This is a genomic window from Pseudomonas sp. E141, assembly GCF_052659885.1.
Genome location: NZ_CP084024.1, coordinates 3,032,182 through 3,089,852, shown reverse-complemented (window position 1 = coordinate 3,089,852; position 57,671 = coordinate 3,032,182). Strand labels below are relative to the sequence as shown.

General features: G+C 59.6%; 49 protein-coding genes (2 of these 49 only partly in view). 26 read left to right on the top strand and 23 right to left on the bottom strand.

From position 1 onward, the window contains the following. The 3 genes from GKKCFE_RS13775 to GKKCFE_RS13765 form a co-directional block, all read left to right on the top strand. Nucleotides 1-1,395 carry the 3' portion of an OPT family oligopeptide transporter gene (locus GKKCFE_RS13775; RefSeq protein ID WP_445576643.1) on the top strand. Its footprint begins 351 nt before the window's first position, so 1,395 of the gene's 1,746 nt are visible here — the last part of the coding sequence; its start codon lies off the left edge, out of view; the stop codon is at nucleotides 1,393-1,395. A gap of 67 nt (nucleotides 1,396-1,462) precedes the next feature. Next, complete coding sequence (locus GKKCFE_RS13770; protein ID WP_445576642.1) at nucleotides 1,463-2,749, top strand: DUF2254 domain-containing protein; 1,287 nt, start codon at nucleotides 1,463-1,465, stop codon at nucleotides 2,747-2,749. Nucleotides 2,750-2,833: 84 nt separating this feature from the next. After that, complete coding sequence (locus GKKCFE_RS13765) at nucleotides 2,834-4,075, top strand: cation:proton antiporter (protein ID WP_445576641.1); 1,242 nt, start codon at nucleotides 2,834-2,836, stop codon at nucleotides 4,073-4,075. 69 nt (nucleotides 4,076-4,144) lie between these two features. On the opposite strand, the gene GKKCFE_RS13760 is transcribed toward GKKCFE_RS13765, so the two are convergent. From GKKCFE_RS13760 to ilvD, 7 genes are all read right to left on the bottom strand, one after another. Beyond that, nucleotides 4,145-5,509, bottom strand: coding sequence for an MFS transporter (locus GKKCFE_RS13760; protein WP_445576640.1), 1,365 nt, complete (start codon nucleotides 5,507-5,509; stop codon nucleotides 4,145-4,147). Nucleotides 5,510-5,561: 52 nt separating this feature from the next. Further along, the gene (locus GKKCFE_RS13755; protein ID WP_445576639.1) at nucleotides 5,562-6,791 is read right to left on the bottom strand and encodes an OprD family porin; all 1,230 of its coding nucleotides are present in this window, start codon (nucleotides 6,789-6,791) and stop codon (nucleotides 5,562-5,564) included. Between the two features lie 119 nt (nucleotides 6,792-6,910). Continuing rightward, complete coding sequence (locus GKKCFE_RS13750) at nucleotides 6,911-8,275, bottom strand: MFS transporter (protein ID WP_047225575.1); 1,365 nt, start codon at nucleotides 8,273-8,275, stop codon at nucleotides 6,911-6,913. 82 nt (nucleotides 8,276-8,357) lie between these two features. After that, complete coding sequence (locus GKKCFE_RS13745) at nucleotides 8,358-9,635, bottom strand: FAD-dependent oxidoreductase (protein ID WP_047225576.1); 1,278 nt, start codon at nucleotides 9,633-9,635, stop codon at nucleotides 8,358-8,360. Between the two features lie 91 nt (nucleotides 9,636-9,726). Continuing rightward, nucleotides 9,727-10,209 carry an aconitase X swivel domain-containing protein gene (locus GKKCFE_RS13740; RefSeq protein WP_445576638.1) on the bottom strand — a complete coding sequence of 161 codons (483 nt, stop codon included), beginning with the start codon at nucleotides 10,207-10,209 and terminating at the stop codon, nucleotides 9,727-9,729. Further along, nucleotides 10,206-11,489, bottom strand: a complete 1,284-nt coding sequence (locus GKKCFE_RS13735) for an aconitase X (protein WP_047225578.1) — start codon at nucleotides 11,487-11,489, stop codon at nucleotides 10,206-10,208. The genes GKKCFE_RS13740 and GKKCFE_RS13735 overlap by 4 nt, the downstream gene beginning before the upstream one ends. Further along, the gene (gene ilvD, locus GKKCFE_RS13730) at nucleotides 11,486-13,198 is read right to left on the bottom strand and encodes a dihydroxy-acid dehydratase (RefSeq protein WP_445576637.1); all 1,713 of its coding nucleotides are present in this window, start codon (nucleotides 13,196-13,198) and stop codon (nucleotides 11,486-11,488) included. Before ilvD ends, GKKCFE_RS13735 begins: the two co-directional genes overlap by 4 nt. A gap of 122 nt (nucleotides 13,199-13,320) precedes the next feature. Here ilvD and GKKCFE_RS13725 point away from each other — a divergent pair, with 122 nt between their 5' ends. From GKKCFE_RS13725 to GKKCFE_RS13715, 3 genes are all read left to right on the top strand, one after another. Then, a complete protein-coding gene (locus tag GKKCFE_RS13725; RefSeq protein WP_047225580.1) occupies nucleotides 13,321-14,253 on the top strand; it encodes a LysR family transcriptional regulator in 933 nt (310 codons plus the stop codon). Nucleotides 14,254-14,355: 102 nt separating this feature from the next. Then, on the top strand, nucleotides 14,356-15,597 hold the full coding sequence (locus GKKCFE_RS13720) for a thiolase family protein (protein ID WP_445576636.1): 1,242 nt from the start codon (nucleotides 14,356-14,358) through the stop codon (nucleotides 15,595-15,597). A gap of 56 nt (nucleotides 15,598-15,653) precedes the next feature. Continuing rightward, the gene (locus GKKCFE_RS13715; RefSeq protein ID WP_445576635.1) at nucleotides 15,654-17,408 is read left to right on the top strand and encodes an acyl-CoA dehydrogenase; all 1,755 of its coding nucleotides are present in this window, start codon (nucleotides 15,654-15,656) and stop codon (nucleotides 17,406-17,408) included. A 36-nt stretch (nucleotides 17,409-17,444) separates the two neighbouring features. On the opposite strand, the gene GKKCFE_RS13710 is transcribed toward GKKCFE_RS13715, so the two are convergent. From GKKCFE_RS13710 to GKKCFE_RS13700, 3 genes are read right to left on the bottom strand one after another with little or no spacing between them, the layout of a single operon-like run. Continuing rightward, entirely contained in the window at nucleotides 17,445-18,839 is a 1,395-nt protein-coding gene (locus GKKCFE_RS13710; protein WP_445576634.1) for a sensor histidine kinase, read from the bottom strand. Further along, entirely contained in the window at nucleotides 18,808-19,494 is a 687-nt protein-coding gene (locus tag GKKCFE_RS13705; RefSeq protein WP_139049834.1) for a response regulator transcription factor, read from the bottom strand. Before GKKCFE_RS13705 ends, GKKCFE_RS13710 begins: the two co-directional genes overlap by 32 nt. Beyond that, nucleotides 19,494-20,309 carry a MipA/OmpV family protein gene (locus tag GKKCFE_RS13700; RefSeq protein WP_445578020.1) on the bottom strand — a complete coding sequence of 272 codons (816 nt, stop codon included), beginning with the start codon at nucleotides 20,307-20,309 and terminating at the stop codon, nucleotides 19,494-19,496. The genes GKKCFE_RS13705 and GKKCFE_RS13700 overlap by 1 nt, the downstream gene beginning before the upstream one ends. A gap of 331 nt (nucleotides 20,310-20,640) precedes the next feature. Here GKKCFE_RS13700 and GKKCFE_RS13695 point away from each other — a divergent pair, with 331 nt between their 5' ends. The 8 genes from GKKCFE_RS13695 to GKKCFE_RS13660 all read left to right on the top strand — a co-directional run bounded on the left by GKKCFE_RS13695 (nucleotide 20,641) and on the right by GKKCFE_RS13660 (nucleotide 29,111). After that, nucleotides 20,641-21,345 carry a heavy metal response regulator transcription factor gene (locus GKKCFE_RS13695; RefSeq protein WP_047225586.1) on the top strand — a complete coding sequence of 235 codons (705 nt, stop codon included), beginning with the start codon at nucleotides 20,641-20,643 and terminating at the stop codon, nucleotides 21,343-21,345. Continuing rightward, nucleotides 21,345-22,718 carry a heavy metal sensor histidine kinase gene (locus GKKCFE_RS13690; RefSeq protein WP_047225587.1) on the top strand — a complete coding sequence of 458 codons (1,374 nt, stop codon included), beginning with the start codon at nucleotides 21,345-21,347 and terminating at the stop codon, nucleotides 22,716-22,718. Before GKKCFE_RS13695 ends, GKKCFE_RS13690 begins: the two co-directional genes overlap by 1 nt. A 134-nt stretch (nucleotides 22,719-22,852) precedes the next feature. Then, nucleotides 22,853-23,113, top strand: coding sequence for a DUF2790 domain-containing protein (locus GKKCFE_RS13685; RefSeq protein WP_083714399.1), 261 nt, complete (start codon nucleotides 22,853-22,855; stop codon nucleotides 23,111-23,113). Nucleotides 23,114-23,157: 44 nt separating this feature from the next. After that, on the top strand, nucleotides 23,158-24,213 hold the full coding sequence (locus tag GKKCFE_RS13680) for an oxidoreductase (protein ID WP_047225589.1): 1,056 nt from the start codon (nucleotides 23,158-23,160) through the stop codon (nucleotides 24,211-24,213). Between the two features lie 69 nt (nucleotides 24,214-24,282). After that, entirely contained in the window at nucleotides 24,283-25,608 is a 1,326-nt protein-coding gene (locus GKKCFE_RS13675; protein ID WP_445578019.1) for an NTP/NDP exchange transporter, read from the top strand. Nucleotides 25,609-25,930: 322 nt separating this feature from the next. Beyond that, nucleotides 25,931-27,343, top strand: coding sequence for an acyclic terpene utilization AtuA family protein (locus GKKCFE_RS13670; RefSeq protein WP_445578018.1), 1,413 nt, complete (start codon nucleotides 25,931-25,933; stop codon nucleotides 27,341-27,343). After that, on the top strand, nucleotides 27,343-27,651 hold the full coding sequence (locus GKKCFE_RS13665) for a DUF4387 domain-containing protein (RefSeq protein WP_047225592.1): 309 nt from the start codon (nucleotides 27,343-27,345) through the stop codon (nucleotides 27,649-27,651). Before GKKCFE_RS13670 ends, GKKCFE_RS13665 begins: the two co-directional genes overlap by 1 nt. Before the next feature lie 83 nt (nucleotides 27,652-27,734). Further along, nucleotides 27,735-29,111 carry an MmgE/PrpD family protein gene (locus GKKCFE_RS13660; protein ID WP_188250753.1) on the top strand — a complete coding sequence of 459 codons (1,377 nt, stop codon included), beginning with the start codon at nucleotides 27,735-27,737 and terminating at the stop codon, nucleotides 29,109-29,111. Here GKKCFE_RS13660 and GKKCFE_RS13655 read toward each other — a convergent pair. After that, nucleotides 29,108-30,307: a citrate synthase gene (locus tag GKKCFE_RS13655; protein ID WP_076384217.1), complete on the bottom strand. Its 1,200-nt coding sequence runs from the start codon at nucleotides 30,305-30,307 to the stop codon at nucleotides 29,108-29,110. The two genes, GKKCFE_RS13660 and GKKCFE_RS13655, sit on opposite strands and share 4 nt — an antisense overlap. A gap of 336 nt (nucleotides 30,308-30,643) precedes the next feature. On the opposite strand from GKKCFE_RS13655, the gene GKKCFE_RS13650 reads away from it, so the two are divergent. From GKKCFE_RS13650 to GKKCFE_RS13620, 7 genes are all read left to right on the top strand, one after another. Next, entirely contained in the window at nucleotides 30,644-31,933 is a 1,290-nt protein-coding gene (locus GKKCFE_RS13650) for a CitMHS family transporter (protein ID WP_139049838.1), read from the top strand. Between the two features lie 91 nt (nucleotides 31,934-32,024). Then, nucleotides 32,025-33,422, top strand: a complete 1,398-nt coding sequence (locus GKKCFE_RS13645) for an OprD family outer membrane porin (protein WP_445578017.1) — start codon at nucleotides 32,025-32,027, stop codon at nucleotides 33,420-33,422. A 53-nt stretch (nucleotides 33,423-33,475) separates the two neighbouring features. Then, complete coding sequence (locus GKKCFE_RS13640; RefSeq protein ID WP_445578016.1) at nucleotides 33,476-34,504, top strand: phosphoglycerate dehydrogenase; 1,029 nt, start codon at nucleotides 33,476-33,478, stop codon at nucleotides 34,502-34,504. Further along, nucleotides 34,501-35,868 (top strand): acyclic terpene utilization AtuA family protein, encoded by a 1,368-nt coding sequence (locus GKKCFE_RS13635; RefSeq protein WP_139049840.1) that lies wholly within the window; start codon nucleotides 34,501-34,503, stop codon nucleotides 35,866-35,868. Before GKKCFE_RS13640 ends, GKKCFE_RS13635 begins: the two co-directional genes overlap by 4 nt. A 1-nt stretch (nucleotide 35,869) precedes the next feature. Next, nucleotides 35,870-36,184 (top strand): DUF4387 family protein, encoded by a 315-nt coding sequence (locus GKKCFE_RS13630; RefSeq protein WP_139049841.1) that lies wholly within the window; start codon nucleotides 35,870-35,872, stop codon nucleotides 36,182-36,184. A gap of 79 nt (nucleotides 36,185-36,263) precedes the next feature. Beyond that, nucleotides 36,264-37,268, top strand: coding sequence for an alpha/beta hydrolase fold domain-containing protein (locus GKKCFE_RS13625; protein WP_445578015.1), 1,005 nt, complete (start codon nucleotides 36,264-36,266; stop codon nucleotides 37,266-37,268). 96 nt (nucleotides 37,269-37,364) lie between these two features. Next, complete coding sequence (locus GKKCFE_RS13620) at nucleotides 37,365-38,642, top strand: lipase family protein (protein ID WP_445578014.1); 1,278 nt, start codon at nucleotides 37,365-37,367, stop codon at nucleotides 38,640-38,642. Between the two features lie 84 nt (nucleotides 38,643-38,726). Here the strand turns inward: GKKCFE_RS13620 and GKKCFE_RS13615 are convergent, their stop codons facing one another. Beyond that, on the bottom strand, nucleotides 38,727-39,221 hold the full coding sequence (locus tag GKKCFE_RS13615) for a DoxX family protein (RefSeq protein ID WP_047225600.1): 495 nt from the start codon (nucleotides 39,219-39,221) through the stop codon (nucleotides 38,727-38,729). Between the two features lie 230 nt (nucleotides 39,222-39,451). On the opposite strand from GKKCFE_RS13615, the gene GKKCFE_RS13610 reads away from it, so the two are divergent. Beyond that, entirely contained in the window at nucleotides 39,452-40,360 is a 909-nt protein-coding gene (locus tag GKKCFE_RS13610) for a LysR family transcriptional regulator (protein ID WP_047225601.1), read from the top strand. Between the two features lie 11 nt (nucleotides 40,361-40,371). On the opposite strand, the gene GKKCFE_RS13605 is transcribed toward GKKCFE_RS13610, so the two are convergent. The 4 genes from GKKCFE_RS13605 to GKKCFE_RS13590 form a co-directional block, all read right to left on the bottom strand. Beyond that, a complete protein-coding gene (locus GKKCFE_RS13605) occupies nucleotides 40,372-42,507 on the bottom strand; it encodes a molybdopterin cofactor-binding domain-containing protein (RefSeq protein ID WP_445578013.1) in 2,136 nt (711 codons plus the stop codon). 42 nt (nucleotides 42,508-42,549) lie between these two features. Next, complete coding sequence (locus tag GKKCFE_RS13600; RefSeq protein ID WP_139049845.1) at nucleotides 42,550-43,005, bottom strand: (2Fe-2S)-binding protein; 456 nt, start codon at nucleotides 43,003-43,005, stop codon at nucleotides 42,550-42,552. Nucleotides 43,006-43,292: 287 nt separating this feature from the next. Continuing rightward, the gene (locus GKKCFE_RS13595; protein WP_339488399.1) at nucleotides 43,293-44,207 is read right to left on the bottom strand and encodes a hydroxymethylglutaryl-CoA lyase; all 915 of its coding nucleotides are present in this window, start codon (nucleotides 44,205-44,207) and stop codon (nucleotides 43,293-43,295) included. A gap of 58 nt (nucleotides 44,208-44,265) precedes the next feature. Next, nucleotides 44,266-45,468, bottom strand: coding sequence for a CaiB/BaiF CoA transferase family protein (locus GKKCFE_RS13590; RefSeq protein WP_139049846.1), 1,203 nt, complete (start codon nucleotides 45,466-45,468; stop codon nucleotides 44,266-44,268). A gap of 182 nt (nucleotides 45,469-45,650) precedes the next feature. Here GKKCFE_RS13590 and GKKCFE_RS13585 point away from each other — a divergent pair, with 182 nt between their 5' ends. The 3 genes from GKKCFE_RS13585 (at nucleotide 45,651) to GKKCFE_RS13575 (ending at nucleotide 48,833) form a co-directional block, all read left to right on the top strand. Next, nucleotides 45,651-46,571: a LysR family transcriptional regulator gene (locus GKKCFE_RS13585; protein WP_047225606.1), complete on the top strand. Its 921-nt coding sequence runs from the start codon at nucleotides 45,651-45,653 to the stop codon at nucleotides 46,569-46,571. A gap of 119 nt (nucleotides 46,572-46,690) precedes the next feature. Continuing rightward, nucleotides 46,691-47,698: a TRAP transporter substrate-binding protein gene (locus GKKCFE_RS13580; protein WP_445578012.1), complete on the top strand. Its 1,008-nt coding sequence runs from the start codon at nucleotides 46,691-46,693 to the stop codon at nucleotides 47,696-47,698. A 193-nt stretch (nucleotides 47,699-47,891) separates the two neighbouring features. Then, nucleotides 47,892-48,833 carry a LysR substrate-binding domain-containing protein gene (locus tag GKKCFE_RS13575; RefSeq protein WP_445578041.1) on the top strand — a complete coding sequence of 314 codons (942 nt, stop codon included), beginning with the start codon at nucleotides 47,892-47,894 and terminating at the stop codon, nucleotides 48,831-48,833. A 58-nt stretch (nucleotides 48,834-48,891) separates the two neighbouring features. Here the strand turns inward: GKKCFE_RS13575 and leuD are convergent, their stop codons facing one another. From leuD to GKKCFE_RS13545, 6 genes are all read right to left on the bottom strand, one after another. Then, nucleotides 48,892-49,500 (bottom strand): 3-isopropylmalate dehydratase small subunit, encoded by a 609-nt coding sequence (leuD, locus tag GKKCFE_RS13570; protein ID WP_445578011.1) that lies wholly within the window; start codon nucleotides 49,498-49,500, stop codon nucleotides 48,892-48,894. Nucleotide 49,501: 1 nt separating this feature from the next. Beyond that, entirely contained in the window at nucleotides 49,502-50,923 is a 1,422-nt protein-coding gene (gene leuC / locus GKKCFE_RS13565) for a 3-isopropylmalate dehydratase large subunit (protein ID WP_445578010.1), read from the bottom strand. 229 nt (nucleotides 50,924-51,152) lie between these two features. Next, a complete protein-coding gene (gene yghU, locus GKKCFE_RS13560; protein ID WP_107322815.1) occupies nucleotides 51,153-51,992 on the bottom strand; it encodes a glutathione-dependent disulfide-bond oxidoreductase in 840 nt (279 codons plus the stop codon). Nucleotides 51,993-52,121: 129 nt separating this feature from the next. Then, a complete protein-coding gene (locus GKKCFE_RS13555; RefSeq protein WP_445578009.1) occupies nucleotides 52,122-52,856 on the bottom strand; it encodes a substrate-binding periplasmic protein in 735 nt (244 codons plus the stop codon). 25 nt (nucleotides 52,857-52,881) lie between these two features. Then, nucleotides 52,882-54,225: a diguanylate cyclase gene (locus GKKCFE_RS13550; RefSeq protein WP_160892140.1), complete on the bottom strand. Its 1,344-nt coding sequence runs from the start codon at nucleotides 54,223-54,225 to the stop codon at nucleotides 52,882-52,884. A 1-nt stretch (nucleotide 54,226) separates the two neighbouring features. Then, nucleotides 54,227-54,997 (bottom strand): substrate-binding periplasmic protein, encoded by a 771-nt coding sequence (locus tag GKKCFE_RS13545; protein ID WP_445578008.1) that lies wholly within the window; start codon nucleotides 54,995-54,997, stop codon nucleotides 54,227-54,229. A 262-nt stretch (nucleotides 54,998-55,259) separates the two neighbouring features. On the opposite strand from GKKCFE_RS13545, the gene treA reads away from it, so the two are divergent. After that, complete coding sequence (gene treA / locus GKKCFE_RS13540) at nucleotides 55,260-56,891, top strand: alpha,alpha-trehalase TreA (RefSeq protein WP_445578007.1); 1,632 nt, start codon at nucleotides 55,260-55,262, stop codon at nucleotides 56,889-56,891. Between the two features lie 68 nt (nucleotides 56,892-56,959). Here the strand turns inward: treA and GKKCFE_RS13535 are convergent, their stop codons facing one another. Next, nucleotides 56,960-57,671 carry the 3' portion of a GntP family permease gene (locus GKKCFE_RS13535; RefSeq protein ID WP_076384241.1) on the bottom strand. Its footprint extends 695 nt past the window's final position, so only the last 712 of its 1,407 coding nucleotides appear in the window; the start codon falls outside the window, past its right edge; it ends in the stop codon at nucleotides 56,960-56,962.

The window sequence follows — 57,671 nt, the reverse complement described above, 5'->3', positions numbered from 1 at the left end:
ATGATCGCCTGGGTGTTCTCGGTGAGCTTCCTGGGGATCTGGATCGCCTGGTACCTGCGACCCTCGCTGCTCAATGACAAAGCACTGAAATTCCCCGAAGGCATGGCGACCCTGGAGACCCTTCTGCACATCTACAACCAGGGCCACGAAGCGGCGAAGCGCTTGAAGGTGCTGCTCAGCGCTGCGCTGCTGTCCGGGCTGGTCAAGTGGGTCGATACCTTCATCTGGGCTTTCCCGCGCTGGTCGCCGACCCCGCAGTTGGAACGCCTGACGTTTACCGCGGACCCTTCGCTGTTGTTGGTGGGTTTCGGCGGGATCATCGGGATTCGCGTTGGCCTGACCCTGCTGCTTGGCGCCTTGTTGGCGTGGGGTGGATTGGCGCCGTGGCTGCTGGGGCAAGGCTTGGTGCAACTGCCGCCGGACAGCAGTGGCCCGCAGTTCGCGGCGCTGGTGGAGTGGCTGCTGTGGCCGGGCGTGAGTCTGATGGTCTGCTCGACCCTGACCTCTTTGGCGATTCGCTTGTGGGCATTGCACAAGTCCACCAAGGCGGGCGGCGGGACGACTTGGGTGGTGCCCAAGACCGGACCTGCCAGCGGTTTCCTGGTGGCTATCGTGTTGGTGGTGAGCCTGCAAGCGCTGTTGTTTGGTATCAACCCCTGGATGGCGTTGTTGACCATTCCCTTGGCCATCTGCCTGGCTGCCGTGGCCGCCCGGGTGGTGGGGGCCACGGGCATTGCGCCCATCGGCGCCATCGGACAATTGTCCCAACTGAGTTTTGGCATCGTCGCCCCGGGGCAGGTGCCGATCAATTTGATGAGCGCCAACACCGCTGGCGGTTCGGCTGGGCAATGCACGGACTTGATGAACGACTTCAAGGTGGGCCGTGCGATTGGCGCCACACCCCACAAGCAGTTGATCGCCCAGACCCTGGGGATTTTCGTTGGAAGCATCGTTGGGGTATTGGCCTACCTGGCCCTGATCCCGGACCCGCAATCGATGCTGCTCACCCAAGAGTGGCCGGCTCCGGCGGTCGCCACTTGGAAAGCCGTGGCGCAAACCCTGACCCTGGGGCTGGACTCGCTGTCAGCAAGCATTCGCTGGGCGGTCATCATCGGCGCCGTGGCCGGCTTGTTGCTGGGGATTCTCGACAGCGTACTGCCCACCCACCGGGCCCGTTATTTGCCAAGCACGGCGGCTTTGGGCCTGGCGTTCGTCTTGCCGGCCTCGGTGTCGCTGATGATGGCCTTCGGCGCGGTACTCACTTGGCTGGTGAGCTACCGCTGGGCGAGCCTTACAGAACGCTTTGCCATCACCGCGGCGGCGGGGTTGATTGCCGGGGAGAGCATTACCGGGGTGGGGGCGTCGCTGTGGCAGATGGTTGGGAATGGCGGATGATCTCAAACCGGCACGCATGAATGAGCGGGTATTTTCCCGCCTGCAACCGTACTGAGAAGGAGACAACATGATTGCTCGCTGGCGCTGGCTGTTGACGCAGCTGACTAAACAGCTGTGGTTCAAGGCTACGTTGTTTTCGCTGCTGGGCGTGGTCACGGCGTTGCTGGCCATCGCGCTCAAGGAATGGATTCCGTTCTCCTTGTCTGCCCGGATAGGCGCCGATGCCGTCGACAACATCCTTGGCATCATCGCTTCCAGCATGCTCGCGGTGACCACCTTCTCTTTGAGCATCATGGTTGCGGCGTATGGCGCAGCAAGTACGGGCGCCACGCCCCGTGCCACAACGCTGGTGATTGAAGACACCACGACGCAGAACGCACTCGCCACTTTTATCGGCTCTTTCTTGTTCAGTCTGGTCGGCATTATCGCGCTGAGTACCGGCGCTTACGGCGGGCAAGGGCGCGTCTTGCTGTTCGCAGTGACGATCGGCGTGGTGATTCTGATCGTGTACATGCTTTTGCGCTGGATCAATCATCTGTCCAAACTGGGGCGGGTCGGCGAGACGATTGATCGCGTAGAGAAGGCGACCATCGCCGCGATCAACCATCGAGTTCGATGGCCGTTTCTTGGCGGTTGTGCATACCCCGACGGCTGGGTCATGCCGTCGCCTGCGCGACCGGTCGTCAGCGGCACCACCGGTTATGTCCAGCATATCGATGTACAGGCACTCAATGAGGTTGCCAGGGGTTGCGAGGCGCAGTTATTCCTGGAGATCTTGCCCGGAAGTTTTGTCCACCCGGGTATGCCGCTTGTCCATATCGCGCGAGCCAGCGAGGAAGGGCTCGACGGGGACGACCCGCTCGCCAGTAAAGTTCTCGCCTGCCTGAGCATCGGCGTTCGACGAACCTTTGAACATGATCCGCGTTTCGGGCTGTCAGTGCTTTCGGAAATCGCCTCACGGGCTTTATCAAGTGCGGTCAACGACTCCGGAACGGCCATTGACGTGCTGGGCCGTGGTGTTCGCAGCCTGGCCTGCTGGGGCACGTTTGAGCTTCATGAAGCGGTAACGCAACCGGAATGTGACCGCGTGTTCCTGCATGGCCTGAACGTTGACGACCTGTTTGATGATTTTTTTGGTCCCATTGCCAGAGATGGCGCCGGCATTGTCGAAGTGGATATTCGGATGATGAAGGCCCTGATTGCTCTCAGCCAGATCAATCCTGGTTTGTTCAGCGCAGCCGCGACCAGGCAGGCTGATCGCTTGCTCGCGCGAGCCGATGCCGCGTTGGTGCTCGATGAAGAGAAGCAGCGGCTCAGAGCGCTTGCCGCAAGGCTTGTTTGCGCAACGGCTTAGTTTTTTTTGTCGGTGCCAGGCGCAGCGCTTTGTGAACGCAACGTTAGCCGCACTTGAAATGTACCCAATGGACCCCTCTGCCCAATGCTAGACATTATTGCGATATTCCTCTGTATCACAGCAGTACTCGCTTACCTCAATCGGCGCTACGTAGGGCTACCCCCGGCCATTGGCGTGATGGGTATTGCCTTGGGCTTATCGTTATTGAACATGGCCTCCGATGCGCTGGGCTTTCACTCCCTGCACACGCTCGAGCAATCACTGGTGGAGTCCATCGATTTCTCCGAGTTGCTGATGGAGGGCATGCTGTCATTGCTGCTGTTCGCGGGGGCCCTGCATGTCGACTTGTCGCAACTGCGCGCCTATCGATGGCAGGTGGCGTCCCTGGCTGTGGTTGGCACGACTGTATCGACGCTGTTCATCGGCTTCGGGCTATGGTGGCTGCTGTCTTTTACCGACCTGGAGTTGCCGCTTGCCTACTGCCTGGTGTTCGGTGCGCTGATTTCACCCACCGATCCGATTGCGGTCATGGGCATTCTGAAATCCGCCGGTGCTCCAAGTAGCGTGGAATTGGTGATTTCCGGAGAGTCGCTGTTCAACGATGGGGTCAGCGTTGTGCTGTTCTCACTGATTCTGGCGATGATCGCCAGTGGCGATGCGCCCTCCGTTACCGGCGTTTCGCGGCTCTTGCTGGAGGAGGCGGGCGGCGGTGCGCTTTTGGGCGCGGTTGTTGGGTACGTCACGTTCCGCATGCTCAAGAGTATCGACAGCTATCAGGAGGAGGTGCTCATCACCCTGGCCGCTGTGCTCGGCGGATATGCCCTGGCCACTCATTTGCACGTGTCCGGCCCGCTGGCGATGGTGGTGATGGGGTTGATCGTCGGTAACCATGGACGCTCTTATGCCATGTCTGAGCAGACCGAGAAAAACCTGGACATGTTCTGGGAGTTGATTGACGAAACACTCAACGCGGTCCTGTTTGTACTGATCGGTCTGGAAGTGATTCTGATCCACTTCACCAGCCCGCTCATTGTCACGGGCTTGATGGTGATCGTGCTGACCTTGTTCTCCCGTCTGTTGACGGTAGGCGTCCCGATAGCGGTCCTGGGGCAGCGTTTCCGGTTACCTGAAGGCTCCTGGAGCGTGCTGACGTGGGGTGGGCTGCGCGGCGGGATATCGGTGGCCCTGGCGTTGTCGTTGCCACCGGGGGATGCTCGCGACGTCGTGGTTGGCATGACCTACCTGGTCGTGGTGTTTTCGATTCTGATCCAGGGTATGACCATCGGTAAGCTGGTCAAGCGCGTGATCCCTTGCTCGGGCGAATAGCGCTCATGCAAGTCGTGGACGTGACTCCTTGACTTGCATGATCCTGCGTCGCTGCTGCGTTGAATGGTTCTAGGGCTGTGATGTGGTCAGAAGCTCGGCGCTCACGGTTGAGCGCCGATCAATGCGTGCCACGACATAGGCACACACTCCAAGTACCGCAGGGCATAGAGCCAGTACTGCGAAGCTTTTCACCACGGGCATGCCGCTGTTGAGCACGTAGGCCCCGAGTAACGGCCCGCATACAGAGCCGATCTTACCCATTGACGCTGCCCATCCGGCGCCGTTGCCGCGAATGGCACTTGGGTAGAAAACCCCGGCGATGCTGGTGATGCCGTAGTGGCTGCCTTTGACGAAAATAGCGCCCATCAGGCTCAGTGCAATAAAGGCGTCTCCTTGCAGTTCGCCAATGCCCAGGACCAGCAGAAAAGGTAATGACAGCAGGGGATAGATCATCACGGCGTAGGGCCCCCGGGTGTCGACCACTCGCATCAATACGAGCCCGGCCATGGCGCCGCTGAACGAGGCGAAGGAGCTCACCCATGATGCAGTCGCCCGGTCGAAGCCGGCGTACTGGTACACCAGCGGGCTCCATGAGGCGAGAAAATACATGGCCATGGAGCTTGCTCCAAAGCCAATCCAGATCATGGGAGTGATCCATTTCAGTTTGCCGATGAACAACTGTCCGACACGGAAAGGTCGGTGACCGATGTCGATTTCATCGGCAAGAAAATAGCGGTCCCCGGCGCGAAGATCGATGTCCGGATCCAGGCGCCTGAGGATCCGCGCCACGGTTTCGGGTCGTCTTTGCTTGCTCACCAGAAATCGCACCGATTCTGGCAGGGTGAAAAACAACAGCACACTGGAAAGCAACGTTGCAATGCCGCCCAGCGCGAACACACTGGCCCAGCCATAGTGGGGAGCCATCCACACGGTCAGAGGGCCGGCAACCGCGCCACCCAGGCTGAAGCCAACCATGATGATTGTGATGACGGTTGCACGGTAACGCTTGGGCACAAACTCGATATTCAGCGCCCAACAGAGTGGCAACATGGCGCCCAAGGCAAAGCCATTGAGAAAGCGCAAGATCAGCAGCGAGGCGTAGCTATCGGCTAGGGTGAACAGCAAAGTCATCAGGCCAAAGGCGCTGGTGGACAGGATGATGGTCGGGCGACGGCCGATCCGGTCACCCAGATAACCGAAAAAGAATCCACCCAACATCATGCCGAACAAACCTATGGAAAAGATGTTGCCCAGTTGCAACTTATCCAGGCCAATGTCCTCGGCCATGTAGGCGGCGGTATGGGAGAGCATCAGCAAGTCAAAGCCGTCGAGGAAGGTGATCAGCACCGACACACAGATGATCAGATAGTTGAAACTCGACAGTTTGCGCCCCTCAATCAAGGCGGCGACGTCAATTGCGCGTGACGGGATCATGATTGCTCTCCACACAGTAAGACCCAAGTGAGCGTGTTCCGGCTTGCCGGGTTCACCACAATTTCCAGGTGTAACCGACGATCAGGCGATTTTCATCGAGCTGCTGGGTCAGACCATCCCCAGAGCGGTACGTGACGTTGCGCCAGCGCAGGTTCAGGCCCTTCAGGGCACCGCTCTGGAAGACGTAGGTCAGGTCGGTATCACGTTCCCACTCACTGCCGTCGTTGACCGTACTGGTGCGGATATCGCTGCCTTTCACATATCGGGTCATGAACGTCAGGCCTGGCATGCCGAGGGCGGCGAAGTCATATTCGTAACGCAGTTGCCAGGATTTCTCGTTGGCCTTGGTGAAGGGGTTATAGGTGACGAGGTTCGCCACATACGGAGTACCGGTGTCGATCACGGGGAACACACTGTCTCCGGATAGGTGCTGGAACGCGGCGGCGAATCGCTGGGCCCCGACGGTCAGGGTGAACATGCCATTGAAGTTGCGGTTGTCGATCTTCCCGGCCTTTGCCGCGCCTGTGTCGCTACTGTCGACGTAGCGCAAATCGGAGCGCAGGCTCATGCCTTCTCCCAGTGGCAGTACGTGAATCACTCCGGAAAAGTGCTGGCGGTAGATGTCCTGCAGCTCACCCCGGTGGTAGCGCAGGGTCAGGTTCTTGCCCAGCGTATAGTCGCCGCCGAGCAGGTCCAGATGATCGCTGCTCTGGCCGGCGTAGCTGATGTCGTCATTACTGGAAGAGTCGCGGCCGTTGGCCGCTGTCAGTCTTGCTGCGGTGACGGTCAGGTTCTCGACTTCGTTCGACGTCAGGTAGGCACTGGTGAAGGTCGAGGGCAATAGTCGGGTGTCGCTGTAATACGCCAGCGGGTGAATCGGCATCAGGGTCCCTACCTTGAGCCGGGTCTGGGATAGACGCATTTTTGCGGTCAGCCCCAGTTCGCTGTACTCGTCGACAGGCTGGTTGCTGTCGGGCCCGTAGGGCAACAGTGCGGTGCCCCGTCGACCTCGGCCCGAGTCGAGCTTGATCCCCAGTTCACCCAAGGCGTCGAGACCAAATCCAACGGTACCTTCGGTGTAGCCAGACTGAAGTTCGGCGAAGAAACCTTGGGTCCATTCTTCGGCCTTGGCCTGGGGGGCGCCACTCTGGCGAAAGTCGCGATTGAGGTAAAAATTGCGCGTGGTCAACGTCGCGCTGCTGTCCTTGAGAAAGTCTGCCTGGGCGTAGCTGCCGTGGCAGAAGAGGGCAAATGCGGTGAAGATGGCTAGATTCCTGTTCATTTTTTTATTGCTCTCAGGAGAGGGAATACGATTATTCAGGGCGAGTTTTGCCTGACCGCGTCGGTGACGACGCGGCGCAGCAGGCGTGGCTCAAGGTGTTGTGAATCAGAGGCAGGCGGTCACGTCTGTGACGGGGCGGGCAATGGATCCACCGCAAGGTCGTGGCGGGTCAGGTGACCGATCGCGAATGCACAGGCGGCCAGCATTGCCGGACATATGGCCAGGACCAGGAAGCTCTTGACCACTGGCATTCCGCTGTTCAGTACATAAGCGCCCAGCAATGGGCCGAGGATCGAGCCGATCTTGGCGATCGAGGTGGCCCAGCCCGCGCCATTGGCGCGGATAGCGCTGGGGTAGAAGACCCCGGCGATACTGAGGATTCCATAGTGGGAGCCTTTGACGAACACGGCCCCGACCAGGCTCAGCATCAGGAACGCGGTGCCCTGCATGCCGGTGATGCCCAATACCAGCAGGAAAGGCAATGCCAGCAGCGGATAGATCATCACCATGTAAGGGCCGCGGGTATCGACGAAACGCATCATCGCCAAGCCCGCCATTGCGCCGCTGAACGAGGCGATCGAACTGACCCACGAAGCTGTCGCGCGGTCAAAGCCTGCGTACTGATAGACCAGTGGACTCCACGAGGCGAGAAAGTACATGGCCATGGAACTGGCGGAGTAGCCCAGCCAGATCATCGGGGTAACCCATTTCAGGCGGCCGATAAACAGCTGGCTGACCCGAAATTCCTTGCGGCCCAGATCCGGCTCGTCCAGTAGGACGAAGCGGTCGCCAGGTCGCACATCCAGGCTCGAATCCATACGCTTGAGCGTTGCCGTGATTTTTTCCGGGCCTTTGCGTTTGCTGGCCAGAAACCGCACCGATTCGGGCAGGGTGAAAAACAGGAGCACGCTGGCGGCCAGGGTCAGTACACCGCCGAACACGAACACGCCCTGCCAACCGATATGCGGCGCCAGCCAGACGGTGATCGGGCCGGCCATCGCGCTGCCCAGGCTGAATCCGACCATGATGATGGTCACCACCGTCGAGCGATAACGCTTGGGTACGAACTCAATGTTCAAGGCCCAGCACAACGGCAGCATGGCACCTAAGGCAAAGCCGTTGAGAAAGCGCAGGACCATCAGCGATTCATAGCTGTTGGCCAAGGCAAACAGCAAGGTCAACACGCCAAATGAGCAGGTGGAAAGAAGAATGGTGGGACGCCGCCCGATTCGGTCACCCAGGTAGCCGAAGAAGAATCCACCGAGCATCATTCCCAGCAGGCCGATGGAGAAAATCTCACCCAGCTGGATCTTGTCCAGACCGACCTCATCGGCAATGTAGGAGGCCGTGTGCGACAGCACCAGCAAATCGAAACCATCGAGGAAGGTGATCAGAACCGAGACCAGAATCACCACGTAGTTGAAGCGTGAAAGTTTGCGACCTTCTATAAGCGCCGCTACGTCCAGGGTGCGGGACTGTGACATGTGCGTTCTCCACTGCATTTTTTATTTTTGTTGGAGTGGCGCCCCCCCTATGGATGGTGGGCGCGTCGAACTGCTTTAAGCACTATTCCAGATTGAACGCCAGCCGCTCGCGCAATGCCGGGGCAGGTATATCACTCAACCTGCCATCGGGGCCCGCGAGGTCCAGCGCGTGGGCCGCAGCGGCCCCCATTGCGATACAGGGGCCCATCACCCGGACACTCGACAGCGCGGCCGCATCGGCGTCGATGCAGCGACCGGCCACGACCAGGTTATCGCTGCCTTGGGCAAGCATGCTGCGCAACGGCACACTGTGAACGTGATCGTCACCAAAGGGCTCCCACTGGTAACCGCTGGTATTGCCGTGCAATTCCACCGGCCAGGAGGTGCGAGCTACCGCATCCGGGAATATCGTCGCCGCCCGCACTTCGTCAGTCGTCAGATGGTGATGTCCGACGATCCAGCGCGTCTGGCGAATACCTGGCAGCGCGTACGCCCGTACCTTGGCCTTGCTGTAGGCCTCGGGGTATTCCGACTTGAGGAAGTTGATCACCTGGTCCACCTGCTGGCGTCCGGCGATCGCGACATGGGAAGCGGCCACCGGATCCAGAGGCGTTTCGATGTGAGTCATGTTGAAGGCTGCGGTGCCACGGCCGGGGAACTGAAAGAACAGTCCGTCGTCGCGTTCGATACCGTAGCTTTTGGCTTTTTGTTTGACCCGTTCGGTGAACTGCGCGCGGGTGGGCAAGTACGCTTCATTGATATGCTCAAGGACGAACATCTGGGTGCCATAGATGGGGGTGTCCGGCTCGCGACAGGCAAGTCCGGCATTCCAGACTAACGCCGCGTCTCCGCTGGCGTCGATAAAGCCGTTGGCTGCGACACGCACATCGCCGTAGCGAGTGGCCAGTTCCACTTCGCGGATCCGCGGACCTTCGCGCACGACATCGCGTAACACCGCACCGAGCACCACGGTGATCCCGGCGTCGAGCACTTTCTGGCCAATCCATCGACCCAAGGCAACTTCGTCGTAGTAAACAACAGTCGTCAGGGGGCCAATGGCCTGGTGCAAGTCCCCCGAGGCGCCCAGGTCACGCAGGATATCGTCGGCGATTCCGTGGGTCAGCAACCGGCGGTTCGGACCATTGGAGAACAGCCCGCAGAAGGTCCCGATAATTGAGCCGACCGCCTGGCCGCCGAGCATCGGCAGGGCATCGAACAGCACTACGCGCTTGCCGAGCGCAGCGGCCTCCAGAGCGGCGGAAATACCGGAAATACCCGCGCCGGCAATGCATACGTCGGCCTGCAAGCGTTGAGCGGTGGGGGCGCTGGTACGGCGTACCGTGCGAATGACATGAGCCATAAAACTACCTTTGAGATGTAAAAAGGGCAGCCGATCCCGAGCCCGATGACCAAGGGTCACGGGGGCGGTTGTTGCGGCTGGCAGATTCCGGTTACGACAGGTCCCGCGTTCGCTCCGACCCGGTCGGGTGTTGCGATACGAACTGGTCGGTTTGCAGCTGACGCGGAGTCACTTCAACGGTCCCGGCGTCGGCGTCGACGCGAACCCAATCCCCGGTTTGAATCCGGCTCAACGGGTCTTCGGTGAAGTCGGTCATGGCGGGCGCATGGACGACCACGGCGCCAAGGCCCATTTTTGCGGTCATTTCGTTGAACAACATGGCGCCAGGGGCGACGCCGGCGAGACGGGCGATATGGAACTGCGAAGACCAGCCGGACGAGCCTTTGGCGCCGGGAAACACCAGCACTTTGCCGGCGAAACTGATGCCCTTGAGTTCGTGACGGGTCTCGATGACGGTGCCGCTGCGCGGGTCGATACCGCCCCAGCCGGAGATGCGGTCCCGGGTCACCAGGGCCTCGCCTTCGAAACAGCCGCCGAAGACCTTGCGGCCTTTGAGGGTGAAGGTTGTGCTCATCTCAATACTCCTTTCCAACGGCCCTCGATGGCGGCCTGGACGCAATCGGCGGTGCTACCGAACCACGCCTGGATACCCATGATCGCCGGCAGGTAGTGCGCCTGTTTGGCCGAATCGACTGCCGCCACCCGCGTGCCCGTGGGAAGTACCTTGCCAATGGCTGAGCAGGTATCGGTCATCAGATGCCCGCCGGCCTGTTCGATGATGCGGGTGTAGCCGGCGACGTCGGCCAGTTGTTTGATCGACGCCGCCGTAAATATCCAGAGCTCGGTATTCGGACTCAGGCGTTGGCCTTCCAGCAATTGGCAGACCTCCCAGATCTGTTCGAGGCTGTAGTGCGGGCAACCGAGCATCACGAAGTCAATCTCGTCATCGCGAGCGGTGATATTGACTTGCTCGTAGGCCCAGCGCCGTTCGGCCTCGCCGAAGCGCATTGCGGCCAGGGGAGGGGACGCGCCAAACGCCTGCTCGCTGGTTTGGGCTTCAGGCGTCACCCCAACCAGGTGATACATCTCCACTCCACCGCTGGAAGCCGCCGCCGCCCCGAAGTGCTTGAGGCGAGCCAGGTTGGGTTGGTGACTCACGCCTTGGATGACCGGGATGCGGTCCTGCACCTGCTCGCCGACCCAGTAGCCGAGCAATCCCCAGTCCGCCGTGGTACTCACGTCTATGTCCAGCTGGATCAGGTGGGTACCGCGACGGTTTTCCTCGATGTGCAGGCCCCAATAGGGGATCTTGCCGGTCAGCATCGCCGCGCCCGTGCTTTCCCGGCCTTCGGCATTGGTGCGGGCACCGAGTACCGAGTTGATATAGATCACCGCAGAGGATTCCATCCATGCGCAGTGTTCGCCTTTTACCGGCACGTTGCCGACTTGATAAGGCGTACAGGTATTCAGGGGTTGTACCCCCAGACCGCTGCTGTAAGCCTGACCTGTTTCATAGATGCGGACCACGTCTGGCGAGATGCCTTGGCGTACAGCGTGCCGGGGGTCGATGCCTTGCTGCAGGTGGCTGCTCGGGACCTTGACCCGAGGAATCTTGACCAATTCGGCGCTGTCGAGGTTGAACTCGCTGAACACCGCATCCATACCGCCATTTTGGTCTGCGTACTGACGCAGAAAGGGCGTGGTGGCTCCGATGGTACCGGCGACATTGCGCGTATCCACCAGACATTGCGCATCCAGGGCTTCGCCATAGCGCACCAGCAACTCCATGGCTTTTTGCACCGCCGGACCTTGATCGCCAGCGAGCATGGCTTTTTCGTCGTCGCGCAACTTCATTGCGGTTGCTCCCCGGGATGGGTGAGATCCAGTGGCTTTATCAACACCGCACCGTGTTCCATGGAGGACACATTGTGGCGGTATATATCCAGCCAACCACCACCGAACTGGGGGGCCGCAGGTATCCAGCGGGCGCGTCGGGCTTGCATTTGTGTTTCGCTGATATTGGCGTCAAGGGTGTTCAGATCCAGGTCGATGTCGATGATGTCCCCGTCTTCCACCAGTGCGAGGGGGCCACCGACGGCTGCCTCAGGAGCCACCTCCGCCACGACCAGGCCTTTGCACACCAGCCCCGAGAGGTGACCGTCAGTCAGCATTGCCACGTGGTCACCCAGCCCGGCCCCGTCAATGGCGAACACTACCTTCGAGGCGCCACCGCCCATGGCGGGCCCGCCCTGTACACCTGCGCCCCGCATGACCACGACATGGCCGGGCTGAATGCGTCCATCCTGCAACGCTTGGATGGCATCGGCGGAGCGCTCGAAGCAGATCGCGGGGCCCTTGAACTGGCGTGGTTTGCGCGGGTCGATGCCGTATTTGACGATGCCGGCCTGCGGGGCAATGTTGCCGCGCAGCATCACGATGGCCGGTTGCGTGGCAAAGGGAGCGTGCAACGGGCGGATCACCTCGTCGTCACTGACGGTCACCCCCTGCAGGTTTTGCGTCAGGGTTTTGCCGGTGACGGTCAGCACGTCACCGTGCAACAAAGGTTCAAGGCGCTTGAGCAGCCCGCGACCACCCCCCGCTGCTTCCATTTGCTCAATGCTGTGTTCGCCCACTGGTCGTACGCCGACCAGCACCGGTATCTTTTTTCCCAGTTCCCTGAAGAGTTGGTACACGTCCACGTCAATGCCACCTTCAGCCGCCACCGCCTGCATATGTTTGATGGTGTTGACCGAGCCTCCGGCGGCGAGAATTGTCGCAACGGCGTTGGCAAAGGCAGCAGGCGTCAGGATGTCGCGTGGTTTGAGATCTTCCTCGATCATTTCCACAATGCGCTTGCCTGCCTGGTGAACGAAATCGAACATCTGCGGGCTATTTGCTGCAATAGGGGAACTGCCGGGCAAGGCCATGCCCAAGGCTTCACATACCAGATGCATGGAGTTGGCTGTGCCCATGCCCGAACAGACCCCAGGACCTCTGATGGCGTTGCGTGCCATGCCGGCCAGTTCCTCGACTGGCAGTTTGCCGGTGACCACGTGCATGGAGCTGATGAATACATCTTCGATATCGACGTGCTGGCCATTGTATTCGCCGCTTGGCTGATATCCGCACACTACGATCAGCGTCGGAATGTTCAACCGGGCTGCGGCCATCAACTGACCGGGTACTGTTTTGTCGCAAGAGGCCAGGCAGATCATGCCGTCGAGCTGAGCGCCTTCGACCGCGACTTCGATGTCATTGGTGATGAGGTCTCGGGCGGCGAGCATATAGGCGCCTCCCGCACCGGCACCGGTGATGAAGTCACTGGGCGCGGCCGTACGAATTTCGAAGGGCAGCGCACCGGCATCGCGTATCGATTGCTTGAGGCTGGCAGCGATACCATCCAGATGACTGAAGCAAATCGCCAGGTTCGAGGACGAGTTCACGATGGCGATTTTCGGTTTTTCCAGCTCGCTCTCCTCAATGCCCAAGGCGCGCCACTGGGCGGCGCGCACAGCCCACAAGTAGGATCCGTAGGGGAAATTACTGCGTAGCTTCTTGGGCATGATTCGCTCCGTTGTTTTTATTAGATGTCGATTCGGTTAATTACCTTAACGATCTTGTACCGAGTCTAGGCTTCGACCTAGAATCCGAAAACCTTATTTTACTTATAGATAAAATCCAAAATATGGATATCAAGGACGTCGATCTCAACCTGCTGAAAGTCTTCGATGCGCTGCGCAAAAAGCAAAGCGTGACCCTGGCCGGTGATCTCATGGGGCTTAGCCAGCCTGCCATGAGCTTCGCGTTGGCCAAGTTGCGCACGCTGTTCGATGACCCATTGTTCATTCGCACTTCACGTGGCATGCAACCTACGGCCAGGGCTCTGCAGATCGCCGAGCCGGTGCAGCGGATTCTGGAGATGGTCAGCAGCGAGGTGTTGCCATCCACCGGTTTCGTTGCCGAACACTCCGAGCGACAACTGGTGCTGTGCATGTCGGATATCGGTGAAATGGTGTTCCTGCCCAGGTTGATGCGAATGCTTGACAGTAAGGCGCCCCAATTAAGAATCCGTACCCTGGCGTTGTCCTCGGAGCAGTTGGAGGAGGGGCTGGATGCCGGCGAGGTGGACGCGGCAATCGGCTATTTTCCGCGCTTGCTCAATACCTCGATCCGGCATCGTGCGTTGTATCGCCATTCGTTTGTCTGCATCGTTCGTCGCGATCACCCCACTATCGGTGACAGCATGAGCGCCGAGCAATACCAGAGCGCAATGCATGTCGCGGTCCAGCCTGACGGGCGTGGAATGAGTGGACTGGATCGTGAGCTGGCGAGCCACGGCATCACCCGTCGAGTGCGTTTCAGCCTGCCACGGTTCATGGGCGTGCCATTTCTGGTGGCCGAGTCCGACATGATCGCCACTGTACCCTTGGCAGTCGGACGCAGGTTTGCCGACATCACCGATGTGCGCCTGGTGCCGCTGCCTTGGGATATTTGCGGATACGACATTCACCTTTACTGGCATACGCGGTTCCATCATGACCCGGCGAACCGCTGGTTGCGACAATCCTTCATTGAATTGCTCGATGACTTTTCTCCCGCAGACCAGATACAGATTTAATAGGTATCGAAAATAGTTAATTGACATAACTAATATGGCCGGTTAGTTTTTTGCTCACCTTCAAGTGCGCAACAAGAGAGCAGAAGCCATGGAACATAGGGCGTGAGCAGTGCAGGGCAATATTCAGCCTTTGTCGATGTAGCGATTTTCGATGCGGTGCGCACCCCCTGGGTTGATCTTGGTGGTGCCCTGGCCCAGGTTTCGCCTATCGATCTTGGGATCAAGGTTGCTCGTGAGGTGCTGGCCCGGGCCGACATCGATCCTCTGGCCGTAGACAGCGTGCTGGCCGGCTCCATGGCCCAAGCCAGCTTTGACGCCTATTTGTTGCCGCGGCACATCGGGTTGTACAGCGGCGTGGCGCAAACGGTTCCTGCGCTGGGGGTACAGCGCATCTGCGCCACCGGCTTTGAGCTGCTGCGCCAGTCTGCTGGACAGTTGCGCGATGACGTTCAGTTAGCCTTGTGCGTGGCCAGTGAATCAATGTCACGCAATCCGATCGCCGCCTACACCCACCGGAACGGGTTTCGTCTCGGTAGCGAGGTGCAATTCAAGGATTTTCTCTGGGAAGCCCTGTACGACCCGGCCCCCGGGGTGGATATGATCGCCACCGCCGACAACCTGGCGCGACGCTATGATCTGTGTCGCGAGGCGGTGGACCGTTATGCGTGCGACAGTCATCAGCGAGCCTTGCAGGCCCAGCGCGCAGGTGCCTGGTGTGAGGAAATCGTCCCCATCGATAACCAAATGTTCGAACTGGAAGGCTATCAGCCAAGGGGCATCAGCCTGCCGCGCGGTACCGGTATCGTCACCCAGGACAGCCATCCACGACCCACTGACTTGTCGGCTCTATCGCGCCTGCGGGCGTTACATGTGGGGGGTGTACAAACCGCCGGTAATAGCTGCGCAGTCGTCGATGGTGCGGCGGCGGCCCTGGTAGGACGAGGCTCGGCCTGCACGCGTGTGCCCTTGGCTCGCTTGCTGGCCAGCGCGGTGGTCGGTGTGGCCCCGGAGTTCATGGGCATCGGCCCGGCACCAGCGATTCGTCTGTTGCTGCAACGCAGCGGATTGAGCCTTGATGACATTGCTCGTTTCGAGATCAACGAAGCCCAGGCGGCCCAGGTACTGGCTGTCGCGCAGGAGTTGGAGCTGGATCATACGAAGCTCAACGTCCAGGGGGGCTCTTTGGCCGTCGGGCATCCACTGGCTGCTACCGGCCTGCGGTTGGTCATGACCCTGGCCAGGCAGTTGCGCCAGCACAATCTGCGCTACGGGATAGCCGCAGCATGTGTGGGCGGTGGCCAGGGCATGGCGCTGTTGATCGAGAATCCGACCTACCACACCTGAGTGTTTGCCCGCCCTGAGTGGCGGGTGGTCTGTTTTATATCCTGACGAGGTGACTTATGTGGAGCTACCAGGCGCCTCTGCGCGATATGCAATTTGTGTTTGAGCACTGGTTGCAGGCGCCCGCCACATGGCGTCGCTGTCAGGCGTTCGATGCGCTTGATCTGCCGCTGGCGATGCAGGTGCTGGAGGAGGCGGGGCGCTTCAGTCAGAACGTGCTGGTCCCGTTGAACAGCAGTGGCGATCGCCAGGGTTGCCGTTGGAGGGCAGGCCATGTCAGTACCCCGGACGGCTTTGCCCGTGCCTATCAGGCCTACGTTGACGGTGGCTGGCCAGCGCTGGCTTGTGGCGAGGCGGTGGGTGGACAGGGGTTGCCGCAATTGCTCGATGCCGCGCTGCAAGAGATGCTCTATGCCAGCAACCATGCCTGGGCCATGTACACCGGCATCGTCTACGGTGCGTACCTGTGCCTCAAGAGCCATGGTGCTCCTTGGCTGCAAGAACGCTATCTGCCCGAGATCGTCAGTGGCCAAACCCTGCCTACCATGTGTTTGACCGAGCCCCAGGCAGGCAGCGATGTCGGTCTGCTGCGCTGTCGCGCCGAGCCTGGCGTAGATGGCAGCTACCGCCTGCATGGTAACAAGCTGTTTATCTCCGGCGGCGAGCACGATCTTACAAAAAATATCTTGCACTTGGTCTTGGCGCGCTTGCCCGATGCGCCGTCGGGCAGTCGCGGCATCTCGCTGTTTCTGGTGCCCAAGCGACTGGACGTTGGCCAGGCCAACGGTGTGCGCTGCGACGGTCTTGAACACAAGATGGGTATCAAGGGAAGTGCCACTTGCTCCCTGGTGTTCGATGGCGCTCAAGGCTGGTTGATCGGTGAAGCCAATCAGGGCCTGGCGGCGATGTTCGTGATGATGAATTCGGCGCGCCTGCATGTCGGCCTGCAAGGCCTGGGGCATGCCGAGGTGGCGTGGCAGAGCGCGAGGAAATATGCCGCCGAGCGCTTGCAGATGCGCGCACCGCTGAGACCCGAAGGGGTGCAAGCGCAGGCTGCCGACCCTATTCACTATCATCCGGCCATGCGCCGGGTGTTGCTGGAGTTGCGCACTGCCAGCGAGGGTATGCGAGCCATTGGCTATTGGGCCGCCCATTTGCTGGATCAGGCCGAACATGCCGTGGATCCACAGACCCGGCAGCATGCCAGTCAACTGGCGCAGCTGTTGACGCCGATCATCAAGGCGTTCTTTACCGAACAGGGTTTCCGCCAAGCCAGCAGCTCCTTGCAAGTGTTCGGCGGTTACGGCTATGTCACCGAGTTCGCCATTGAGCAGACCTTGCGTGACAGCCGCATTGCCATGATCTATGAGGGCAGCAACGAAATTCAGGCCAATGACCTACTGCTGCGCAAGGTGCTGGGAGACCATGGCCAGGCGTTTGGCTTGCTGCTGGCGCAGCTGCGCGAAGAGGCGCGGCTGGGTGGCGACTGGGTTGAGTGCCAGGGGTTCGCCGCGGCCCTGGATAATCTCTGCAACTCGCTGGCGGCTGTGGTCGAGGACGTGGTCGAACGGACACGAGAAGACCGCGAATACCCCTATCGAATCGCAGGGGATTTCCTCCAGTTGTGTGGCGTAACGCTGCTGGCCTTGTCCTGGGCGCGGGCAGCACGGGTCTCCAGGGCATTGCCTGAAACGGATCCGCTACGTGCCGGCAAGTTGCAAAGCGCGGGGTTCTTTTTTGACTACCTGCCGTCCAGGCTGGCACAGCATCTGGCTGCTATCGTGGATGCTCGGGCTGCCTTGGCGTTTATCTGAAGGGCGAGGGCGGGGTGTTCGCACGAGGGCGGGTACTCAAACCCGGATAGGGTCAACCAACCGCTGCGGCCAAGACAACTCAAACAGCAGGCCCGGCTCCGCGCGCTTTGCAGACAACATCCAACCATGGGCCCGGGCAATTTCCTGGCAGATCGTCAGGCCAAGCCCCGCGCCATGATCACGGCGATGTGGCCCACGCCAGAAGCGCGTGAACAGGTGCGGCAATTGCTCGCGATCAACGCCGGGGCCCCAATCGCGCACCCTGAGTGCGCCCGCGCTGACGTGCATCCTGACCTCAGTACCGCGGGGGGCGTGTTGAATGGCATTTTCCAGCAGGTTCTTGAGCAACGTGAAGAGCGCGCTTCGATCGGCCTGCCATTGGCCGCCGTCAGGCGTTTCGTCAACCAGAACAAGACGTATGTCGACGGCCTCGGCCATACGCTGCAGATAGCCGCAGGCTTCCCTGGCGACATCGGCTATTTCCACTGTGGCAAAACTGTAATTCTGAACCTCACTGGCTTCGGTCAGGAGCAGCAGTTGCTGGACTTGCCGTGTCATATGCGCCACATCATCGAGCAGGGCATTGTGCGCGTGACTGTCTTGCATCAGTTCGATTTGCGCGCGAATCAGCGCCAGCGGTGTTTTCAACTCGTGCGCGGCGGTTGCAAGAAACTCCTGCTGGACACGATAACCTCGCTCCAGGCGCGCAAGCGCCTGGTTGAAGCTGGTGACCAGCGGCTCGACCTCGGACGGCACGGTTTTTACCTGCAACCGCGAGTGCAGGGAGCGAGGGGAGATGGCCGCCGCTGACTCCGACACTTCACGCAAGGGTTTGAGGGTGTAGCCCAACGTGAAATAAGCGCAGGCGCCGAAGACGAACAGCAGCACCAGGCTGAACAGCGCGATCCCGGCCCCCATGAATGGCAAGGCAAATCCCCCATGGAGCAAATCCATTAGCCTTTCGCTGGCGGAAAATTGCAGATACCAGGTCTTGCCTTGGTGCTCGACAGCCGCGGTGGCAGCGTACATGACGATGCCTTCACGTTCGAACTTGAATCTCGGTTGTTGCGATGGAGGATTCGATGCGACTGAAGACCAGAACGTCGCGTCGGTGGAGGTCAGGACCACATTGCCCGTTGAATCCAGCACGCGGTGGCCGATTTCCCGCCCCAGGCTATCGAAGGTCCAGACTCGGTCACCCTCGCTGCTGTCGAAGCCGTTGGGCCGGCCAGTGGCATCGAACTGGAGCTTGCCGGCCAGTTCATGGGTGCGCTCGGCGACGTCGGTGGTCAATAAAATATCGCTCTTTGAGGTGACGAGCGCGAGCACCCCTAATGCAATCAGCAGAATGCTCAACCCTACGCCGACCACGTAGGCGAGCAGCACCTTGAAGCTGATGCTATTGCGCCACGTCCTCTTGACGAAGGGCATAACCGAGACCTCTGAGGTTGATGATTCGTTGGCGGGAGCCGATGGCAAGCAGCTTGCGGCGGATCCGGTGAAGGGCCACATCCAGTGCGTTAGGCGTCACAGCTTCGCTCAAGCCCCAACCTGCCGCTTCTATCGCGGCGCGACGCACGATTTCTCCTGGCTTTCGCAATAGCAACAGCATGATCTGCATTTCCGCCGGCGCGAGAGGAATGCTTTGGCCGGCACAACACATGATGCCGGTATCGGGTTGCAGGCTCAGGTCACCATGACTCGGCGCGAGTGGACGACAGTCCACGGGACGCCTTAGCAACGCCCGCACACGCGCGACCATCTCATCCATGGCGAATGGCTTGGGCAGATAGTCATCTGCTCCAGCATCCAGGCCTGCGACACGGTCGTGCAGCGCGTCGCGCGCCGTGAGAACAAGGCAGGGCAAGCCAAGCCCGGCGTTGCGCAAGCGCTGCAACAAGACGAGCCCGTCGCCGTCCGGCAAGCCGCGATCAAGAATCAGCGCCTGGTAAGGGACCCGCCCGATAGCCGCCCACGCGCCATCGATGCGGTTGACCACATCGACGGCGATGCCGGCGCTCGCCAGGCCTTTGCACACCAGATGCGCCAATCGCTCGTGGTCTTCGACCAGCAGAATACGACTCATCAGAAGCGGTACAGGTAGCCGAAGAGCACGCTGTTGTCGGTAGAACGGTCTACCAGCGGGCTCTCCTTGATCTCATCGGCGAGGCGGGTGGCCTTGACGTCAAGGAACACGGAATGATGGTCATCGAACATATAGTTTCCACGAACGCCAAGTTCGGTATTGAGGCCGGATTTTCCATCATAGGCCGCTCGATCAATGCGAGCTTCACTTTCGCGAACACCAAAATAATAATCAACGTACTTTTGGTCCTGCCATATCGCCGCCACTCGTGGCGTGAGGGTGAGGTGTTCACCCCATTGCCAGGATCTCTCAAGACCCAGGGTGAAGCGCTGGCCCTTGCTGTTGCCCGATACGTCCGTCAGCCACTGGGCGCTGACATCGGCCAGAGGGTTGCGCCACCGCACCTTGGCGCCCGCCCAGAAGCCCCCTTTACGATCACTCATGCCATCCAGGAAGCGGGCATCGTCGTCGTCATAACCACTGAAGTCGTATTCACCGACGATGCTCAGATCCAGTTGCTGGGAGTCGTTGAGAGTGAAACCCGGCAGCTTGATCTCGGCGGTAGGGCCGAATACTCGTACGTAGTCATTTTCAAAGTAGATCAATGGTATGGCCTGAGTTTCACGGTCGACGCCCTTGTACGGCTGCTGGCTGCTGACCGCCCCGATGCCAAGGCCCCAGGATGACGTCGACTCGGCGTTTGCCGACTCAGCGGCGAGCGCGACCATGGATGAGCACAGACCGAGCACCAAGGCTTGGGTGGTGGCAGTCAACCGGATCGCACTTGAAACGGTAGACAGGGGCGTGCAATGCATGGGGTTCTCCAGATCGATAGGATGAAAGCGACCCTATCGTCGAAAAGTTCTTCTTACTGGACACTTACCCATCAACCGACATCGATCCCTTCCTGGTAAGAGTCGCCAAGGATTCCCTATCCGATAGTGGGCACCGGTGCCCTGCAGCCCTTTGAATATGCTTGTCAGTCGATTCTGACAAGAATGTCAGCAAGTGGTCAGTTTGCGGACACCTTGATTGTCTAGACTGGTGGAGGGTAGCTACAGGCTACTTTGCAGGTCGTGTGCAAAAATTACCCAAATCTGGATCCCTGATTGCCCGGTTGTCCCGCTTCCCGAGAGGAGTTACCTGATGCGCTTGCTCATCGTCGAGGACGAAGAAAAGACGTCCTCCTATGTGCATCGTGGCCTGAGTGAGCTCGGCTACATTGTCGATGTGGCGAGTAACGGCATCGATGGGCTGCACTATGCGCTGGAAATGGACTATGACGTCGTGATCCTGGATGTCATGTTGCCGGGCAAGGACGGTTACAGCGTGCTGGAGGGTTTGCGCCAGCAGAAGAAAACCCCGGTCATCATGTTGTCGGCCAGGGGGACGGTGGATGATCGCGTTCGCGGGTTGCGCGAGGGCGCTGATGACTACCTAGGCAAACCTTTTTCCTTTGCCGAACTGGTCGCCCGCGTTCAGGCATTGATCCGTCGTCGCACCGCCGACACGGCTGACCTGACCCATCTGCGCATCGACGACCTGGAGGTCGACCTGCAGGCGCGCAAGGTGACCAGGGCCGGGCTGCGGCTGGATCTGACGGCCAAGGAGTTTTGTCTGTTGAGCCTTCTGGCGCGGCACCAGGGAGAGATTCTTTCCAAACTGATGATTGCCGAGCAGGTCTGGGACATGAATTTCGACAGTGACGCCAACGTGGTCGAGGTTGCGATCAAGCGCGTCCGGGCCAAGGTCGATGTGCCTTATTCGCGCAAACTGCTGCATACGGTCCGGGGCATGGGCTATGTACTGGAAAGTCGTGAAGCCGATGCCAGTCAAGGCAGTACCCGGTGATGAAGGGGTCGATAGCCAAGCGGCTGGCATTGATGTTTGCGCTGGCGGTCTTGCTGATCATCTCTATCAGCGCGACGCTTCTGCGCTGCTCATTGAAGACATCGCTCGAAGATCAGATGCAAAACGAGTTGATCCTGCGCCATTCCGTACTTGATCCCGTGCTCACAAAATACGATTCACCGGCATTCTGGGTCGGCTTGCGTGAAAAGCTCGATGGCCTGACGCCCACGGATCAGCGGGTGCGTTATTGGGTCCTGGTTGACGACCCGGCCTACAGCTATGGCGGAGCGATGCCGGACGGCCAGGATTGGTCGAAGCGCCCGGATGGATTTTTCAGCATGGCGATACCTGAACGGGATCGTCCCATGGTGCTGCAAGTCAAGACCATCTCTGCCATGGGTAACCGCCCGGAGTTGCGCTTTATCGTGGGGCTCGATTCAACGCCGTTCATGAAGACCCTGGACCATTTCACCAAGACGCTGATCCTGACTTCGGCGCTGGGCATCGTACTGGTCGCACTGCTGGGTTACTGGATCGCGCGTTTCGGCCTGGGGCCGGTCAGGCGCCTGAGCCGTCAGGCCAACAGCCTGCCGCCGGGTGATTCAAAGCAGCGACTGGACACCGAGGCACTGCCCGACGAGTTACAGGAACTGGCGGTGTCGTTCAACGGGGCCCTGGCTCGCCAGGAGGCCGCCTGGTGCCAGCTCGAAGGGTTCAATGCCAATGTCGCCCATGAGCTGCGAACGCCGCTGACCAACCTGATCGGGCAGACCCAGGTCGCGTTGGCCCACGGGCGTGATGTGGCTGAGCTTCAGGATCTGCTGCAATCGAATCTGGAAGAGCTTGAGCGCATGGGCACCATCGTCAATGACATGCTGTTCCTGGCGGGCGCCGAAAGCGGGCAGCGTGCGACCGAGCTCAGTGATGTCTCGCTCTACGAGGAGGCGTCCAAGACGGTGGAATACCTGGAGCCTGTCTTGCACGACAAACAGTTGGACGTGGTGATCAAAGGCGACATGCGCGTATGCATCGACCGACGCCTTTTTCACCGCTCTTTGGCCAATCTGCTGCAAAACGCGGCGCGATACGCGGTGCCGCAGAGTACCATTACTGTAAGCCTGGAACGTCTTGGCGCGCAGGCCAAGGTAAGTGTTTCCAATGCGGGTGAGCCCATTGACGAGGTGCACCTGCAGCGCTTGTTCGAGCGTTTCTATCGCGCCGATGTCGCCCGGGCGCGAAGCGACGCACACCATGGCCTGGGGCTTTCCATTGTGCGGGCAGTAGCGTCCATGCACGGTGGCCGTGTGTTCGCCCACAGCAAGGATGGCTTCAATACCTTCGGATTCTCCCTGACCAGCCAGGCAGCCCGTTAGTCGCCGTCAACCGATGGCCGGCGTGGCTCGCCGGCGTTTGACATCTTCCTGTCAGTCAGCAGTCACCTTGACGTCAGTCACCTCCCCCTAGAGTGCTACGACCATCCCGGTAAAGGACAGTCGTGGAGTCCACTATGAACATTCAAAACGTGTCGATCGCCAGTCTTCTGGCATTCATCACTCTGAGCGGTTTGCCTCTGTTCGCCGAAGAGAAAGCGGATGTGCCTGCCTACGAATATGGCATGCCGCTGGATATCGCCAGGGTCATCCGCATTGAAGAACCGGAGTCGCGGGTGTGCGAGGTCGTGCGCGCAAAGATGACCTACGTGAATACACAAGGGGTCACAGAGCGCGTCAGCTTTCTGAAGCAGTCTGAGGTGTGCGTGCTCCAGTGACCGTTCGGCAGTGCTGGTTCTTCATCCAAATAGAGAGTTCAACCATGTGCATCAGAACAGCAGCAACCGAAACGGGCCTTTCAAATAACCTGAGCCGACTGGTGAAGCTGGCTCGAACACTGACCGTTGGCGCCGTGCTGCTAAGCGCGGTCAGTATCGATGCGTCCAGCCGCGTCGCGCCGAAACCGGACTGGTCGACCCGCGACATGCCTTCCCAGGAAGGTCGAATCGTCCTGATCACCGGCGGCACGAGCGGCATGGGGTACGAGGACGCACTGGCACTGGCTCGGGCCGGCGCCGACGTCATCATTGCTGCGCGCAACCCGGAGCGTGGCGCGCAGGCCATCGCGCAAATCAAAACGTCCGTACCCGACGCCAAGGTGCAGTTCGAGGCCGTGGACCTGGCCAATCTTTCATCGGTGCGCAGCCTGGCCCAGCGTCTGAACCAGCGACTGCCGCGCCTGGATGTGTTGATCAACAATGCCGCCGTCATGGCGCCTCCGGAGCGGGGTACCTCCGCGGATGGCTTCGAGCTCCAGTTGGCGACCAACTACCTGGGGCACTTCGCACTGACCGGCCTGCTGGTGCCGTTGTTACGGCAAAGCCAGGACGCTCGCGTGGTGAGCCTTTCGAGCATCGCCGCGGCTCGCGGAACAATGAACTTCAACGACCTGCAGGCTGAGCAGCAGTACCAACCTTTGGCCGCCTACGCGCAGTCCAAGCTGGCCATCCTGCACTGGACTTTTGCCTTGCAGCAGCGCAGCGAGGCCGCAGGTTGGAACATTCGCAGCATCGCTGCGCATCCAGGCGTCGCCGTCACCGAGTTGGTCGCGCGTGGTCCGGGTCTGAACAGCGAGTTCGGCCAGCGATGGGCCAAGGATCGCGACGTATACCATTCAGCTGCCCAGGGGGCGCTGCCCACGCTGTATGCCGCCACCGCGCCTGAGGCGGTTGGCGGTGCCTACTACGGCCCCACCGGCGACGAGGAAAAACGCGGCCCATTGGGCTTCGCCAGGATGCCGCCGGCCGCCACCCATGAGGCGGATGCCGAACGGCTCTGGACCGTCTCCGAGCGACTGACCGGCGTCACCTACCGCTGATCATGCCTTGGGCACGGCAATCCGTTGCGTGCCCACTCTCTTGCCTGTTGTCGCCTTCCAGGAGTCTCCATGAGTGCGCCTTCCTACTTGCATCGACTGAGCCTTGCCGTTAACGCCCGTGACGATGAGCTGCGTCCGGCGCTGTGCGGGTTCTTGTTGTTTCTCTGCCTCTTTACCGGCTACTTCATGCTGCGCCCGATACGTGAATCGATGGGCATCGCGGCGGGCGTGGAGAATCTGCAATGGCTGTTCACTGCCACGTTCCTGGTGATGCTGGCGGCCGTTCCGTTGTTTGCCTGGGTCAGTTCCCGGGTCCCGCGCCTGCGCCTCGTTGATTGGGTGTACGGCTTCTTCGGGATCAACTTGCTGATGTTCGTTGAACTGTTCGAGTTTCAATCGGACAGCGTCTGGCTCGCCCGTACTTTCTACGTATGGATATCGGTTTATAACCTGTTCGTGGTGTCCGTGGCCTGGAGCCTGATGGCGGATGTATTCGACAGTGAACAGGCCAAGCGGCTGTTTGCCTTCATCGCTGCCGGCGCCAGCATCGGCGGTCTGCTGGGGCCGGCCCTGAGCGCGGCGCTTATTGAGGCCATTGGCGCCTCGGGCTTGATGTTTCTGGCCGCGCTGTTGCTGGGTGTCACATTTGTATTGAAGCGGGCGCTGATGGGCTGGCGCGAAAAGGGCGGGGCTGGGCGGCCTGGTGCGGCACCGACGCAAAGCCCCGGGCAGCCACTGCAGGGCAATCCGTTCAGCGGTTTGACGGCGGTGCTCAGGTCACCCTACCTGTTGGGGATCGCCGGGTTCGTCGTGCTACTGGCGACGGTCACCACCTTTCTCTACTTCGAGCAGGCGCGCCTGGTGGCCGAACATTTTCCGAGTCGTGAGGCGCAGGTCCGGGTTTTCGGCACCATTGACTTCATCGTGCAGGCTGGCGCTCTGGTGTCTCAGCTGTTCATCACCGGGCGCATTGCGCCGAAGCTGGGGGTGCGTGCGTTACTGGCGATCGTGCCGCTGCTCATGTGCATCGGGTTCGTGGGTCTTGCGCTGGCCCCCGGCTTCGCACTGCTTGCCGCCCTGATGATCGTGCGGCGAATCGGTGAATACGCGTTCGTCCGGCCGGGCAGGGAAATGCTCTTCGCACCCTTGGATGCCGAGAGCAAGTACAAGGCCAAGAACTTCATCGACACCGTGGTTTATCGCGGCGGTGATGCGCTGAGCGGTTGGGCCAAGAGCCTGCTCGACATGCTGGGGCAGGGCACTGGCCTGGCGGCTCTGATCGGCGCGGGCTGCGCGCTGCTGTGGGCCTATCTGGGATGGCAATTGGGACAGCATGCCGATAACCAGCAGCAGGCACGGGGAGTGGGCGCCAGCGCCAGCGCCGTCGAAACATAACCCGGAGTACACAAAAGGCCACGCGGCGGGAGTGCGCGGGGTGGTTCATCATCGCATGAGTCCTGCCGGTCATCGCGTTCCCGGAATGCGCTGGAGATCAAAGTTTTATTCTGAAAAGTGTGCAGGCTCAGACGAACTTTCAGTGGTGTTGAACTTAATCGATAAAAGTATATTCCGGTCAGCGAATTAATGGAGGCGAATGCTCGGAAAGAATGCCCGGCAACCCATTGGGTAACGGGCCTATATTGATAATTTTTGTCCACTTGTCAACACGATTGCAGCCCTTATTATTGCCTGACTGAGTGAATCGGAAGAGGGTTTTATGGGGCAGGTATTTGAAGGTTGCGTCAAAGTGATCGTTCCTTGTGGTTCATTAGGGGCGGGCGTTCGTGAAGAAGAAATTACTTATGGACTGGTGGCCGGTGCGCAAGCAATTGCCACGGACGCCGGTTCTACCGATAGCGGAGCAGCGTATCTCGCACTTGGAAAATCGAAGAATAACCGTGGGGCGGTCAAACGCGACTTGACGATATTAATGAAGGCGCAGGCCTGGTCCGGGGTGCCGATAATTGTCGGCACGGCAGGACAGGCCGGTGGCGATCTCAACCTGGACTGGACGCGCGATATAGTCCTGGAGGTTGCAGGAGAGTTGGGCGTCACACCAAAGATTGCGCTCATATATTGTGAACAGGACAGGGACAGCGTTAAGCAGTTGAACGCACAGGGGCGTATCAAACCGCTGCCGCCTCACGGTGAGCTCGATGACGCTACGGTGGACAGTTGTGAACACATTGTGGCGGCGCTGGGTGTAGAACCGTTTATTGCCGCGCTTGAAGCAGGCGCCGATATCATTTTGGCGGGTCGTTCGACCGACACGGCGGTCATTGCCTGTTATCCGATCTGGAAGGGCGCGCCCTGGGGGCCGTCCTGGCATGCCGGCAAAACGGGGGAGTGCGGTGTCCAGTGCGCCGTTAATCCGACATTGGGCTCGGGAATATTGCTCAGCGTTGATGCGCAGGGTTTCGACGTTGAGCCATTAAGTAAAGACAATCAGTGCACGCCCCATAGCGTCTCTGCACACATGCTTTATGAAAATAGCGACCCGTTTCGATTGGTGGAACCCGGCGGTATCCTGAACGTCGCACAAGCGCGCTACCAGAAGCTGAACGAGCGAGCCGTTCGTGTCGTAGGGTCTGAATGGGAGACGATGCCCTACACAATGAAGCTGGAGGGCGCCGCGGCCGGTCTCTATCAGACAATCATGTTAGTGGGTATCCAGGACCCCGATGTACTCAATGATATTGATGGGTTTCATGACCGCCTGCTGGAAGCCCTGTACACCCGGACCCGTCAATCCATCCCGCCGCAGGAGTTGGGAGAGTTTCATATCTCGCTGCGAATGTATGGCTGGAACGGCGTCACCGGCGTAAAACCCCCCGTTGGAACTTTGCCTCCGCCGGAAATAGGCATGCTATTTGTCGCCACAGCAGCGACTCAAGAAATGGCAAATACGATTGCCCAAGCATGCAACCCCTACTTTTTTCACTACCCCAGCGTAATGGGCAAGGAATTGCCTTCTTACGGCTTTGCTTTCACCCCAGCTGATATACCTCGTGGTCAGATTTATGAGTTCAAGTTAAATCACGTAGTGCAATTGGAGGACCCATTTGAGTTGGTGCGTATTCAATGGATCGATCTTTCCGAGTCAACATTGGCTGTGAAGGAGTTGAGTTAATGGTTAAGTTGCGTGATGTATGCCGACATGTTCGATCCAAACAAGCCGGACCGTTCTGGATTACCTTCGATATATTTTTTGACGGGCGTGAAAACTTTGAGCGTTACTCACAAAGTGCAGCACTTTCATCGGCGCAATTCGCAAGGCTCTATGGCACCGATCCGGCACGGGTGAAACATATTCCCGTTGCTGACCTGGAAATGGTCAAGATTTCCTACCCTCGCGCTACGCCGCAAGGCGGGATGGTGGAGCGCGACATGCATGCCGGCCAGCAATACGTACGTTTACTCGACGTCATTCTGGACTGAGAACCGCACGCGTCACCTGGCAACAGGTGATGCCGTCGCCGCCATCGGCGCAGACCCAACCCTGGTGCAGAACAGAGGCAACCATGAGCAATACGACTATTGCGCTGCAACTTGCAGAGTACGCGCATAAATTCAGGCATCAGCGACTGCCCGAAGAGATCATCGCGTTGGTGCGACAGCGCTTCATTGACAGTCTGGCGTGCATATTGGGGGCCTACGGAGCGGCGCCTGTGAATGCCGCTGTGTGTTATGCGGTTGCCAATCCCGCGCAGGCGTCCAGCGTGTTCGGAACAACTGTCCAAACAACGCCAGAGATAGCGGCGTTTGCCAATGGCGTGATGGTCCGTTTCCTGGACTACAACGATGGTTATATGGGGCTGGAGCCGGGCCATCCGAGTGACAATATTCCGGCCTGCCTGGCGCTAGCAGAGGCCGAGGGGGCCACCGGGGCAGAACTCATTTCGGCCATTGTGCTGGCCTATGAGATCCAGATGCGACTGCAGGACGCGGCCAGCCTGAACAAGCGCGGCTGGGACCACGTCAATTACATAAATGTGGCGATGGCCGCGGCGGCTTCCAGTCTGATGAAGCTGGATGTGGCGCAGACCGCACAGGCAATCAATATAGCGTTGAGCGCTCATCTGGCCATGCGCCAGGTTCGCAGTGGATCCCTGTCGGACTGGAAGGGCTGCTCGGCCGCAAACGCTGCACGTAATGCGATCTTCGCTGCCCAGCTGTCGCGTCACGGCATGACCGGCCCGTCGCCGGTGTTCGAGGGGGACATGGGATTCTTTAAATTGGTCTCAGGCCCGTTCGACCTGGATACGGATCGTTTTGGTACGCCCGAGAATGGTGATTACGCTATACGGCGCTCCCTGACCAAGACCTTTCCCACCAACGGTGAGTTGCATACTGCGGTGTGGGCAGCCCTGGATATACGTGCTCGGATTGACGATCTCGACGATATCGCTTGCATCGTTATCGAAACGTCCGAGTTCAATCGTCGAGTGTTGGCAGACACCCCTGAAAAATGGTTGCCCAAAACGCGAGAGACGGCGGATCACAGCTTGCCCTACAACGTGGCCCGGGCGCTGCTCGACGGTGACATCACCATAGACTCTTATTCGCCGGAAAAGATGGCTGATCCCATGGTGGTTGCCCTGATGGGCAAGATCAGCGTGGTGGAGGATGGCGCGCTCACCGCGTTGTTTCCGCGTCATCTTGCCAACCGGGTCAGCGCCACGCTGGTGTCAGGCGAAATCGTCGTAAGCGAGATGATCAGCGGGCCCGGGTCCGTCGAAACACCGATGACCGATAGCGATTTTGAACGAAAATTCAGGAGGATGGCCTCACCTCATCTTGAAGAGTCGGCGCAGGCCAAGGTGCTTGGGTATGTGGCTGAACTTCAACACCAACCCGAATTCACATCGCTGTTTGCGGCCATGGTTGCTTCTGTCTAGTCACTGGCGAGGTGGGTCGCTCGTGGCAGAGTTCCCGTGTACCGAGCGCGGGGGCGAGCGTCATGATGCTGGTTGTATTGCTCGCTGGCGTGGGCTATCCAGCCGATCAATCTTCCGACACCCGCCAGTGCGATTTCCTGCCGATGCAACCCAAGCTTTCTACCGATGAAACTCACCAGGAGAATGAACTCCGGGGGGTATGCGACGAGTTCCGAGGCGACCGAAAAAGCTTTCTGCAACTTGGCAAATTCGGGGTCGCCCTCGAAGGCAGCGGTCAACGCTTTCATCAGATTGGTAGCACGTGGGTCACTGACTGAGTGGACATTAGGTCCGAACCCGATGATGTGCCCCTCCTGACTGTACCGTTGCAATATCGGTTGGGTGGGATCGGTAGCTGTACAGATTTCCTCGATCATCCTGCTGGCGGCTTCGTTTCTGCCATAGGCGATCTTATGACCCCTGGCGGCCGCGAGTCCCGCGATCGCTGCGTAGTAGGGGGTGGCGCCGGTCGTGGCGGCAACGCGAACGCTGTGAGTGGCGTGGTCCAGTTCATGATCGACGCTGAGGATCAGAAGACGCCTGATCAGATCGGCGTGGGCTGGCGGGGCTGCGCAGGCCTGGGTAATGAATTCGTGCAAGGGTTGTGTGCTTGGTTGGGTCGCGCCCACGACCAACGCGGCAAACCATCTCACAACATCGGCGCCGGTGCGTGCATAGCTGTCGATGGAAAGATCGAAGGCTTTGGGGTTCTCCCTTTGAACCAGGGGGAAAAGTGCAATTGCCTTCTCCGGCGCTGACATGTGCTCATAGATCTTCAGCAGTTTGACGCTATCCTTCGGCGCGCGCGGCAGCGACGGTCCGAAGGCCGATGGCACCTGCCACATCAATCCGGCGACCTCCTCGACCGTGGCGTGGTCGGCGAGCTCGACGACGTCGTGCCCCCTGTAGAAGAGGCCGTCATCGGTGATCAATGTAATGGCGCTGTCCGATGACGACGAGCGCTTTGCAGCGTGCCCCGCGGGGCTTTTCACCAAGCGCTGGATGTCTTCGGCCCAATAGCGACGCTTGGGCGTGTTGGCGATCTTGACGGACCGAATGTTCTTCCGGCTGACGTAGGCATAAAGAGTTGGAAGGCTGACCCCCAGCATTCCAGCCGCTTCTTCTGCCGAAAGGTAAAGGTCTTCTTGATCAGGCATGACGGATCCGAACAGGTTGATGGGGGTTTGTACATATTCATTAAATATACCTGCCTTGCGTCAATGTCTACCAGGATATCCATTTCGTCGTGTTTTCAAAGGGAGTCAGCAATGGACGGTCTACACAGAGGGACCGACGGAGGCGGGCATTGAAAGCCGGCCAGTGTCCCTGAGATATCTTTTCACGAGCACGTTTGCCCCAGTATTTGCGGGATGTTGACGAAAAAAATCAAGATTTACAGGGTTTTCTCCCCTATGTAGATTCCTCGGGAGTGGCCGGTCGTTCACATTGATTTGCTACGACATTGATAAAAAAAACAAGAAAAGGTGATAGGCATGGCTTGGTTAGGTTTCGCAATGGTCATCACGTTTATGGCGTTGATCATCAGCAAGCGACTTTCTGCTGTGACAGCGCTCATCCTCATCCCGATTGCTTTCGGGCTGGCCAGCGGCGCAGGACCGGAGTTGGGCGGCATGGTGATGGAAGGCGTCCAGCAAGTGGCGCCAACGGCATTGATGTTGATGTTTGCAATCCTGTATTTCGCAATCATGTTCGACGCGGGGCTGTTCGAGCCCGCGGTTCGCCGGATTCTGCGTTATGTGGGAAATGATCCCCTTCGTGTGGTGCTCGGCACCGCTTTGCTGTCGTCGGTCATCTCCTTCGATGGGGATGGGGCAACGACGGTGCTGATCGTGACAACGGCGTTTTTGCCGCTCTACCTTCGCCTTGGGATGAACCCGCTCATCCTTGCACTGATGCTTCTGTTGACCAATACGGTCGTTAACATCATCCCTTGGGGTGGGCCGGTAGCGCGGGCTGCCAGCGCGCTGCATCTGGATGTCAGCGAGATATTCCTGGGCCTTGTACCCGCCATGTTTGCAGGTCTGGCCTACGCGTTTATCGTGGCAGTGTGGATAGGCCGCAAAGAGCGACGCCGTTTGGGGTGGACGCCCATGGCAAAGGACACTGTGTCTGAAGAGCTGCCTCTACCCCTTATCGAATCGGCCACGCAAAACCCCAGGCTGTTCTGGGTCAACCTGGCACTCACGGCCGCGCTGATGTACGCCATGGGTACAGGACTGGCACCGTTACCCCTGGTGATGATGGTGGGGTTTTCCCTGGCGTTGCTGATCAACTATCCACGTTTGGCGGAGCAGAAAGCGAGAATCGCCGCTCATTCCGACAGTGTGTTGACGGTCATTGCCCTGATATTCGCTTCAGGGGTCTTCACTGGCATTCTATCCGGTACGGGAATGGTCGATGGGATGTCGGCGCGGATCGTGCAGATGATTCCTGATGGCGGCGGGCAGTACTTCAGCATCATTACCGCCCTTGTCGCGCTGCCGCTTAATTTCCTGCTCTCCAATGACGCGTTCTTCTTTGGGATCTTGCCGGTACTTGGCGCGGCGGGCGCGGAATATGGCATCGACCCGATGCATATCGCCCGCGCCTCGGTGCTGGGGCAACCGGTTCACGCATTAAGTCCACTCGTTGCCGCTGTTTATCTCATCAGCGGGATTATCCAGCGGGACATGGGCGAGATGCAAAGATACTGCTTGTTGTGGGCAATCGGCAGCAGCCTTACGCTCATAGCAACGGCCATCGTTACAAGAGCAATTATTTAAAGATCCACCTGTATTTCTGCCCTGCTTGTTTAAAGCAGTGCCAGCTCACGCCTGCTCATTGAGAAAAATAAAAATAATAATTGAGGTGATCATGAAATCGACTAAAGCCGTCGCAATGACATATCTCGCTACGCTGTTTGCATCGGGCAGTTGTTTTTCTGCGAGTATCAGTTATCCGGATAGATTTCAGCATGAAGGCAAGTTGAATGCTTATCTTCGATCCGCGTACATCAATACGCGAATATCCAACGACCTGATTGAAGACCGCTTCGGCGGGTTCTCGACCGGCTCGGAGTTGGGTGGGGTAGGGGTCGGCGCGATCCTGGACTACAACTCAAACTACTGGGGAGGCTTCGTCGGCTTTGATGCGTCTCTTTACGGTGTGGCAATGATTGATGCCGAGCAGGACAGCCGTGACTTGTTTGATAATGACGATGGTTCTAACGGTGGCTTTGCAAAAGTCGGGCAAAGTTACTTGAAGTTGCGCCACGTTGGCGAGGGATGGAACGCAGACTCACAAATAGGCCGAGGCCGATTTGACGCGGGCACCCTGGTCAGCAATGACACGCGACTCGTGCCGGGTTCCTATCAGGGCGCGCGAGCCCATTTCAACCTGACTGACGTGGGCATCGGCCCGCTACCCGGAACGATGGCTTTCGAAGCAGCTTATATCGATCGAAGTTCTCCGCGGGACAGGCAGGCGTTCGGAAAGCTGCTAAGCCAGTCGGGTGAGGAAATAAGCAACGTCTACACCTATGGGGTCAACTACGATCTAAAGGCCGTTGAGTTGAGCTATGCCCGTGGTGTGTCAAAGGACTTCAATGAAAATACCCGTTATGGCTTGACCCTGCAGGCACCTATCGGTGAAACGGCAGGGGTCATTTTAGACACCCAGTATTATCGGTTCCAAAAAGCGGGACGGCTGTGGGAGCAAGATTGGTCCGCCGGTGACGCGGCCTATGATAAAGAGGCCACGTGGTTAAACGTCAATCTTGGTTTATTGCTCGATAAGTTGCGCCTGGGTGTTTCTTTCTCAGAGACACACGCCGAACTGAGTAATGGCAACCTTGGCTACGCCTACTTCGATCACGCGGATAACGTGGACGGGAGAATGGATGCGTGGACCCGTTCCGGCAACGATTTCAACAATCATGGTGAAAGAACCTGGCAGCTAGGGGCCGAGTACGACCTGAGCGGTATTTCACTCTTGGGGGCGTCATTGGACGGGTTTAAAGTCATGGCGCTCTATAAGCAGGGAAACTTTGACGCCGTGAACCCGTTCAGTGGTCAGAAGACGGATGTTTGGGAAAGGCAAAACGAATACCGCGTTTATTATCGGTTCGATGACAAAGAATACGCCGGCCTTTCCGTTGGTTTGATTTATCTCGATTACAGAATCGACCAGGATTTTGTTGCGCTTGTTTCCGCCCAACCCAATAACGTTGTCAATGGCTCAGAAGCCCGGGTGTACCTGGATTATGCGTTTTGAGTGGAGTGTGCTCATGGAATACGGGTTATTTAAACTATGTCGAGAGGTGCGCGATGCCTAAAACTCGTCATCGGGTTGTCGTCACACAACGTTTTTTTGATTCGGCGACCCTTGATTTTCTCAAGCATTGCGGTTGTGAAGTCATCATCGCAGAACTTGCGCCGGGAGTTGCCGACGGAAGTTTGAGTGAGCGGCAATTGATCGACCTCCTGATTGACGCTGACGGGTGGATTGTAGGGCACGCGAATGTGACGGCCAGCCTGCTCGGTTCGCTCCCTCGGCTCAAGGTGATCTCCCGCCGTGGCGTGGGGTATGAGCGCATTGATACGGTGGCGGTGGAAGCGGCCGGAAAGGTCGCAACGATCGCCGTCGGTGGAAACGATGCAAGTGTCGCTGACCATACGATTGCGCTGATGCTCGCGGTGTGTCGCAAGCTAAAACAATGTCAGGCGGGGCTGTCTGCCAACGACTGGAGCATTCCCTTGGGCGGTGACCTGTATCGCAAAACGGTCGGAATCGTCGGATTGGGCAGAATCGGCAAAGGCGTCTTGCTGCGCCTCGCCGGGTTCGAAGTCAAACCCCTGATTTATGCCCCTCGCCCAGACAGTTCACAAAAAGCCAACGGGGGGCAGAGCTGCTTCGTAGATCTGGAGACCCTGTTTCAGGAAAGTGACTTCATTACGCTTCATGCCCCCCTTAACCCGCAGACCCGGGGAATGATTGACAGCCGCGCTTTAAAGTCGATGAAAGCTGGCGCCGTGCTGATCAATACCGCCCGAGGTGGCCTGGTGCGCGACGCGGATCTGTTGAAAGCCCTGCAACAGCAAGACATCGCCGGGGCAGGACTCGATGTGTTCGAAAGCGAGTCCGACCCTTCACTGTCGGCAGTGACAGAGCAGCTCATCAAACTTCCCAATGTGGTCGTGACCCCCCATGCCGGCGCCTCTACGGTGGAAGGCTTGAATCGCACCAATTTAATTGCAGCCCAGTGTGTGGTGGCGGTCCTGGAAGGGCGGAGCCCGCCTGGGCACTGTGTCATCGCAGACGGCCGTCGACATACCGTTGCAAAGGAAAATACATGAACGTCAAGATCAAGGTGCTTACACCAACGGGTGCAATCGGCACCGGATTCCCGAGAGATGCGTTTGAGAAGGCGCTTCTGGAATGTCCCGATGTGATTGCAATGGATGCGGGGTCCACCGACTCGGGTCCGCACTATCTCGGTACGGGCACGACAAAGTCTTCTGCTTCGATATTGCGCGCAGAGCTTCGGGTCTTCATGCAGGCCCGGGAAAAGCTGGGGATCCCGCTCATCATTGGCAGCTGCGGAACCTGTGGTTCCGACGCGGGTGTCGATTTGATGCGCGGGCTCTGTGAGGAGGTCGCGGCAGAGCTGGGGCAGACCGTACGTATCGCGGGCATCTACAGCGAGCAGCCAGCAAGTGCTGTGAAAACAGCACTTTTGGAGAAACGGATCAAACCGCTGCAGCTTGATTTTATTGATGATGCCTTGGTGGATCGCTGTTCTCGAATAGTCGCGCTCATGGGCGTGGAACCCTTCATTCATGCGCTCCAGGAAGGCGCGGACATCATCCTGGCCGGTCGCTCCACGGACACCGCCGTCATGGCGTCGCTCCCGATCATGCGAGGGGGACATCCAGGGGCCGCCTGGCACGCCGGGAAGATTCTAGAATGTGGCGCGTCCTGTACCACCACACCCGCCCAGGCCGTGGTCATGGCAACCATTGACGAAACGGGATTCACCATCGAGGCGATTGGTGAGGGGGCCCGGCTTACGCCACGATCGGTGATGGCTCACATGCTCTATGAGAACAGCAATCCCTACGTGCTCGTCGAGCCGGGTGGTGTGCTGGATGTCGAGGGGGCTGTGTACACCGCGATCGACGAGCGAACGGTGCGGGTAGAAGGCTCGATCTGGAAACCCAGTGAAGACTACACCGTCAAGCTGGAAGGTGCGGCGCCTTGCGGGTTTCAATCGGTTGTCATGAGTATTGTCCGGGACACCGAGTACCTTGAGCGCTTCGATGAATGGCTCGCCTGTCTCGATTCGGTGATGCGCCAGCGAATAGAAAAACATCTGAACATCGGATCGGGCGAGTACGACCTGCAGTTTCGCGCGATTGGCAAGAACGCGGCGTTGGGGGACTTTGAATCGCGATCCGCCACCCCAGTGGAAATAGGCGTCATGGCCCTGGCGACTTCCGCAACGGCCGAGCGCACGAAAGACATCGTCGCTTTGCTCAATCCTTACCTGTTGCACTTCCCGTTGCCAGGTGACAAAGACCTGCCCACCCATGCGTTTCCATTCTCTCCAGCCTCGATGGATCGGGGAGTGGTTTATGAGTTCGTGCTCAGCCATGTGATGGTCGTGGCGAATCCGTTGGCACCTTTTCGATTTGACATGAAAACCATTGAGGCGGCGTGAGATGAATACCATGGAAGCACTCGGCTACGAAATTCGCTCCAAGAACGCCGGCCCCTTCTCTTTGACCATTGATGTGTTTTGTCAGGACTCGGATGTTTTTGCCCGGCTGGCGGGCGAACCGAAACTGCAAGCGCCGGCCATTGCTCAGCTCTTTCGCCGGACCGTCGAGTCGATCAGCGTGTTTCGGATCGATGCATTGAATGTGATCAAGATCAGCCTACCGCGCCCCGTAATACAGGGGGCTCTGCAGGATCGTGATATGCACGGTGCGCAATGGGCCTTCATGGTGAGGGACGCGCTCCTGGAATCCGATTAATCATCAGCGCCAATCAAGGCAGGTCCTAATGGCGCCATTGTTCAGCGTGGCGCCAGACAACCGATAATCAGAGGTGGCGATGTCCAGGCTCGGTGGGAAGTGCGAAAACCCGAAAGTGGGCGGTGAGGGGACAGACGGGGTGCTCGTCGATCCGAACGAGGTTCATCCAGACCTCATCGGCGTCGCGGCGACGTTACGCGAGCTGGGTCTGCTTCCTGTCGTCGAAGGAGAGATTCAGAAGGTTCGCGCGCAGTTGCAACGAATCAGCGCATGGGCGTCGCGACCCAGCGTGCCTTTGTCCTGCGAGCGCATGTTGGAGTTTTCGGTCAATTGTCGGGTTGTTCCGTGCAAGCTGTATTGGCCGCAAGACGATGAGACGCCCTTGCTGCTGTTCTATTGTCACGGCGGCGGGTTTCGACACGGAGCACTCGCCGATTGGGACGCTCCTCTGCGCCAGTTGGTGCGTGACAGCGGCTTGGCGGTGTTGTCCATCGGCTATGCCCTCTCGCCGGAGTACCGTTTTCCAGTGGCGTTTAACGAGGTGGTGTCGATAGTCAGCAGGGTCATCAACCTGGGGACAATCACTCATTGTCCGGTGCGGGGGTATGCTCTGGGTGGCGACTCGGCGGGCGCCAATCTGGCCCTGGGCGCCGCCCTTGCGCTGCGCGACGCTGGAATGGATACGTTGCGACAGCTGATGTTGTTCTACGGCTCCTATTCCCGAGGTGTTTCTTCCGATTCGTGGCAGAGACTCGGTGGGTATGGCGGGCAGAACTTGTCTGCCAAAACGATGAATGCTTACTGGGCGAGCTACCTGGCCGAGGATGAAGATGACTGGCGGGTGCAGCCGATCACCGCTGATCTGGCTGGACTCCCGCCTGTGCGCTTGATCGTCGGAAACCTTGATCCGTTGTACGACGAAAACTGTGAGCTGGCGGATAAGTTGCACGCTGCCGGTGTGGCGACGCACCTGGAAGTCCTTGCGAACATGACCCACGGGTTCCTGCGATTCAATGAAGTTGCACCTGTCGTACGGGATGTGATTTTCACCCAAGCCACTGCGTTGCGTCAGGCACTGGCGTAGTGCGCCGTCCGGCCAGTCATCCTGATCCTGAACACTGACTCTCGTGGCCTCCAAACCATTGTGCTGGGGCCTTCTTCATCATGAGGCGAACGCTAAATGCTGATTCTTCGAACCCTTGCTTCTTCACTTGTGACGCGGATCTGTCTTGGGAGCATCATGACCCTTGCGTTCAACGCAATGGCTGCCGGTGAACTTCCGGTCGGGCGTGCCGCGGGTGATATGGAGCTTTCTGCGTTTTATCGCTGGCAGGACCCAATGCCCACTGTTCCCGGTGTCTTGCTGAGGAGCGAAACGCTCAAACCGCAGGAGCGGCTGCCAGCAGCGGCGCAAACCATACGCATGCTCTACAGTTCCACGGACCAGCGTTGGCACTCAGGCCAGGTGCCTGTCAGCGGCACGCTGTTCCTGCCGAGCGGTCCTGCTCCGTCTGAAGGTTGGCCGCTCTTGGCCTGGGCCCACGGTACGCTGGGGATCGCCGACATATGCGCGCCTTCGTGGACCGGGTTCAGAGCGCGTGACGCTGCGTACATCAATCGTTGGCTGGAGCGCGGATTCGCCGTCGTGGCCACTGATTATCAAGGCCTGGGGGGGGCAGGGCCTCACCCTTATACGGTCTGGCAGGCCGAAGGCAGCTCTGTCCTGGATGCGGTCCGTGCCGCCCGCGCACTCAAGCCCGGTGTGATTGCCAACCGCACGATCCTGGCGGGGCAGTCCCAGGGGGGCGGCGCCGCTCTGGGCGCGTCGATACTCGCCGCCAGCTATGCACCTGAACTCAATATTCTCGGTGCGGTTATCACAGCGCCCAATAGCACATTCCCCGACGGGCCCATCGCGCTTGAGGCGCGCCATTCCAATACGATCTTCCTGTCGTTGGCCACTGGCGGGTTACGCGACAACGCGCCCCGAATAGACGACCTACTGACGCCTGAAGGGCTGCAGCTTCTCGACGTTGCCCGGCAAAGCTGTACGCGGGAAATTGCCCTCAAGTCGCGGGAGCTGGAAATCGGTTCGTTTTCGCAGTTGCTGACCATCAGTGCGCAAGCGTTGAGCGCACTGCGCACGCCCACGACCGATATGCCCCAGGCAACGATCGCTTTTCCGTTGCTGATTGCCACCGGCCAGGCCGATGAGACCATCACCCCGGTACGACAGTACGCGGTGGCGGCGGCGCTGTGCGCGGCTGGAAACCAGGTCACCTGGCAAACCTATGAAGGATTGGGGCATGACGGGGTGATGCATGGCTCGTTGAATGAAGCGTTTGCTTTTGCACGCGCCCAACTCGAGGGGCAGGGCTATGATTCAAACTGCGCCACGATCCAGCGGCCTGGGGCGCCGGGTGAAAGGGATCCGAGCGCTCCATTCAACGATGATTGAACACGGGTGAATCCTTCGCTCATCATCTAACCGCCATCCTTATCGACTGTCAGCCGATGCCGGTCGATAAGCGCTGCGAAGGCGTCAGAATTCACGCCCCCATAGGCGGTCCAGTGAGTGACGACCGGCCCCCTTGAAGGCGATATAAGTGAAAAGAAAGCCCATCAATACCGGGTATTCGATGCCACGGTCTATCCAGGGCCAGTTCGGGCCAAGGATGTAAGCGATCGCCGCCATCTGTATGGCCATCGCCACCGCCAACGGCCGGGTGGCCAATCCTAGCGCCAGCAGCAGCCCACCCAAACCTTCAAGCCAGGCGACGAACAGGCCCAATAGCGCGGGGAATGGCAGGTGCAGGACGTTTGCGATCAAGTGAATCGAACCCGCCATGGGATCCGCCATCGAGCCGTGTGAAGTTCCCAACAGCTTGGGCAAGCCATGGGTCACCATGATGATCCCCAGGCATAACCGGAGCATTGCATAGGCGAGAGGCTCGCCCCATTGATAAAAAATACCCAGGGCCGGGACGACCAGCTTCGAGGGCTGTTCAGCATTGGGAGCGTGAGATGTCGGTTTCATCTGAATGATGTCCTGGGTCGTTTATTAAAAGGTTGACGAGGACAGTGTGGTGTCTTCCTGGCGATGGATAAATCGACGGGGCTGCCATGACCATTCACCTCCCATAAACAATCGGCCCACGCTGGACCTTGCACCGTCGTGAAAGTGATACTGATTGCTTCGATGGGGTGGATTAGTCAGGCATCGCGGGTAAGACTGTTCATCTCTCACCAATAAAAGGGCGTCACACGATGGATAAATTCGATGCCTTGCAACTGTTCATTCGCATCATCGAGCAAGGCAGTTTTACTCGTGCCGCCAACGGTCTGAATATCCCGCGGGCCACAGCTACGCTGGCCATCAAGGAGCTGGAGCGGCAGCTCGGTGCGCGTCTGCTCGAGCGTACAACCCGGCGGGTGCGGCCGACACTCGACGGCCAGGCCTTCTATGAGCGATGCAAGGCTGTGCTCGCAGATCTGGAGGACGCCGAGTCTTCACTCAGCACGGTCGTGGCGAATCCGCGCGGCACTTTGCGTCTGGATTTGCACGGGACCCATGCGACTCGGATCATCCTGCCGAACATCCAGGATTTTCATCGGCGCTATCCCCAAATCAACCTGGTCATCAGCTGCGGCGACCGGCTGGTGGATCTGGTGAGCGAAGGCGTCGATTGCGTGGTCCGTGCAGGTAACCCGCGTGATTCGTCGCTGGTGGCCAAGCGGCTGGCGTTGATGCCTGAAGTGGTCTGTGCCAGCCCCGGCTATCTGGCCGAACACGGCACGCCTATGTTTCCACAGCAGCTTGCTGAACATCAGGCCGTGGGCTTCTTTGCCAGCAATCATGACATACGTTACCCGTTCACCTTTGTCATTGACGGCCAAGTGGTCGAGCTGGAGCCGGGGGGCTGGATTTCAGTGAATGACGCCGAGTCTTACTGCTGCTGTGCGTTGAACGGCTGTGGACTGATCCAGGTGCCGCGCTTTCGCGTGGAGCAATACCTGGCGTCAGGGGAGTTGGTCGAGGTTCTCGGTGACTGGCCCAGTCCCGGACTCCCGGTTTCGGTGTTGTATCCCTATCATCGCCAGCTCTCTCCACGACTCAAGGTGTTTGTCGAGTGGGTGAGCGCCCTGTATGCCGAACGCTTTGGCCCGCTAACCTGAAGGCCTTCGCTTCATGTACTGCTCGATGGACGCAACGGCAGTTCGCGCAAGCGTTGACCCGTCAGGGCGAAGACCGCGTTGGCCACGGCCGCAGCGATGGGGGGCGTTGCGGGTTCGCCTACACCGCCAGGGCTCTCGGTGCTGGGCAGCACATGCGCCTCGATCTGCGGCATTTCGTTGATGCGCAGCACCCGGTAATCGTGAAAGTTGGACTGTTGGATACGACCCTCCTTGATGCTCATCTGCCCGAACAGCGCTGCGCTGAGGCCGAAGACAATAGCGCTTTCCATCTGTGCCTTGATGTTGTCAGGGTTGACCGGGATGCCACAGTCGATCGCGCACACCACGCGATGAACGCGGATATTCCCACCTTCGATGGAAACCTCCACCGCTTGAGCACAGTAGCTGCCGAATGACTGATGCACGGCGAGGCCGTGGCCGCGTCCCGGTGCTGGCGTGCGCCCCCAACCGAAGCGTTCGGCGGCAAGGTTCAACACGCCCAGGTGCCGTGGGTCCGATTCAAGCAGCAGGCGGCGATACGCCAGTGGGTCCTGTCCGGCGGCGTGTGCCAGCTCATCCACCGCGCTCTCCATGACGAACGCGTTGTGGCTGTGTCCAACGGAGCGCCAATACCATACCGGAATGTTCGACCGAGGGGCGTGCGCTTCGACCCGATAGGCCGGGCTGCGCATGATGTAGGGCGAGTCGCTCATGCCTTCGACAGACGTCGGGTGAATGCCCGACGCATCCGGAAATATCGATTGCCCCGCCGTGGTTTGCGACCAGGCCACCGGTCGCCCGTCGGCCCCCAAGGCTACGCGCAGGTGTTGGGCGAAGGCTGCCCGGTAGTAACCACCCTGCATATCATCCTCGCGACTCCAGAGGGTTTTCACCGGCACATTCACAGCCTTGGCGACTTCCACCGCTTCGGCGATGAAATCCTGCAGGGCACGCCTGCCAAAACCACCGCCCAGGAAGGTGGTGTGAATACGGATTTGCTCAGGGGCAAGACCGGTGATCTTTGCCGCGGCTCGTTGATTGAACGTTTGCATCTGGCTGCCGACCCAGATGTCGCAGCCATCGTCGCTGAGCTTCACGGTGCAGTTGAGTGGCTCCATTGTGGCGTGCGCGAGGTAGGGCACGCTGTACGCCATCTCGACTACCTTGCGGGCAGACTTCAGGGCTTGCTCCACCTCGCCGCGTTGCGTGACGACTTCACCCTCTGTGTGGGTCAGGGCGGTTAAATCCTGGCGTTGCTGGTCGCTGTCGAGGATGACGGTGCCGCTTGCAGTCTCCCATTGCACTTGCAGCGCATCGCGCCCGCGCTTGGCCGCCCAGTAGTGATCAGCGACGACCGCAATGCCGCTGGGGACCTGAACCACATGGCGTACGCCGGGCAGGGCCTTGGCCTGGGTGGCATCGAAGGCGCGGACGCTGCCTCCGAGCATCGGAGCCCGTGCAACCACGGCGCAGAGCAATCCTTCGAACTGGACGTCGATGCCATACTTCGCGCGACCGCTGATCTTTTCTGGCGAGTCCAGCCGTAGGGCGCCCTTGCCGATGAGCGTCCAGGCTGCCGGATCTTTCAGGGGCAGCGTCGCCGGATCCGGCACCGGGAGCGTGGCGGCCTGTTCGGCCAGTTCGCCATAGCGCAGACGGGTGTTGCCGGCGATGACCTCTCCATGTTCTGTGCGCAATGCGCTGGGGGCCTGGCCAAGACGAATGGCCGCTGCCTGGATCAACAGCGCCCGCGCCATTGCGCCCGCCCGGCGATAACGCTCGAACTCATCACGAATGCTGGAAGAGCCGACCGTGCCCTGAAACCCACGCCGCAGACTGGCATAGACGGCGGCGGCCGGCGCATGCTCGACCTTGAGTGTGTTCCAGTCAGCGTCCAGTTCTTCGGCGATGAGCAGGGTCAGGGTGGTCCAGACCCCCTGACCCATCTCGGAATGGGCCAGGAAAATGGTGATGCTGTCATCCGCGGCTATGCGCAGAAATGCATTGGGCGCGAATTCGGCGGACTCCAGGTCTTGCGCCATCAGGCGTCTGCCAGCGGGCACCGTGAAACCGACAATCAGGCCAGTGCCGAGCACGGTGCCAGACTTAAGAAAACTGCGACGAGAAGAGACAATCATGGCATTCATTGCAGAGCACTCCCTGGCTGAAAGGTGGCTGAGAGAATGGGGTCAGGCTTTGCTCAGTTCGGCGGCCCGGTGGATTGCCAAACGAATGCGCTGGTACGTACCGCAACGACATAGATTGCCGGCCATGGCCTGATCGATGTCGGCGTCGGTGGGGGCAGGGTTGCTGGCCAGCAATGCAGCGGCGGCCATGATCTGACCGGACTGGCAATAGCCGCACTGGACCACATCCAGTTCGGTCCAGGCACGCTGAACCGGATGGCTGATATCGGCTGACAGCCCTTCGATAGTGGTGATTTTTTTACCGGCCAGGGCGCCGACCGGCGTGATGCAACTGCGCTGGGGCGAGCCGTCGATATGCACGGTGCAGGCGCCACATAGGCCCATACCGCAACCGAACTTGGTGCCGGTCATGTTCATGAGGTCTCGAATGACCCATAACAGCGGCATATCGGCGGGCGCATCCACCTCCAGTTCGCGTTCATTGACCTGTAGCTTCATCGTTGACTCCCAGTCTGCGAAGAGAAGATCCGTGGCGACATTGAAGACACCGATGGCGACGGATACCGGCGCGCTCAAACCGGATCGATCATCGGCAATCACTCACCGGGTTTGTCGCCAAGAGGGATTGAGAGGGAGCTTACAAGGCAGCTGCTCCGGCTATAAAGCCAGCAGATTTGAATGGTCTGTGCAGGGCGCAATAACAATATCGGCCGATTCTGGAGGGGGGCGGTGAGGCGCTCGACTATCGGCGCGGTAGCCTCGGCCCGAGGCTACCGGCTTGGTATCTATTGAGCTTTTGCATAGCGTCGGTCGGACTTGCCGGCCTTGAGAATTGCCCCTGGCACCGGGTGACCGACCAGCGTTGGCAGGGTGGCCGCCGCCGCCAGCAGTTTGTCCAGGTCGACACCGGTGTCCAGGCCCATGCGTTGGAACATGTGCACCAGATCCTCGCTGCAAATATTACCGCTGGCGCCAGGTGCATAGGGGCAGCCGCCCAGCCCTCCGAGCGAGGCATCGAAACGATCAATACCGGCGTCCAGTGCCGCCAGGGCATTGGCCAGTCCCATGCCTCGGGTGTTGTGAAAGTGCAGGGTAAACGGGGTCTGCGGCCAGCGCGCCAGGGCTTCACGGCAGATGCGCGCGACCTGCGCCGGATCGGCCATGCCAGTGGTGTCACACAAGGTCACGCCCTGCACGCCAATGTCCAGCAAGCGTTGGATCAGCCCGTGGACCCGCGCTTCGGCGACCTGGCCTTCGAACGGGCAGCCGAAGGCGGTCGACAACGAGGCATTGATGAACACGCCGCTACTCTGGCTGACGGCAATGATCTGGCGGAACTGCTCGAGCGACTGTTCGGCAGTCATGCGCAGGTTGGCCACGCCGTGGCTGTCGCTGGCCGACATCACCAGGTTGATCTCGTCAACCTCGCAGGCCAATGCCCGCTCACAGCCCTTCACATTGGGCACCAGCACGCTGTATTCCACTCCTGGCACGCGACGGATGCCGCGCATCACCGCTTCGGCATCGCGCAGGCTGGGGATCGCCTTGGGCGAGGTGAAGGAGGTGACTTCGATCTTCGCCAGACCGGTTTGTGCCAGGCGATCGATCAGGGCGATCTTGTCTTCGCTGGGGATGAACTGGGCTTCGCTCTGGAAGCCGTCGCGGGTGACGACTTCCTGGATGTACAGGCGTTTGCTCATGGGGCGGTTCTCCGGGTAACGGTGAGGAGCGCAAGCTGTTTTGCAGGCGCGTCCTTGTTCAGATGATGCCGCGCTCGCGCAGGCCGCGGACCTGTTCGCCGCTCAGGCCCAGACCGGCCAGCAGGTCGTCGGTGTGCTCGCCCAATTGAGGGCCGCCGGCGCCGAGACGCCCTGGGGTGCGGCTGAGTTTGGGCAGCACACCCGGCACTTTCAGCGCGCCGGCGCTGGTTTGCACGGTCTCGATCATCTGGCGCGCGAGGTAGTGCGGGTCCTTGACGATATCGGCGGCGGTGTAGGGAAAGCCGGCCGGCACCAACGCCTGATTCAGTGCTTCCAGGACCTGATCCCGGTCGCGTTGCCGGGTCCACTCGGCGATGGCCGCATCGATGCGCTCGGCATGTTCGCCGCGTCCGTCGTTATGCGCCAGGCGCGGGTCCTCGGCCAGATCCGGGCGGCCGATCAGGTGCATCAATCGTTTGTAGATACTGTCGCCATTGCCGGCAATCAGTACGAAATGCCCGTCGTTGCAGGGGTAGGAGTTGGACGGCGTGATACCCGGCAGGGCGCTGCCGGCGGGCTCGCGAATGTATCCGCAGGCGTCGTATTCCGGTACCAGGCTTTCCATCATCGCAAACACCGATTCGTACAGCGCTACGTCGATGAACTGGCCCATGCCGCTGTTCTGGCGCTCCTGCAAAGCGAGAAGCACGCCGATGACCCCATATAGGGAAGACAACGAATCGCCCAGGCTGATGCCGACCCGTACCGGTGCCTGACCCGGATAACCGGTGAGGTGACGCAGGCCGCCCATGGCCTCGCCGATGACACCGAAGCCGGGACGGTCGCGATAGGGACCGGTCTGCCCGTAGCCGGAGATGCGCAGCATGATCAGGCGCGGGTTGATCTTCGACAGCGTGTCCCAGCCCAGTCCCCAACTTTCCAGGGTGCCGGGGCGAAAGTTCTCGACCAGTACATCCGCTTCGGCCACCAGCCGGCGGACAATCTCCTGACCTTCCGCCGCCTTCAGGTTGAGGGTCAACGACTGCTTGTTGCGTGACTGCACATGCCACCAGAGCGAGGTGCCGTCCTTGAGCTTGCGCCACTTGCGCAGCGGGTCGCCAACACCCGGCGGCTCGATCTTGATCACCTGGGCACCAAACTCACCGAGCATCTTGCTGGCGAACGGGCCGGCGATCAGTTGGCCCATCTCCAAGACCTTCAGGCCTTGCAGCGCCATGCTGCTTGCGTGTTGTTCTGTCATGTCTGCACCTTTGGGTCGTGCGCTGTTCTTTGTCAGGCAGGATGGCTCAGGCCCATGGACTGAACAATTGATCAATGACCAAGCCAGGCTTCGTATCCTGCGAAGTACCACCTGTGAGAACCTTGAAACTGTTCTTCATCGTGCTGCACGTCGTGATACGCGACTGACAGGAGGCCGCGCCTATGCGTCGTATCGATTTCGTCACCCTCAAGCTGTTTGTCGCCATCGCCGATGAGCGCAGCCTGACCAAGGCCGCCGAGCGCGAGCACCTGGCCCTGGCGGCGGTGAGCAAACGGGTCAGCGACCTGGAAAACCAGCTGGGAATCGCCTTGCTCTACCGCCAACCCAAGGGCGTCGAACTGACGCCGGCCGGGCATGCGCTGCTGCATCACGCGCGCAATATGATGGACAACCTTGCGCAGATGAATGCCGACCTCAGCGAGTTCAGCGAGGGGGTCAAGGGACATGTGCGCATTCACGCCAACACCTCGGCGGTGATCGAATTCTTGCCCGAGGACCTCAGTGCTTTTACCCGGTTGCACCCGCAGGTCAAAATCGATCTGGAAGAGCGGGTCAGCAGCGAAGCCATCCGTGCGGTGCGCGAAGGGCTTACCGATATCGGCATTTTTGCCGGCCATGTGCCCGCCGACGAGCTGCAGGTGTTCAACTACCGCCACGATCGGTTGGTGCTGGTCACTCCACGCGCGCATCCGCTGGCCGAGCGCAGCCGCATCAGCCTGCACGAAGCGGTCAGCTACGACTTCATCGGGTTGCAGCAGGACGCCTCGTTGCACGGCCTGTTGCAACAGGCAGCGCGTCATTTGGGCACGCCATTGCGCCTGCGTATCCAGGTGCGCAGCTTCGAAGCCATTTGCCGGATGATCCACACCGGCATGGGGATCGGCATCCTGCCGGAGCTTGCCGTGCGGACCTATCTGCCGGCGCTCGATGTGCAGGTCATTGCGCTGGACGATCCCTGGGCGCGTCGCGAGTTGAAGATTGCCGTGCGCAGCCTGGAAGCGCTGTCGATGACGGCACGCCAGATGCTTGAACACCTGATGAGCAGCGAACAACGGGAAGCTTCCATGGTCGAGCCTTCGTGAAAGCCGAAGGCAGCATTGTTCAAATATGAATTTCAGTGGCGTAGGGACGGGGGGTAGAGTCCAAACGGACTGAGGGGGATACGTCCCCAACGCTCGAACAAAAACAATAGGAGCTCACCATGAAGTATCCATCCGTGCGTCGTGGCCTGACCGGGGTGCTTGCCAGCTTTGCCCTGGTCGGTGCGTTGTCTGTCCAGGCCGCCGAGCCGATTCTGATCAAGTTCTCCCACATCACCGCCGACAGCACGCCCAAGGGGCAGGGCGCCCTGATGTTCAAGAAGTTGGTGGAGGAGCGCCTGCCGGGTAAAGTCGAAGTGCAGGTCTACTCCAATTCGTCGTTGTACGGCGATGGCAAGGAGATGGAAGCGTTGCTGCTGGGTGAGGTGCAGATGTTGGCGCCGGCACCCTCGAAACTGGAGCAGTACACCAAGCAATTGCAGTTGTTCGACTTGATGTTCCTGTTCGACGACGTGGCGGCAGCGCAGCGCTTTCAACAGTCGGACAAAGGCAAGGCGCTGCTCAGGTCAATGGAAGGCAAGGGCATCACCGGGTTGGCCTACTGGCTCAACGGCATGCGCCAGTTGACCGCGAACAAGCCGCTGGTCAAGCCAAGTGATGCCCGCGGGCAGAAGTTCCGCGTGCAGCCGTCTGACCTGCAGGCCGCGCAATACAGCGCATTGCGCGCAGTGCCGCGCAAGATGGCTTTCGCCGAGATCTACCAGGGCCTGCAGACGGGTGTGGTGAATGCTCAAGACAACCCCTGGTCGAACATCTATTCCCAGAAATACTATGAAGTGCAGAAGTACATGACCGAGTCCAACCATGCCATCGGCAACTACCTGCTGATCGCCAACACCAAATTCTGGAATGGTTTGCCGGCAGATGTACGCGATGAGCTGGAGCAGATCATCGATGAGGTCACTGTCGAAGTGAACAAGCAGGCCGAGGTGCTCAATCAGAAGGCCAAGCAGGGCATCATCGATTCGGGCAAGAGCGAGATCATCAGCCTGACCCCGCAGCAACGTGATGCCTGGCGCGATGCCGTGCGTCCTGCCTGGAAAGCCTTCGAAGCCCAGATTGGTACCGAACTGATCGAAGCGGCCCAGGCGGCCAACCAATCCAACTGAAGTTCCCCAGCCACGGTCGCCCGTTCGGGGTGGCCGAAGGCGTCTCTCGAAGTTTGCCTTGCTGCTGGTTCTGATCGTGATCACTGACATCCCGGCCATCTCCCTGGGGCTGCCGAACGGGTTGGGCATAAGCTGACGGGGGGCGGGTCAGTAGATGCTATCCTTCGCCAAAAGTGGAGCAGGCCGGGCAGTCATGACACCAGAAAACACATTTCGTGTTCAAACGCCTCTGCCGGAGGACCTTCGGGTCTTCCTGACCGTCATTCGCAAATCCAGCTTTGCCGGTGCCGCGGATGAGCTTGGGCTCTCGCCGGCCTTCGTGAGCAAACGGATTCGCGTGCTCGAGCAGACATTGCGCACGCGGCTTTTGCATCGCACCACTCGACGCATTGCGCTGACTGAAGCGGGAGAAAAAACCCAGCGCTGGGCGATTCGCTTTCTCGACGACATGGATGATTTCGTTGGCGAGCTCACCGAGATTCGCCAAGCCCCTCGTGGCCTGCTGCACATTTGCAGCAGCTTCGGTTTTGGGCGCAATCATGTTGCTCCTGCGATTGCAGAGTTGTCATCGATCTACCCGGAACTGGAGGTGCGGCTGGATGTGTTCGACCGCGTGGTAGACATCGTTGCCGAAGGCTTTGATCTGGAGATCCGCGTGGGTGACGACTTGCCGGGCCATCACATCAGCCGCAAGCTGCTCAGTAACCACCGAGTGCTCTGTGCCACACCGGATTACCTGGAGCGGCGAGGGGTCCCGATGACCCTCAAGGACCTTGCTCATCATGATTGTCTAGTGCTGAAGGAGCGGAACAATCCATTCGGTGTGTGGCATTTGAATCAGGCCAACCGCGATGAGGTTGTACGGGTCAGCAGCAGATTGTCATCCAACAGCGGAGAAATCGTACTGCAATGGGCCTTGGCTGGGCGCGGGGTGCTTCTGCGGTCGTTGTGGGATGTTCAGCCACTGTTGGATCAAGGCAAGCTGGTCCGCGTGCTGCCCGATTACACCCAAAGCGCGAACGTCTGGGCGGTGTATCCGACCAGGCTGGCGGATTCGGCCAAACTTCGCGTGTGCGTGGAGTTTCTGGAGAGCTATTTGAAAAGGCTGCGGCTACCGGAGACGGCCCGCGCCTGACGGCAGTTCTGTCCGACCCCGCAGGCCCGCAGGATGCAGGCCCTTGTTCGCTCGAGGCTCAGGCAAGCCAGGGGTTCAAACGATGGTGCAGTGCCTCGAAGTCGCGGATTCGTGACGTGTGCTCAAGCGTTGTACCAATCGCATCGAGACCTTCCAGCAGCGCTTTTTTACGCAAGGGGTCCATCTCGAACCCAATCATCTTTCCGCTCTGAAGGTGAATCTGCTGGGCATGCAGATCGATCGTGATCTGCGAGTTTTCAGGTGACCCCACGAGATGGCTGATCTCCTGCTGTTCTGACTCCTTCAATTGAATGAGCAGAACACCATTGCGCTGGCAGTTGTCGTAGAAAATGCCGGCGAAACTCGTGCCGATCAGTGCGCGTATACCCAATTGCTTCAGCCCCCAGACCGCGTGCTCGCGGCTGGAACCACAACCGAAATTAGGTCCGGTGATCAGGAAACTGGCGTGATCCCAGGGGGCCTGATTGAGAACGAACGCCGGATTGGGGACGCCATCGGCCAGGAAACGCAAGTCAAAGAAGACCCCGCGGTCCAGCCCATTGCGATCGATGCCCTTGAGGAACTGCTTGGGCATGATGACGTCGGTGTCCACATTCGCGGCGGGCAGCGGTGCGGCGATACCGCGAACGATGGTGAATGGCTGCATTTCAGCTCTCCATGGACAGTTGACGAACGTCGGTGAGGTGGCCGCAAATCGCTGCGGCGGCGACCATCGCCGGGCTCATGAGGTGAGTTCTTGCTCCGGCGCCCTGACGGCCCTCGAAATTTCGGTTGGTACTGGAGGCACAGCGATCTCCCGGCGACAGCACATCATCATTCATCGCCAGGCACATCGAGCAGCCGGACTGGCGCCATTCGAAGCCGGCATCCTTGAAGATCTGCGCCAGCCCCTCCGCTTGTGCCTGATCACGCACCAGCGTGGAACCCGGTACGATCATCGCGCGCACGCTCGCCGCTACTTTGCGACCCCGAACGATGCGCGCGACATCGCGCAGATCCTCGATGCGTGCGTTGGTACAGGAGCCGATAAAGGCGTGACTGATCGGCACCCCGGCCAGTCGGGTTCCCGGCTCAAGGCCCATGTAGCGCAATGCCCGCTGCAGGTCCTGCCTGCGGATCAGGTCGCTCTCCAGGCGCGGATCCGGTACGCACTCACCAATCGGCGCGGCCTGGTCAGGGCTGGTTCCCCAAGTCACCATCGGCTCCAACGCGCTGGCATCGAGTTCGACTTCCTTGTCGAAATGCGCTCCAGGGTCGGAATAAAGCGTTTTCCATTTCTCGACAGCCTGCTCCCATAGCGCCCCTTTCGGGGCTCGCGGTTTGTCTTTGAGGTAGGCGTACACCTTTTCGTCCGGCGCCATGAAAGCCCCACGGGCACCGGCCTCTACGGCCATGTTGCAGATGGTCATGCGCGCTTCGACGCTGAGGGACTCAATGGTGGGGCCGGAGAATTCGATGGCGTAGCCCGTCGCACCGGACGCACCGATGTCGCGGATCAAGGCCATGATGATGTCTTTGGAGGTGACGCCTGCGCCCATCCGCCCGTGCACATTCACGCGCAGGGTCTTCAGACGTTTATAGACCAACGTCTGTGTGGCGAGCAGGTGTTCAATTTCCGAGGTGCCGATACCAAAACCAAAGGCGCCCAGCGCGCCATAGGTCGTTGTGTGGCTATCACCTGCGGCCACGACCATCCCGGGAAGAATGAAGCCTTGCTCAGGGGCAACCACGTGCTCAATGCCTTGTCGCTTGTCCAGGACATCGAACAACTCGATTCCGAAGTCTCGACAGTTCTGCTCGAAGTAAGAAACCTGAAGCGCGCCACCCGCATCCGGCATGGCCGCGACGCGATCAGGCGCGGTCGGGTTGACGTGATCGACCACGCACAACGTCGATGACGGGCGCCATACCGTTCTGTTCGCCTCTCCCAAGCCGCTGAAGGCCTGGGGGCTGGTGTATTCGTTGGCGACCTGGCGGTCGATGTAGAGTAACACATGGCCATGGTCGTCCAGCGTACAGACGGTGTGGGCATCTATATGCTTCTGGTAGAGCGTTCTGGGGCCTTTCATGACGGTTCTCGCGAGTGATCGGAAGGCGCGCCGGGAGGGCCTCACGATGCGCCGCGCTCGATGAGCAGTCATGCCAGCATAGGGAATGCAATTGCAGGTTCAATGGCTGAAAAGTCAATCATCGATTCACGATTCGTGTTTAATCCGCGCAGCGGTCAGCGATTCGGATAGCGCCCGGCCCACCGCGGTTGCTATCCGGTGCTGACAGGAAAAGACCGGCCCGGCCCCTTCAATCCAGATCCTCAGCCCGATGCCGCTCCGGCACTTGGCTCGCTTCATCACCCCACGTGCGGTTCACTCGTTGCCCCCGGATCACTGCCGGTCGATTGGCGATCTCCTCGGCCCAGCGTTGCACATGGGTATATTCGTGGGCAGCCAGGAACTCGGCAGCCGAGTACACGTTGTCGCGCACCAATTGACCATACCAGGGCCAGACCGCGATATCGGCGATGGTGTAGCTGTCTGCGGCCAGGTATTGGCTTTCGCCAAGACGGCGATTCAGGACGTCGAGCTGGCGTTTGGCTTCCATGGTGAAACGATTGATGGGGTATTCAAGTTTATCGGGCGCGTAAGCGTAGAAATGACCGAAGCCTCCACCCAGATAGGGGGCTGCGCCCATCTGCCAGAACAGCCAGTTCAGGGTTTCGGTGCGTCCGGCCGGGTCGGTGGGCAGGAAGGCGCCGAACTTTTCCGCCAGGTACAGCAGGATCGAACCGGACTCGAAAACCCGGATCGCCGGCTCCACGCTGCGATCGAGCAACGCCGGGATCTTCGAGTTCGGGTTGATCTGGACAAAGCCACTGGAGAACTGGTCGCCCTCGTTGATGCGAATCAGCCAGGCGTCATATTCGGCGCCGGTGTGCCCCAGCGCCAACAGCTCCTCCAGCAGGATGGTCACCTTCACGCCATTGGGCGTGGCCAGTGAATAGAGCTGCAGCGGATGTTCGCCCACTGGCAATACTTTTTCATGGGTCGGCCCGGCGGTAGGGCGGTTGATGTTGGCGAACTGGCCGCCAGACGGGGCGTTGTATTTCCAGACTCTGGGCGGTACATAGGGCGCTTTGCTCATGGGAGGGGCCTCATTGCCGACTTGCAGTGACCGCGTGAACCGCGGAAAAAAGCTCTGGCCCAAGCCTGCCATAGGAGGGTCAGCGTCAGCAAATCACCCCGCCTGCACGTACTGCATTAGGCTTACCCGCTAACGCTCTTCAGTCATGATCCGATCCACTTCGCCTGAAGCCTTGAGCTTCGCGAAAGCTTGTTGAGCCCGGGTGACGATTTCGTCTGGGGTGCTCAGGCTAAACGCCATGTGAACTCGGTGGGGTTGTTCATCCAGGGAAAAGACCTCCTCCAGCGTGGTGAAATCCACTTGGGCATCTTTGCTCATCAGGCGCGCAGTATTCTCGGGCATCGGCAGCAACTGAATCTGCTGATTCAACAGTTTCTGAAAGTTATCGTGGTTGTCCGCCGATACCACCAGCCGGGTAAAGCCTTTCTGCTGCAGGTAAACCTGCTTGGCGTCATTGCGCACCACGCCTATGGTGTACTGCTTGGCGTCTTCAAGGTTGTCAACGGCGATGCCGCCACGTCCACGCAGCTTGTAGAGCTTGGTCGTCGCCCGATGGATTTCACCCACCCACTTGAACATCTGCTCACGGGCCGGGGTGCGATCGAGCGGGAAGATCATCACATTGGGTTCATGCAGCGCTTTTTCGTAAGCGCGTGCCCATGGGTACAGCAACATGCGGTAATCGCTGATCCCTGCGCCTCTCAAGGTTTCGTCGGCTATTCGAGTGCCCGGGCCGACGAGCGCGCCTTCACGCAGGTAGGCGTATAACGAGTCTTCGGTCACGACTTCGATCGCCTCGGCGTGACTTTTCACGCTGATCAAGGCCAGGAGCAAGCACGAGCAGAGCATCAGGCGATAGTGCATACAGACCTCGCAGCACACGGTGGTTTTATAAAGCGACGCAATTGCGCCCCTGGCGTTTGGCCCGGTACAACGCCTGGTCGGCGCGTTGCAGCAGTTGATCGAAGTGATCCATGGTTTTGGTGTCCAGCTCGGCGACGCCGATGCTCAGGGTGACAAAAGGGGAAACCGCTGAGCCGCCATGGGGCAGTGCAAGTTCAGCCAGGCTTTCACGAAACCGCTGGGCTGCCTCGCATGCCTGGCTGGCGTTGATATTGGGCAATACCACGACAAACTCCTCACCCCCCAGGCGAGCAGTCAGTTCGCCGGAGCGGCCGAAGACACTGCGCAGGGTCCCGGCGATCTGTTTCAAGCACTCGTCCCCTTTGATATGGCCGTAGGTGTCGTTGTAGATCTTGAAGAAATCCACATCGCACATCAGCACGGCCAGCGGGGTGTTGTGGCGGATCGCACGGCGGAATTCGACATCCTTCAGTTCATCGAAGTAACGACGGTTGGCCAAGCCCGTCAAGGCATCGTGACGCGACAGCGCTTCGAGGGCCTGGTTGGCGGCCTTGAGTTCCGAAGTGCGCGCCTCGACCAGTTCGGCCAACTGGTCGCGACTGGCTGCAAGGGCCAGTTCGTCCGAGTGCTGGCGCTCCAGATGGGCGTGGAGGTTGTCTTGCAGTGCATTGACTTTGGATTCGAGCAGGCTCAACTCGTCCTGGCGCCGGACCGAACGTTGCAGCTTGAGGTGGAAGTTGAGTGTTTGTGGTGAGAGTTTCCCCAGATGCCGGGCGATATGGACAACGTGCACGGTCACCAGGCGGTTGAACATGGTCATGACCAGGCCGGCCAGCAGCAACGACTGGATCACCTGCGTGATGACGATGCTGCGGGCTTCGTCCCAGAGGCGTTCCCAAAGCAGGTTGTTATCGCCCTCGATGGTCAGTTCACCGACCTTTTCGTTGGCGCCGATGTAGGGCTGCGCGACGAGCTGGCGATGCAGCACCGGCGCCACGCTGGATGCATTGCTGGCATATCGATTGAACTCGATGATTTCTGGCGCCTGTCCGGGGCGCAGGATATTGAGTGCCACGCGTCCCACCGGCGCCGCATTCGCAACGCTGGTGATCTGCTTGTCCAACGATTCACGGTCCATTTCCCAAATGGCATGGGCCAGGGTGTTCTGGAACACCTGGTCGATCAGGACCAGCTCGGAATTCATCTGCGCCAGATTGTTTTCCCAGGCCTGCCAGGTACGCAGCGTGACCATCGCCAAGGTAAAGCACAGGCAGAACACCAGCGTGGCCAACACCAGACGCCGTCCCAGCGAGCTGAACGTCCTGGTTTTTGGCGGATGGATGGGGACAGTCCGAAAATCGTCGGCCATGTCATAACCACTTGCGCATGATGGCGTCGTAAACGCCATTACGGCGGATGGTCTCCAGGCCTGAGCGGAATTTCTCGACCGTCGCGGCCGGCGTCTTGCGACTGAACGCCATGCTCAAGCCATCCTGACTGCTCAATTCGGGAAGCGGCAGCGAGCGGATCAACACTTTATCCGGGTCTTCACCATTCTGGCGGGTCAGGTACAGCGCGTTGAGCTCGTTGGAAATCCATAGCTCCACGTGATCGACCTTGAGCTTGCGGTAGTTGTGTTCGTACTTGTTGCTCGACTGCAGGTCTGTACCAATGCGGAAACCCTTCGACACCAGGTATTGCTCACCCACGTCCTGATTGACGGTGGCAATCTGGTGACCGTGCGCATCGTCCAGCGAGTTGAGTTTTACCGGGCGCTCAGCCAGCGAATACATGTACCACTGGGTTGGGGCGATGGCCCCGACCCACTGGAAAAGTGATTCACGCGCAGGCGTTCGAACGATTGAATAGATCAACACGTTACTTTCATTGAGCGCCAGTTCGTAGGCCCGCGCCCAAGGCATGGGCTGGATGGACGCCTCTACGCCGACCTCCTTGAGCACCGCCTGGACCACCTCGGTGCTCATACCGGTCACTCGCCCGTTCTGCGTCATGTTATAGGGCGGCAGTTCTTCCGTAACGATGCGCAGCGCATTCTCTGCGGCGGCGTTTGGCACGGCTGTGCTTGCAGCCAGGAACACCAGGACGCAGCTCATCAGCAGACGGTTAAACGGCAAAATCATCGAGAGTTACCCTATGCAACCAGCAGTGCCGGCGCGGCCTGGGGGCCGTTGACTTAATGTGTTATCGGCTGGGCCTATACGCGCTTGAGTGTCATCCGTCGAAACCGGGGGGCATTGAACCTGGGGCGGTCGGGCCAGACCCTGTGAAAAACTTGAGTGTGGCCTCTCTTGTTCCAGCTGTCGATTCGGCGACATTTAATGAACCCGGGTTTGTTCGGCCGTGTCAGTCGTTTGTCAGGAACGACAAATGATGGAGCCGCTGATGCGACCACTGTATTTCACCAGCCTGTCCTTCGCCGCGTTGCTGTGCGCGGCTTGCTCAAGCCAACCGCCCGCGACCTGGGGCTACATGGATGCCAAGGAACGGGCCAATCTGCCGCCCGACCAGGCATATCCCGAGTTATTCGAAGCCGTGCAGAACAACCAACTGTTCACCGACCAGAAGCATTTCGTCGACGCACTGCCCACCCGCGACCCCTCGAAAATCCGTGCCGAATACCTGGCTCGTCGCGACAACAGCGACTTCGATCTCGAAACCTTCGTGAAGGACAACTTCATCGAGTCCGGCGCAGCGCAAAGCCCGGCACCGAAACCGGGCGCGCCCATACAAGAGCACATCGACAGCCTTTGGCCCGTGTTAAGCCGTACCTATCGCCAAGTGCCGCCCTACAGCAGCCTGTTGCCCTTGCCACAACCCTATGTCGTTCCAGGCGGACGCTTTCGCGAGATGTACTACTGGGACTCCTACTTCACCATGCTCGGGCTTGAACAAAGCGGTGATCAGGCCCAGGTGCGCCAGATGACCGATAACTTTGCCTATATGATCGACACGTACGGGCACATTCCCAATGGCAATCGCACCTACTACCTGAGCCGCTCACAACCGCCATTCTTCGCTTACATGGTGCAGTTGCAGGCGCACATCGAAGGTGACCAGGCGTTTGGGCGTTACCTTCCACAACTGCAGAAGGAATACGCCTATTGGATGCAGGGCGCCGAGGGGCTCAAACCGGGTGCCGCCGCGCAACATGTGGTCAAGCTCGCCGATGGCAGCGTGCTCAATCGCTATTGGGATGCCCGTTCGACGCCGCGACAGGAATCCTGGTTGCAAGATGTCAAAACCGCCGAACAGGCCTCGAACAGACCTAGGCAAGAGGTCTGGCGTGATCTGCGTGCCGGCGCGGAGAGCGGTTGGGACTTCAGTTCGCGCTGGCTCGGCGACGGCCAGAACCTGGCAACCATACGCACCACATCCATTGTGCCCGTGGACCTGAACAGCCTGCTCTATCACCTGGAGCGCACCATCGCCAAGGCGTGTGAAACCGTGCAAAACACGCCATGCGTCCAGAACTATGGTCAGCGCGCAGAACGGCGGCAGCGTGCCATCGAGCAGTATTTGTGGAATGCCGATGCAGGGTTTTACGTGGACTACGACTGGCAGCAGCACCGTCAACGCCCGCAACTGACAGCCGCCACGCTGTTTCCTCTTTACACCGGCCTTGCCTCCGCGGACCACGCCAATCGCACGGCCGAGGCAGTCCGTGATGGTCTGCTGCGCCCTGGCGGCATTGCCACCACGCAGGTCAGCAATGGCCAGCAGTGGGACGAACCCAACGGTTGGGCACCGCTGCAGTGGGTGGCGGTTGAGGGGCTGGATCGCTATGGGCACACCGCGCTGGCGCAGCAGATTGGCACTCGCTTCCTGCAACAGGTACACAATCTTTACCGCAAGGAAGACAAGCTGGTAGAGAAGTACGACGTATCCGGGCGGGGAGATGGCGGGGGAGGTGGCGAATATGAGTTGCAGGACGGTTTCGGCTGGACGAATGGCGTGACGCTGAAACTGTTGAGCAAATATGGCGCACGTTCCTCCGCAACGACTGTGGGTGAATGAGCTGGCGCTAAGAGCAAGGGACAAACCTGGGCAGGACTTATCAGTTCCTGCCCAGGTGCCCGGCACTGTTATCCGAGAATGGCGTTGAAGAGCAACAGGGTGAGCAGGGAGGTGAACCAGCCGATCGTGGTCGGAATCGACCAGGTCAGCATCTGATGCTTGGCGTTGGTGACCCCGAGCATGCGGTTGACTACCCAGAAATAGCTGTCGTTGAAGTAGCCAAAGACCATCGAGCCAATGGCCGCCGCCTGGGCGGCGAAGACCATGTTAACGTCGGGAATCGAGGCCAGGATCGGCGCCGAAATCGAGGCGCCGGTGATCATTGCCACGGTGCCGCTGCCCTGGATCAGGCGCACTAGGGACGCGATCACGAAGGGGATCAACACCGCCGGCAGCGGCAAGGTGGCGACCCATTCGCCCATGTACTGACCCGCACCGCTGTCGCGCAACACGGCACCCAATGCACCACCGGCGCCGGTGACCAGCAGGATGATGCCGGCGCTTTCTACGCCTTTTTCCATGTGCGCGATGACTTCCTCACGCGGGCGCCGCGGCACCAGTCCATACAGTGCCGCCACCACCCCGAGGCCGACAGCGATGACCGGGTTGCCGACGAAAGCGATGGTCTGACCGAACAGGCTCTGGGTCAGGGTGCTGTCGCCGTTGAGTTTGCCGAGGGCGACGACCAGGGTGTTGGCGAAGATCAGCAGGATGGGCAGCACGATCGGCAGCATCGACAGCCACAGCGGCGGCAGTTCGGCCTCGCGGGCATCGGCGCGT

Coding starts and splice junctions, on each gene's coding strand:
- GKKCFE_RS13750 (WP_047225575.1), bottom strand. CDS start 8,275: ATGTCACAGTCCCGCACCCTGGACGTAGCGGCGCTTATAGAAGGTCGC.
- GKKCFE_RS13580 (WP_445578012.1), top strand. CDS start 46,691: ATGAAGTATCCATCCGTGCGTCGTGGCCTGACCGGGGTGCTTGCCAGC.
- GKKCFE_RS13610 (WP_047225601.1), top strand. CDS start 39,452: ATGGATAAATTCGATGCCTTGCAACTGTTCATTCGCATCATCGAGCAA.
- GKKCFE_RS13625 (WP_445578015.1), top strand. CDS start 36,264: ATGTCCAGGCTCGGTGGGAAGTGCGAAAACCCGAAAGTGGGCGGTGAG.
- GKKCFE_RS13650 (WP_139049838.1), top strand. CDS start 30,644: ATGGCTTGGTTAGGTTTCGCAATGGTCATCACGTTTATGGCGTTGATC.
- ilvD (WP_445576637.1), bottom strand. CDS start 13,198: ATGCCCAAGAAGCTACGCAGTAATTTCCCCTACGGATCCTACTTGTGG.
- GKKCFE_RS13765 (WP_445576641.1), top strand. CDS start 2,834: ATGCTAGACATTATTGCGATATTCCTCTGTATCACAGCAGTACTCGCT.
- leuD (WP_445578011.1), bottom strand. CDS start 49,500: ATGCAGCCATTCACCATCGTTCGCGGTATCGCCGCACCGCTGCCCGCC.
- GKKCFE_RS13715 (WP_445576635.1), top strand. CDS start 15,654: ATGTGGAGCTACCAGGCGCCTCTGCGCGATATGCAATTTGTGTTTGAG.
- GKKCFE_RS13740 (WP_445576638.1), bottom strand. CDS start 10,209: ATGAGCACAACCTTCACCCTCAAAGGCCGCAAGGTCTTCGGCGGCTGT.
- GKKCFE_RS13725 (WP_047225580.1), top strand. CDS start 13,321: ATGGATATCAAGGACGTCGATCTCAACCTGCTGAAAGTCTTCGATGCG.
- GKKCFE_RS13640 (WP_445578016.1), top strand. CDS start 33,476: ATGCCTAAAACTCGTCATCGGGTTGTCGTCACACAACGTTTTTTTGAT.
- GKKCFE_RS13755 (WP_445576639.1), bottom strand. CDS start 6,791: ATGAACAGGAATCTAGCCATCTTCACCGCATTTGCCCTCTTCTGCCAC.
- GKKCFE_RS13590 (WP_139049846.1), bottom strand. CDS start 45,468: ATGACAGAACAACACGCAAGCAGCATGGCGCTGCAAGGCCTGAAGGTC.
- GKKCFE_RS13670 (WP_445578018.1), top strand. CDS start 25,931: ATGGGGCAGGTATTTGAAGGTTGCGTCAAAGTGATCGTTCCTTGTGGT.
- GKKCFE_RS13615 (WP_047225600.1), bottom strand. CDS start 39,221: ATGAAACCGACATCTCACGCTCCCAATGCTGAACAGCCCTCGAAGCTG.
- GKKCFE_RS13645 (WP_445578017.1), top strand. CDS start 32,025: ATGAAATCGACTAAAGCCGTCGCAATGACATATCTCGCTACGCTGTTT.
- GKKCFE_RS13635 (WP_139049840.1), top strand. CDS start 34,501: ATGAACGTCAAGATCAAGGTGCTTACACCAACGGGTGCAATCGGCACC.
- GKKCFE_RS13745 (WP_047225576.1), bottom strand. CDS start 9,635: ATGGCTCATGTCATTCGCACGGTACGCCGTACCAGCGCCCCCACCGCT.
- GKKCFE_RS13705 (WP_139049834.1), bottom strand. CDS start 19,494: ATGAGTCGTATTCTGCTGGTCGAAGACCACGAGCGATTGGCGCATCTG.
- GKKCFE_RS13710 (WP_445576634.1), bottom strand. CDS start 18,839: ATGCCCTTCGTCAAGAGGACGTGGCGCAATAGCATCAGCTTCAAGGTG.
- GKKCFE_RS13665 (WP_047225592.1), top strand. CDS start 27,343: ATGGTTAAGTTGCGTGATGTATGCCGACATGTTCGATCCAAACAAGCC.
- GKKCFE_RS13735 (WP_047225578.1), bottom strand. CDS start 11,489: ATGAAGTTGCGCGACGACGAAAAAGCCATGCTCGCTGGCGATCAAGGT.
- GKKCFE_RS13585 (WP_047225606.1), top strand. CDS start 45,651: ATGCGTCGTATCGATTTCGTCACCCTCAAGCTGTTTGTCGCCATCGCC.
- GKKCFE_RS13680 (WP_047225589.1), top strand. CDS start 23,158: ATGTGCATCAGAACAGCAGCAACCGAAACGGGCCTTTCAAATAACCTG.
- GKKCFE_RS13685 (WP_083714399.1), top strand. CDS start 22,853: ATGAACATTCAAAACGTGTCGATCGCCAGTCTTCTGGCATTCATCACT.
- GKKCFE_RS13555 (WP_445578009.1), bottom strand. CDS start 52,856: ATGCACTATCGCCTGATGCTCTGCTCGTGCTTGCTCCTGGCCTTGATC.
- GKKCFE_RS13620 (WP_445578014.1), top strand. CDS start 37,365: ATGCTGATTCTTCGAACCCTTGCTTCTTCACTTGTGACGCGGATCTGT.
- GKKCFE_RS13660 (WP_188250753.1), top strand. CDS start 27,735: ATGAGCAATACGACTATTGCGCTGCAACTTGCAGAGTACGCGCATAAA.
- GKKCFE_RS13605 (WP_445578013.1), bottom strand. CDS start 42,507: ATGAATGCCATGATTGTCTCTTCTCGTCGCAGTTTTCTTAAGTCTGGC.
- GKKCFE_RS13600 (WP_139049845.1), bottom strand. CDS start 43,005: ATGAAGCTACAGGTCAATGAACGCGAACTGGAGGTGGATGCGCCCGCC.
- treA (WP_445578007.1), top strand. CDS start 55,260: ATGCGACCACTGTATTTCACCAGCCTGTCCTTCGCCGCGTTGCTGTGC.
- GKKCFE_RS13695 (WP_047225586.1), top strand. CDS start 20,641: ATGCGCTTGCTCATCGTCGAGGACGAAGAAAAGACGTCCTCCTATGTG.
- GKKCFE_RS13595 (WP_339488399.1), bottom strand. CDS start 44,207: ATGAGCAAACGCCTGTACATCCAGGAAGTCGTCACCCGCGACGGCTTC.
- yghU (WP_107322815.1), bottom strand. CDS start 51,992: ATGAGCAAAGCGCCCTATGTACCGCCCAGAGTCTGGAAATACAACGCC.
- GKKCFE_RS13655 (WP_076384217.1), bottom strand. CDS start 30,307: ATGCCTGATCAAGAAGACCTTTACCTTTCGGCAGAAGAAGCGGCTGGA.
- GKKCFE_RS13760 (WP_445576640.1), bottom strand. CDS start 5,509: ATGATCCCGTCACGCGCAATTGACGTCGCCGCCTTGATTGAGGGGCGC.
- GKKCFE_RS13630 (WP_139049841.1), top strand. CDS start 35,870: ATGAATACCATGGAAGCACTCGGCTACGAAATTCGCTCCAAGAACGCC.
- GKKCFE_RS13690 (WP_047225587.1), top strand. CDS start 21,345: ATGAAGGGGTCGATAGCCAAGCGGCTGGCATTGATGTTTGCGCTGGCG.
- GKKCFE_RS13700 (WP_445578020.1), bottom strand. CDS start 20,309: ATGCATTGCACGCCCCTGTCTACCGTTTCAAGTGCGATCCGGTTGACT.
- GKKCFE_RS13545 (WP_445578008.1), bottom strand. CDS start 54,997: ATGATTTTGCCGTTTAACCGTCTGCTGATGAGCTGCGTCCTGGTGTTC.
- GKKCFE_RS13675 (WP_445578019.1), top strand. CDS start 24,283: ATGAGTGCGCCTTCCTACTTGCATCGACTGAGCCTTGCCGTTAACGCC.
- GKKCFE_RS13550 (WP_160892140.1), bottom strand. CDS start 54,225: ATGGCCGACGATTTTCGGACTGTCCCCATCCATCCGCCAAAAACCAGG.
- GKKCFE_RS13770 (WP_445576642.1), top strand. CDS start 1,463: ATGATTGCTCGCTGGCGCTGGCTGTTGACGCAGCTGACTAAACAGCTG.
- GKKCFE_RS13575 (WP_445578041.1), top strand. CDS start 47,892: ATGACACCAGAAAACACATTTCGTGTTCAAACGCCTCTGCCGGAGGAC.
- leuC (WP_445578010.1), bottom strand. CDS start 50,923: ATGAAAGGCCCCAGAACGCTCTACCAGAAGCATATAGATGCCCACACC.